General features: G+C 53.4%; 45 protein-coding genes and 3 pseudogenes (2 of these 48 running past the window's edge). 23 read left to right on the forward strand and 25 right to left on the reverse strand.

All coding sequences use genetic code 11. The annotated features are described in order from the left end of the window. On the forward strand, positions 1–340 hold the 3' end of the coding sequence (gene tyrR, locus J5224_RS06310) for a transcriptional regulator TyrR (protein WP_264624542.1). It extends 1,232 nt beyond the left edge of the window; the window shows 340 of its 1,572 coding nt (coding positions 1,233–1,572); the start codon falls outside the window, past its left edge; its stop codon occupies positions 338–340. 52 nt (positions 341–392) lie between these two features. On the opposite strand, the gene tpx is transcribed toward tyrR, so the two are convergent. Together tpx and mpaA are read right to left on the reverse strand one after the other, a co-directional pair. Next, positions 393–896: a thiol peroxidase gene (gene tpx / locus J5224_RS06315; protein WP_264624543.1), complete on the reverse strand. Its 504-nt coding sequence runs from the start codon at positions 894–896 to the stop codon at positions 393–395. Between the two features lie 53 nt (positions 897–949). Then, entirely contained in the window at positions 950–1,681 is a 732-nt protein-coding gene (gene mpaA / locus J5224_RS06320) for a murein tripeptide amidase MpaA (protein WP_264624544.1), read from the reverse strand. A 279-nt stretch (positions 1,682–1,960) separates the two neighbouring features. Between mpaA and J5224_RS06325 the strand changes: the two genes are divergently transcribed. Next, positions 1,961–3,517: a peptide ABC transporter substrate-binding protein gene (locus J5224_RS06325; protein WP_264624603.1), complete on the forward strand. Its 1,557-nt coding sequence runs from the start codon at positions 1,961–1,963 to the stop codon at positions 3,515–3,517. A 49-nt stretch (positions 3,518–3,566) separates the two neighbouring features. On the opposite strand, the gene uspF is transcribed toward J5224_RS06325, so the two are convergent. Next, entirely contained in the window at positions 3,567–4,001 is a 435-nt protein-coding gene (uspF, locus tag J5224_RS06330) for a universal stress protein UspF (protein ID WP_264624545.1), read from the reverse strand. Between the two features lie 241 nt (positions 4,002–4,242). Here uspF and zntB point away from each other — a divergent pair, with 241 nt between their 5' ends. Then, complete coding sequence (gene zntB / locus J5224_RS06335) at positions 4,243–5,226, forward strand: zinc transporter ZntB (RefSeq protein WP_264624546.1); 984 nt, start codon at positions 4,243–4,245, stop codon at positions 5,224–5,226. A 274-nt stretch (positions 5,227–5,500) separates the two neighbouring features. Here the strand turns inward: zntB and ttcA are convergent, their stop codons facing one another. Both ttcA and J5224_RS06345 read right to left on the reverse strand, forming a co-directional pair. Further along, positions 5,501–6,433, reverse strand: coding sequence for a tRNA 2-thiocytidine(32) synthetase TtcA (ttcA, locus tag J5224_RS06340; protein ID WP_264624547.1), 933 nt, complete (start codon positions 6,431–6,433; stop codon positions 5,501–5,503). 48 nt (positions 6,434–6,481) lie between these two features. Continuing rightward, positions 6,482–7,042: pseudogene (locus J5224_RS06345) on the reverse strand (site-specific integrase); the annotation flags it as partial. Between J5224_RS06345 and J5224_RS06350 the strand changes: the two are divergent. Then, positions 7,009–7,209 carry a replication protein P gene (locus J5224_RS06350; protein WP_264624548.1) on the forward strand — a complete coding sequence of 67 codons (201 nt, stop codon included), beginning with the start codon at positions 7,009–7,011 and terminating at the stop codon, positions 7,207–7,209. The pseudogene J5224_RS06345 and the gene J5224_RS06350 sit on opposite strands and share 34 nt — an antisense overlap. A gap of 198 nt (positions 7,210–7,407) precedes the next feature. Here the strand turns inward: J5224_RS06350 and J5224_RS06355 are convergent. Continuing rightward, positions 7,408–7,491: pseudogene (locus J5224_RS06355) on the reverse strand (IS1 family transposase); the annotation flags it as partial. Between the two features lie 282 nt (positions 7,492–7,773). Here J5224_RS06355 and J5224_RS06360 point away from each other — a divergent pair. The 5 genes from J5224_RS06360 (at position 7,774) to J5224_RS06375 (ending at position 11,480) form a co-directional block, all read left to right on the forward strand. Then, positions 7,774–9,432, forward strand: a complete 1,659-nt coding sequence (locus J5224_RS06360; RefSeq protein ID WP_264624549.1) for a methyl-accepting chemotaxis protein — start codon at positions 7,774–7,776, stop codon at positions 9,430–9,432. Positions 9,433–9,517: 85 nt separating this feature from the next. Beyond that, the gene (locus tag J5224_RS06365; protein WP_264624550.1) at positions 9,518–9,739 is read left to right on the forward strand and encodes a hypothetical protein; all 222 of its coding nucleotides are present in this window, start codon (positions 9,518–9,520) and stop codon (positions 9,737–9,739) included. A gap of 128 nt (positions 9,740–9,867) precedes the next feature. Next, complete coding sequence (locus tag J5224_RS06370) at positions 9,868–9,996, forward strand: DNA repair protein (protein WP_264624551.1); 129 nt, start codon at positions 9,868–9,870, stop codon at positions 9,994–9,996. Positions 9,997–10,117: 121 nt separating this feature from the next. After that, entirely contained in the window at positions 10,118–10,219 is a 102-nt protein-coding gene (locus tag J5224_RS35535; RefSeq protein WP_319802420.1) for a YHYH domain-containing protein, read from the forward strand. Positions 10,220–11,192: 973 nt separating this feature from the next. Next, on the forward strand, positions 11,193–11,480 hold the full coding sequence (locus tag J5224_RS06375; RefSeq protein WP_264624552.1) for a DUF333 domain-containing protein: 288 nt from the start codon (positions 11,193–11,195) through the stop codon (positions 11,478–11,480). A gap of 24 nt (positions 11,481–11,504) precedes the next feature. Here J5224_RS06375 and J5224_RS06380 read toward each other — a convergent pair whose 3' ends face one another. The 3 genes from J5224_RS06380 to J5224_RS06390 form a co-directional block, all read right to left on the reverse strand. After that, complete coding sequence (locus tag J5224_RS06380) at positions 11,505–12,497, reverse strand: 2-hydroxyacid dehydrogenase (RefSeq protein WP_264624553.1); 993 nt, start codon at positions 12,495–12,497, stop codon at positions 11,505–11,507. Between the two features lie 119 nt (positions 12,498–12,616). Next, positions 12,617–14,173: a methyl-accepting chemotaxis protein gene (locus tag J5224_RS06385; protein ID WP_264624554.1), complete on the reverse strand. Its 1,557-nt coding sequence runs from the start codon at positions 14,171–14,173 to the stop codon at positions 12,617–12,619. A 270-nt stretch (positions 14,174–14,443) separates the two neighbouring features. Further along, positions 14,444–15,997 (reverse strand): methyl-accepting chemotaxis protein, encoded by a 1,554-nt coding sequence (locus J5224_RS06390; protein WP_264624555.1) that lies wholly within the window; start codon positions 15,995–15,997, stop codon positions 14,444–14,446. Positions 15,998–16,337: 340 nt separating this feature from the next. On the opposite strand from J5224_RS06390, the gene J5224_RS06395 reads away from it, so the two are divergent. Together J5224_RS06395 and J5224_RS06400 are read left to right on the forward strand one after the other, a co-directional pair. Then, entirely contained in the window at positions 16,338–18,881 is a 2,544-nt protein-coding gene (locus tag J5224_RS06395) for a YdbH family protein (protein WP_264624556.1), read from the forward strand. Continuing rightward, positions 18,868–19,092 (forward strand): annotated as a pseudogene (locus J5224_RS06400) (YnbE family lipoprotein); the annotation flags it as partial. The gene J5224_RS06395 and the pseudogene J5224_RS06400, both read left to right, overlap by 14 nt. Before the next feature lie 243 nt (positions 19,093–19,335). On the opposite strand, the gene J5224_RS06405 reads toward J5224_RS06400, so the two are convergent. Continuing rightward, positions 19,336–19,941 carry an FMN-dependent NADH-azoreductase gene (locus J5224_RS06405; protein WP_264624558.1) on the reverse strand — a complete coding sequence of 202 codons (606 nt, stop codon included), beginning with the start codon at positions 19,939–19,941 and terminating at the stop codon, positions 19,336–19,338. A 254-nt stretch (positions 19,942–20,195) separates the two neighbouring features. Here J5224_RS06405 and hrpA point away from each other — a divergent pair, with 254 nt between their 5' ends. After that, entirely contained in the window at positions 20,196–24,083 is a 3,888-nt protein-coding gene (hrpA, locus tag J5224_RS06410; protein WP_264624559.1) for an ATP-dependent RNA helicase HrpA, read from the forward strand. A 185-nt stretch (positions 24,084–24,268) separates the two neighbouring features. Here hrpA and J5224_RS06415 read toward each other — a convergent pair whose 3' ends face one another. The 5 genes from J5224_RS06415 to rstA all read right to left on the reverse strand — a co-directional run bounded on the left by J5224_RS06415 (position 24,269) and on the right by rstA (position 30,197). After that, positions 24,269–26,050, reverse strand: a complete 1,782-nt coding sequence (locus J5224_RS06415) for a sensor domain-containing phosphodiesterase (RefSeq protein WP_264624560.1) — start codon at positions 26,048–26,050, stop codon at positions 24,269–24,271. A 239-nt stretch (positions 26,051–26,289) separates the two neighbouring features. Beyond that, entirely contained in the window at positions 26,290–27,126 is an 837-nt protein-coding gene (locus tag J5224_RS06420; protein WP_264624561.1) for a trypsin-like serine peptidase, read from the reverse strand. A gap of 402 nt (positions 27,127–27,528) precedes the next feature. Then, positions 27,529–28,023 carry an acid resistance repetitive basic protein Asr gene (gene asr, locus J5224_RS06425; RefSeq protein ID WP_264624604.1) on the reverse strand — a complete coding sequence of 165 codons (495 nt, stop codon included), beginning with the start codon at positions 28,021–28,023 and terminating at the stop codon, positions 27,529–27,531. 123 nt (positions 28,024–28,146) lie between these two features. Continuing rightward, positions 28,147–29,454, reverse strand: a complete 1,308-nt coding sequence (rstB, locus tag J5224_RS06430) for a two-component system sensor histidine kinase RstB (RefSeq protein WP_264624562.1) — start codon at positions 29,452–29,454, stop codon at positions 28,147–28,149. After that, the gene (rstA, locus tag J5224_RS06435) at positions 29,451–30,197 is read right to left on the reverse strand and encodes a two-component system response regulator RstA (protein ID WP_222160528.1); all 747 of its coding nucleotides are present in this window, start codon (positions 30,195–30,197) and stop codon (positions 29,451–29,453) included. The genes rstB and rstA overlap by 4 nt, the downstream gene beginning before the upstream one ends. A 316-nt stretch (positions 30,198–30,513) precedes the next feature. Here rstA and J5224_RS06440 point away from each other — a divergent pair, with 316 nt between their 5' ends. After that, positions 30,514–30,918, forward strand: coding sequence for a hypothetical protein (locus J5224_RS06440; RefSeq protein WP_264624563.1), 405 nt, complete (start codon positions 30,514–30,516; stop codon positions 30,916–30,918). A gap of 30 nt (positions 30,919–30,948) precedes the next feature. On the opposite strand, the gene dauA is transcribed toward J5224_RS06440, so the two are convergent. From dauA to J5224_RS06455, 3 genes are all read right to left on the reverse strand, one after another. After that, complete coding sequence (gene dauA, locus J5224_RS06445; RefSeq protein WP_264624564.1) at positions 30,949–32,649, reverse strand: C4-dicarboxylic acid transporter DauA; 1,701 nt, start codon at positions 32,647–32,649, stop codon at positions 30,949–30,951. A 152-nt stretch (positions 32,650–32,801) separates the two neighbouring features. Further along, positions 32,802–33,902, reverse strand: coding sequence for a sodium-potassium/proton antiporter ChaA (gene chaA, locus J5224_RS06450; protein ID WP_264624565.1), 1,101 nt, complete (start codon positions 33,900–33,902; stop codon positions 32,802–32,804). 299 nt (positions 33,903–34,201) lie between these two features. Beyond that, positions 34,202–35,032 (reverse strand): siderophore-interacting protein, encoded by an 831-nt coding sequence (locus J5224_RS06455; RefSeq protein WP_264624566.1) that lies wholly within the window; start codon positions 35,030–35,032, stop codon positions 34,202–34,204. Between the two features lie 308 nt (positions 35,033–35,340). On the opposite strand from J5224_RS06455, the gene J5224_RS06460 reads away from it, so the two are divergent. Then, positions 35,341–36,039: a gamma-glutamylcyclotransferase gene (locus J5224_RS06460; protein WP_264624567.1), complete on the forward strand. Its 699-nt coding sequence runs from the start codon at positions 35,341–35,343 to the stop codon at positions 36,037–36,039. A 98-nt stretch (positions 36,040–36,137) separates the two neighbouring features. Here J5224_RS06460 and J5224_RS06465 read toward each other — a convergent pair whose 3' ends face one another. Together J5224_RS06465 and J5224_RS06470 are read right to left on the reverse strand one after the other, a co-directional pair. Continuing rightward, entirely contained in the window at positions 36,138–37,184 is a 1,047-nt protein-coding gene (locus tag J5224_RS06465; RefSeq protein ID WP_264624568.1) for a DUF481 domain-containing protein, read from the reverse strand. A 266-nt stretch (positions 37,185–37,450) separates the two neighbouring features. Then, positions 37,451–38,743 carry an acyltransferase family protein gene (locus J5224_RS06470; protein ID WP_264624569.1) on the reverse strand — a complete coding sequence of 431 codons (1,293 nt, stop codon included), beginning with the start codon at positions 38,741–38,743 and terminating at the stop codon, positions 37,451–37,453. Positions 38,744–39,103: 360 nt separating this feature from the next. Between J5224_RS06470 and J5224_RS06475 the strand changes: the two genes are divergently transcribed. Continuing rightward, the gene (locus tag J5224_RS06475) at positions 39,104–39,892 is read left to right on the forward strand and encodes a PhzF family phenazine biosynthesis protein (RefSeq protein WP_264624570.1); all 789 of its coding nucleotides are present in this window, start codon (positions 39,104–39,106) and stop codon (positions 39,890–39,892) included. 48 nt (positions 39,893–39,940) lie between these two features. Here J5224_RS06475 and narL read toward each other — a convergent pair whose 3' ends face one another. Both narL and narX read right to left on the reverse strand, forming a co-directional pair. After that, entirely contained in the window at positions 39,941–40,603 is a 663-nt protein-coding gene (gene narL, locus J5224_RS06480; protein ID WP_264624571.1) for a two-component system response regulator NarL, read from the reverse strand. Beyond that, complete coding sequence (gene narX, locus J5224_RS06485) at positions 40,593–42,404, reverse strand: nitrate/nitrite two-component system sensor histidine kinase NarX (RefSeq protein WP_264624572.1); 1,812 nt, start codon at positions 42,402–42,404, stop codon at positions 40,593–40,595. Before narX ends, narL begins: the two co-directional genes overlap by 11 nt. A 416-nt stretch (positions 42,405–42,820) precedes the next feature. Between narX and J5224_RS06490 the strand changes: the two genes are divergently transcribed. From J5224_RS06490 to J5224_RS06515, 6 genes are all read left to right on the forward strand, one after another. Continuing rightward, positions 42,821–44,221 carry a NarK family nitrate/nitrite MFS transporter gene (locus tag J5224_RS06490; protein ID WP_264624573.1) on the forward strand — a complete coding sequence of 467 codons (1,401 nt, stop codon included), beginning with the start codon at positions 42,821–42,823 and terminating at the stop codon, positions 44,219–44,221. A gap of 391 nt (positions 44,222–44,612) precedes the next feature. Beyond that, the gene (locus J5224_RS06495; protein ID WP_264624574.1) at positions 44,613–48,386 is read left to right on the forward strand and encodes a nitrate reductase subunit alpha; all 3,774 of its coding nucleotides are present in this window, start codon (positions 44,613–44,615) and stop codon (positions 48,384–48,386) included. Continuing rightward, on the forward strand, positions 48,386–49,942 hold the full coding sequence (narH, locus tag J5224_RS06500) for a nitrate reductase subunit beta (RefSeq protein WP_264624575.1): 1,557 nt from the start codon (positions 48,386–48,388) through the stop codon (positions 49,940–49,942). The genes J5224_RS06495 and narH overlap by 1 nt, the downstream gene beginning before the upstream one ends. 2 nt (positions 49,943–49,944) lie before the next feature. Next, entirely contained in the window at positions 49,945–50,676 is a 732-nt protein-coding gene (narJ, locus tag J5224_RS06505) for a nitrate reductase molybdenum cofactor assembly chaperone (protein WP_264624605.1), read from the forward strand. Next, positions 50,663–51,340: a respiratory nitrate reductase subunit gamma gene (gene narI, locus J5224_RS06510; RefSeq protein WP_264624576.1), complete on the forward strand. Its 678-nt coding sequence runs from the start codon at positions 50,663–50,665 to the stop codon at positions 51,338–51,340. Before narJ ends, narI begins: the two co-directional genes overlap by 14 nt. 132 nt (positions 51,341–51,472) lie before the next feature. Continuing rightward, complete coding sequence (locus tag J5224_RS06515) at positions 51,473–51,721, forward strand: GlsB/YeaQ/YmgE family stress response membrane protein (protein WP_264624577.1); 249 nt, start codon at positions 51,473–51,475, stop codon at positions 51,719–51,721. Positions 51,722–51,753: 32 nt separating this feature from the next. On the opposite strand, the gene J5224_RS06520 is transcribed toward J5224_RS06515, so the two are convergent. The 3 genes from J5224_RS06520 to J5224_RS06530 form a co-directional block, all read right to left on the reverse strand. Beyond that, on the reverse strand, positions 51,754–52,371 hold the full coding sequence (locus tag J5224_RS06520; RefSeq protein ID WP_264624578.1) for a LysE family translocator: 618 nt from the start codon (positions 52,369–52,371) through the stop codon (positions 51,754–51,756). A 259-nt stretch (positions 52,372–52,630) separates the two neighbouring features. Beyond that, entirely contained in the window at positions 52,631–53,725 is a 1,095-nt protein-coding gene (locus tag J5224_RS06525; protein ID WP_264624606.1) for an ABC transporter ATP-binding protein, read from the reverse strand. Between the two features lie 204 nt (positions 53,726–53,929). Beyond that, a complete protein-coding gene (locus J5224_RS06530; RefSeq protein ID WP_264624579.1) occupies positions 53,930–55,417 on the reverse strand; it encodes a PLP-dependent aminotransferase family protein in 1,488 nt (495 codons plus the stop codon). A gap of 156 nt (positions 55,418–55,573) precedes the next feature. Between J5224_RS06530 and J5224_RS06535 the strand changes: the two genes are divergently transcribed. Together J5224_RS06535 and J5224_RS06540 are read left to right on the forward strand one after the other, a co-directional pair. Then, a complete protein-coding gene (locus tag J5224_RS06535) occupies positions 55,574–56,839 on the forward strand; it encodes a 4-aminobutyrate--2-oxoglutarate transaminase (RefSeq protein WP_264624580.1) in 1,266 nt (421 codons plus the stop codon). Between the two features lie 13 nt (positions 56,840–56,852). After that, positions 56,853–57,671, forward strand: partial view of an NAD-dependent succinate-semialdehyde dehydrogenase gene (locus J5224_RS06540; RefSeq protein WP_264624581.1) — the 5' portion only. It continues 633 nt past the right edge of the window; 819 of the gene's 1,452 nt are visible here — the first part of the coding sequence; its start codon is at positions 56,853–56,855; the stop codon falls past the right edge of the window.

A 57,671-nucleotide genomic window follows, 5' to 3' on the forward strand; every position in this document is an offset into this window, starting at 1 on the left:
TCATCTGCTGCCACAGTACGGATGGCCGGGTAATGTACGTCAGTTGAAAAACACCGTTTATCGTGCGTTGACCCAGTTGGAAGGGCGCGAACTGCGCGTGCAGGATATCGATCTGCCCTCATTCACCCTTGATACCGTACAGAACGATGACTTGCTTGAAGGTTCACTGGACGATATCAGCAAGCGCTTTGAACGTTCGGTACTGACCCGCCTTTATCAGGCTTATCCCAGCACGCGTAAACTGGCAAAACGTCTGGGCGTTTCTCATACGGCTATCGCCAACAAACTGCGTGAATACGGATTAAGCCAGCGTAAAGCTGCTGATGAGGCGGAGGAGTAACCCAACAAAAACGGCTGCCGAGCGAGGCAGCCGTTTTTTTATCTATTGAGACTTATTTCAGTGCAGCCAGCGCGGCATCATAATCAGGTTCGGTGGTGATCTCGTTCACCAACTCGCTGTACAGCACATTGTCTTGCTCATCCAGTACCACCACAGCGCGCGCAGTCAGTCCGTGCAGCGGGCCAGCGGCGATAGCAACACCGTAGTTATCCTTGAATTCTGCACCGCGCAGCAAAGAGAGAACCACCACGTTGTTCAAACCTTCTGCACCGCAGAAACGCGATTGTGCAAACGGCAGATCGGCGGAGATACAGAGCACCACGGTGTTATCCAGTTCAGAAGCCAGTTGGTTAAATTTACGCACGGAAGCGGCGCAGACACCCGTATCAATACTTGGGAAAATATTCAGGATTTTACGCTTACCGGCGAACTGGGTCAGCGCGACATCGGAAAGGTCCTTGGCAACCAGTGTGAAAGCGGGAGCCTTAGCGCCTTTCTCTGGAAAGTTTCCGGCTACAGCGACAGGATTGCCTTGAAAATGTACAGTTTTTGACATTTCTTTGTCCTTCAATTACAGGTGGTTAACACGGACATCAGTGTAGGGCAACATTAGCAACATTGATATAAAAACTTTTGTTGCAACAAGGTGACACACGGGGACAGATAGCGTTCGCTGGCGTCATCAGCGGAAACTGCCGGCAGCTCTAACGTGATGCACGGCAACTGACGCTCTGCGCACCAACTGCCAAAAGAACCCGGCGTGGGGTAACCAATATGCTCGACCTGTGGCAATGAGAAAGCCTGTGAAAGCCATCCTGCCAGTGAAGAACGGTCCGGATCGTCGACGCAGGCGAGCGGTTCGTGAAAGGTGACAACCCAGGCTGGATCGAGATGTTCAATCAGCGAGCACAATGCCTGGGTTTCAGGTTCTGAGCCGGGATATTCACCGGTGGAAAGCTGCACGTCGCGTTCAGGCGTGGCACTGTTCCAGCGGTAGACCGTATTGGCGTCCTGCCAGTTGTCGGTGGGAAAATTACGATTCAGATCAACGCCATTGGCATTGGCGCGCAGACCAAGCTGGCAGCCATCAGGATTGACGCATAACACCAAATGCTGATGGCGTTGTCCGGGTAACAGCGTTCGCAGGGCGCAGGAGAGAACGGCAATTGACGCGGCTTCATCGCCGTGCGTGCCTGCCAGAATCAGACCCGTGTCGCTGCTGGTGTGCTCCGCGGGGAAGTAGAGCAACGGCGCGCCCAATGCGGATGAACCATAGCGTTCACCGGATACCTTAAGAGGGCCACGCTGGTGGCGTGGTGTCAGCAAACACGTGCCCGTCATGATGATGCCAGAGCCTCATGGTGGTCATTCATCCGACTACTTCACCATAAAAGGTGAGATGAAAAAAGCCTTATTCGTGCCCCGTTTCGCATTGATACACACAGAGCGCCAACGCAATAAGGCGATATAGCCCATTTCCCGCTATCATGGTTGCAATACACTGTGACTGATACCGTAACCTGATGATGGATGAGGTGAATGGCTATGCAATACCATAATAATACAGGGCTGAAACGGAGCCTGCTGGCGGTCATTTTGGGCACGATAACAAGCAGTGCCATGGCGGCTAACGTACCTGCCGATGCCGTATTGGCGGATAAACAGGAAATTGTCCGCCATATTAAGGATGAGCCTGCTTCGCTGGACCCGATTAAAGCGGTTGGTTTGCCAGAGGCACAGGTGTCACGCGATCTGTTTGAGGGGCTGTTGAATCAGGACGCACAAGGGCGGGCTATCCCCGGCGTTGCGTTGCGCTGGCAAACCAATGACAACCGAACCTTTCTGTTTACGCTGCGCGATGATGCGCGCTGGTCGAATGGCGATCCGGTGACCGCACAGGATTTTGTCTACAGTTGGCGGCGTCTGGTTGATCCCGCCAACTCCTCGCCGTTTGCTTGGTTTGCTCGTCTAGCGGGGATCGTGAATGCTGAGCAGATCATTGCCGGGACGCAGACACCAGACCAACTGGGTGTGACGGCGGTGGATGCGCATACGCTACGCGTGCAATTGAATAAGCCGGTGCCTTATTTTATCAACCTTGTTGGCCATTTCAGCCTGTTCCCGGTGCACCAGAAAACCGTTGAACAATTTGGCAATGACTGGACTAAACCGGGGAATCTGGTGGGTAACGGCGCTTTCGCGTTAAAAGAGCGCGTGGTCAATGAGAAATTGGTGTTAGCACCTAATCCCTACTACTGGGATCGTGCCAATACTCGTTTGACCAAAGTGACCTTTGTGCCCATCAACCAGGAATCTAACGCCGCTAAGCGCTATCTGGCGGGGGATATTGATATCACCGAATCGTTCCCGAAACCGATGTACCAGAAATTGCTCAAGGATTTACCGGGACAGGTATATACGCCGGAGCAGTTGGGCACTTACTACTATGCCTTCAATACCCAGCGTTTGCCGATGAGTGATGCGCGCATCCGCAGGGCACTTTCTTATGCGATAGATCGCAAGATCATTGCCGAGAAAGTGCTCGGCACGGGAGAGAAACCTGCATACCGCTTCACGCCGGATGTCACCGCCGGGTTTACGCCGGAGCCTAACCAGTTACAGCAGTACTCGCAGGAAGAGTTGGATATGCAAGCCAAAGCGCTGATGGCGGCGGCAGGCTATGGGCCAGGTCGCCCATTGACGCTGTCGTTGCTGTATAACACGGCGGAAAATCATCAGAAAATTGCTATCGCCATCGCCTCGATGTGGAAGCAAAAGCTGGGCGTCAACGTCAAGTTGACCAATCAGGAGTGGCAAACCTATATCAATAGCCGCAACAGCGGTGATTTTGATGTGATTCGCGCCTCATGGGTGGGGGACTACAATGAAGCCTCGACGTTTCTGTCCTTGCTGACCTCCACGCACAGTGGAAATATTGCGCGTTTTCACAGTGCGGATTACGATCGCGTGGTCAATGATGCCAGCCTAAAAACCGATGCTGCGGCGCGTAACGCGCTGTATAACCAGGCCGAAAATTTGCTGCTGGATGCCGCGCCTATCGCCCCTATCTATCAATATACCAACGGACGGTTGATCAAACCCTGGGTCAAAGGTTATCCCATCACCAACCCCGAAGATGTGGCTTACAGCCACACCCTCTACATCTTGAAGCATTGATCCTGACAGTCAGCGATTAGGCAGCCCGTTTTGCGCGGGCTGCCTACGGCTAGCGAACGACAAGCACCGAACAGGTGGCGTGTCGCACCACGGCGGCCGCGTTGGAGCCCAGTAAAAAGGTTGTGGCGCTGGGGCGGTGGGAGCCTATGATGATGAGGTCAGCACCGAGTGAATCAGCAAGCTTCAGGATTTGCTCCTTGGGCGTACCGGTCATGATGTGCGGCATAATCCTGTCTTCCGGCAGGTTAAAACGCTTGATGACCTCGGTAAATGCCGTGCTAGTGTTGCGTTTCATCTCCTCAATATCGGGCAGCCCGGCAGGATAGGTAACACCAAGGGTGGTGTAATAGGGGAACGAAGGGATCACGGTAAGAAAGTGCACGTAGGTGTCATGTAACTTCGCCAACGCTTCTACGTGCGCAACAACGCGTTGCGTTAATTCATTTTCAGATATGTCGATGGGAACGAGCACGGTCTTATACATATCACCTCCTGTTCATCATCTGATGTGGAAACAAGAGCTCATTTACACTGTAGCGGATTTTGGCAAACCGGCAGTGACATGTGTCAAAAATGTGCTATTCAACGATGATGCTAACGTGCAACGATCGGGCGCGATTTTGTTACTGATTGAATTTGCGAAAAATCTAATTATCGCTAGGCTTTAGCTGTTGTAAAACCGTTACGGTATGACTGTCAGCGTAATGGCCGCGGGAGAGAAAAACATGAAGCCGTTTGAAGGAAAAGTATTGCAGGATTCAGAGGCGGTTCATGCCTACCAGTTGGATGGGAAGGGCGGAATCAAACCGATTTCAGCCGAGGGAGTAGTGGATAGCACCGCGCCTTGCTGGCTGCACTTGGATTACAGCCTGCCCGGCAGTGCGCGCTGGTTGAATGAAACCCCATTGCTGCCTGACGGTATTCGGAATTTACTGGCCGGAGAGAGTGCTCGCCCTCGGGTTACGCGCCTGGGGGAGGGGACGCTCATCACCCTGCGCAGCATTAATCTCAATGCTGATTCGCGTCCTGACCAGTTGGTGGCCGTGCGAGTGTTTATTACGGATACGCTGATTATCTCAACGCGCCGTCGTAAAATTGCTGCCATCAATGATGTGCTGACGGATTTGCAAGAGGGCAATGGCCCAACTGACAGCGGAAGCTGGCTGGTTTGCGTGGCGGAAGCGCTGACAGACCAAACCAGTGAATTTATCGACGATCTGCACGAAAAAATCATCGATCTTGAAGACGATTTGCTGGAGCAGAAAATTCCGGCGCGCGGTACGTTGGCATTGATTCGCAAGCAGTTGATTGTGCTACGGCGCTACATGACACCTCAACGCGATGTTTTTTCCCGTCTTTCGGGCGAACGCCTTGCCTGGATGGGGGATGACGATCGCCGCAGGATGCAGGAAATCGCTGAACGCCTTGGGCGCGGGTTGGACGATCTGGACGCCAGCGTCGCCCGTACCACCGTACTGGCTGATGAAATTACTTCACAGATGACAGAGGCGCTGAATCGACGTACTTACAGCATGTCAGTGTTGGCCATGATATTTTTGCCAACCACCTTCTTAACCGGGCTGTTTGGCGTCAATCTGGGCGGGATTCCGGGCGGTGGTTCATCCATGGGATTTATCACTTTCTGCGTGATGTTGATCGTCTTGGTGGGGGGCGTTGCCCTGTGGTTAAAGCGCAGTAAATGGCTATGAAATTTTCCAACGAGTTACTGCGTCTGCTATCACAATATGTTGAGTGTCTTCAAAAAAAATTGAATATATTGAGAAATATCAACATTTCCTGCATTCAGGTACGGCACTATCACTCTCGCAGGTGAATGCAACGTCAAGCGATGGGCGTTGCGCTCCATATTGTCTTACTTCCTTTTTTGAATTACTGCATAGCACAATTGATTCACACCATGCCGACGTTTATGTCGGCATTTTTTTTGCCTGAAAGTCAGACGGGCACCGTAGTGCCCTGACATTATTTGACTTCGATAACATTAAGGCGCTCAGGCTCGGCAACGGCATCGTCCTCGGGTTGCCAACCGACTGGCTGGAGCGGAAGCGTTTCACGATCAAATGCTAAATCGCCACCGTCAACCACTTCACCGCCGTGCTGGATCCCCTTGAAATCGAAAAGATGATGATCGGCCAAATGGGAAGGCACGACGTTTTGCATGGCGGTGAACATGGTCTCAATACGGCCGGGATGACGTTTATCCCAATCGCGCAGCATGTCTTTGATCACCTGACGTTGCAAGTTGGGCTGCGATCCGCACAAGTTGCAGGGGATAATTGGGAACGCGCGCGCGTCAGCAAAACGTTCGATATCTTTCTCGCGACAGTAGGCCAGCGGACGGATCACCACGTGTTTGCCGTCGTCACTCATCAGTTTCGGCGGCATGCCTTTTAGCTTGCCACCGTAGAACATGTTGAGAAACAGCGTTTGCAGCATATCGTCACGGTGGTGACCCAGCGCAATTTTGGTGGCGCCCAACTCGGTAGCCGTGCGGTAGAGAATACCGCGGCGCAGCCGTGAACACAGTGAGCAGGTGGTTTTCCCCTCAGGGATTTTTTCCTTCACAATGCCGTAGGTGTTCTCTTCGACAATCTTGTATTCAACGCCGAGGCTGTCCAGATACTGCGGCAAAATATGCTCAGGAAAACCCGGCTGTTTCTGATCGAGGTTGACGGCGACCAGTGAAAAATTCACAGGAGCGCTCTGTTGCAGATTACGCAGTATTTCCAGCAGCGTGTAGCTGTCTTTACCACCGGAGAGACACACCATAATGCGGTCGCCCTCTTCAATCATATTGAAGTCAGCGATCGCTTCGCCCACGTTGCGGCGTAAACGCTTTTGCAGCTTGTTGAGATTGTATTGTTGCTTTTGATTAACTTGTTGATTTTCTTGCATTTTATCTTGTTCCTACACCCGTAAGGGGCACCAAAGGGGCAAAACGATTCACAGCGCGAGTTTCCGATTCAGCATGCCAACCTGATCTTCATTCATGTCTTCAATCCATTTTCCGTAGATCTCATACACCCTTTGCGCGTTTTCATGTCCCATTTGGCTTGCAATAAACGAAGGGTTTGCACCTGCCGAGAGTAACCAGCAAGCATAAGTATGGCGCGTATGGTACGGATTACGGCGACGAATGCCAGATCGTTTTACAGCAGTGTTCCACAATGATCCCATGGTGCCGCATGAGTAACTGATTTTTTGCTCGCCATTACGTACTCGTGGTAGAAAAACGAAGCGTAAACGTTGGATTTCAGTTAGACCATATTCTCTGTGGTGATAGACAATATCGTTGGTACGCTTGTTCCCCATGATTTTCATTTGAGACAGAAGTGCTTCTCAAGCTGGTTTGAGTAAGGTGACTGTACGGATGCCTGCTTGAGTTTTAGGTGGGCCAAAGTGCCCGAGGATGGTTAAATTACGTGAGATATGGATAACACCTGCATCCAGGTCGATATCTTCCCAGGCCAATGCGGCTAACTCACCATGGCGTAGCCCTGTATAACCGTTATAGCGCCCAACGCGAATTCTACGCGACACCAGAATGCTTTCCCTGGTCGGCACCGATCATGTTCTGGTTGGTGACGGATATGCACTGCGCCATGCTTCAGTACAACCACTCCGCCGGCGAACTGCGCAAAGTGGCTGAGTGCCTGTTGAAGCAATGGTAAAAGAAAATCCTGGCGGGGCAGCCTAGCTGAAAACACATTGAAACGCATTGCGCGCGGCATTCAACGGTTCGTGCTGGATAATCCGACGCCGTTTATCGTGAAGTGCAACCATACCAGTACAAAGACGAAATACGATTGTTTCCGTGGTCAGTCATTGACTGAGCCGTTGCAGACCATTACCAAGACCCATGGGTAACCGCGGCCACGGCCTTTAGGATTCTGCCCATGGCGGTAAGCCAGAGCAGACTGACAACGTGGGCAATGAACGGTAATGTTGACCATGAGAAATCATCAAAAGCGGGGGGTTATACATCAACTTCAACTAATTGAAGGCATTGCCGAAATAAGAACCATTAGCGTTTTATTTATTTACCCTTCATAAAAAGAATAAATAACAGAACAACCCAGTGGTGTAAGAAAATATTTCTGATACAAGGCAAATCATCAATCCATTGTTTTATAAGATGTTATGAAAAAACAACAAAAGATCTTGTATTAAATCTTTCGCTTTTATTGCCGATACTCTTTTATCACGCCAGGGGATTTACATTAAAAAGAGGTTATATGTTTAAACAAATAAAAGTTGTCACCATCCTTGTTGCTGTATTGCTGCTGTTAGGCTTCTTACAGTTAGTCACCGGGGCTGTTTCTGTTCGTGCATTAACCAATGACAAAGATAATTTTCTTGTTGCACAAAGTTCGAACCTTAATGTTTCTACCTTCACCGATGCATTAATGCAGTTAAACCAATCTCGAGCGACCATTACCAATTTGATTCACAATACGCAATCTGCTGCGGATAAGAACACGAATGCTGATGTTGAAATCAGCAAAAGTTTAATCATCAGCGCTGATAATTTATTCAAAAAGTACAAAAGCATCCCCAATACACCAGGGCTTGATAATAGACTGTCGCAAAAAATTGAAGATGACTTTACTGCATACTATACACAGTTAAAAAGTTTACTGGATGCATTAAACGCAAACAATGCAGGTCAGATAAGTGCTCTAAATCAAGGAGTCTTTGAAAAAAATACCGCCGTTATGAAAACATATCGCGAATGGCGTGATGTGCAAACCGAAATTTCCCAGCGTGGCGCAACAGAAAGTCAAAAGGCATTCGATACTGTGCTGACTCTACTTGGCGTTATTATGGTCATCGTTATCTTGGTGATTATTTTAAGCTGGGTAAGCATACAACGCACCCTTTTACATCCGCTGCATAATATTATGGATCATATAAAATCAATCGCCAGCGGCGACCTTACACTGTCCATCGATAATGCGGGTCGAAATGAAATGGGCCAGTTGGGCACGAACCTAAAGAATATGCAGCAAGAGTTAATTAAAACGGTCAGTGCGGTCAGAGACAGTTCGGACTCCATTTATACGGGGGCTGGCGAGATTGCATCGGGCAGTAACGACCTCTCTTCGCGCACAGAACAACAGGCCGCATCATTGGAAGAAACGGCAGCCAGCATGGAACAACTGACCGCTACCGTAAAACAAAACTCTGACAATGCCCGCCAGGCATCCAAACTGGCACAAGAAGCGTTAGGTATAGCAGGAAAAGGCGGGGAAGTCGTCAACAGTGTCGTTAATACAATGAGCGATATCTCCACCAGTTCAAAACAGATCGCCCATATTACGGCTGTTATTGACGGTATTGCTTTCCAGACAAATATTCTGGCATTGAATGCCGCGGTAGAAGCCGCTCGTGCAGGTGAGCAAGGGCGAGGTTTTGCCGTTGTTGCAGGTGAAGTTCGCACGTTGGCACAGCGCAGCGCCCAAGCGGCAAAAGAAATTAAATCGCTCATTGACGATTCCGTGAATCGCGTTGCCACAGGCTCAAACCAGGTCCAGGAAGCTGGCAACACAATGAGTGAAATTGTTAACTCCGTTACGCGCGTCGCGGATATCATGGGCGAAATTGCCTCTGCTTCTGATGAACAAAGCAGAGGTATAGATCAAGTCGGTGAGGCAGTAGCGCAGATGGACAGTGTAACTCAGCAAAATGCGGCGCTTGTTGAAGAATCAGCCACCGCAGCCGCCGCATTGGAAGAGCAAGCTCAACACCTCAAAGACGCGGTGTCCGCATTTAAACTCACGAACAGTCGTACGTCGAGCAGTCAGAAAAATGTCTCACCGTCACCATTACTTATCCACCAATCAACGATAAAATCTGCCGATAAAACGGCAAACGCAAACTGGGAACAGTTCTAATGCACAGCACCTGCACGCCGTTGGCTTCGTCTGCTTATGGTGAAGTGTCGCTACGATAGGGCAGGCAATGGGGCTATCACCCAAGATGCTCAATCATATCGTGCAGGGTTATACCGGCACTCAGGGCGCTTACGTGCTGGGTGCCGGTAACATTGTGGCGCGGCAATTCACCGATGTCGGGGAAACACCCGCGTTGCGGTTGGATGAACTGCCGGTGATTAAATCCTTTCTGCGCGGCGCTGATCCGGCTAACTACCCAGTTTGCCGACGATTTCTATCACATGATGAGCCAGGCCAACCAGATTAACCGCACGATTAATGCTTACCGAGAGCAGGGGCGTAGCGATGATGCGCGTGCGCTACAAGAAGACAATCGCGGGTTACTGTCCAAACGCTAGGCGCTGACACGAACCCAGAAGGCGATCCGCCAGTTGAATGACCGTGCGCATTGACCGCACGCTGAACGCGGAGGAGAAGCGCGAGCGTATCGATCGCATGATGGGGCAGCGCAATAAGCTGTATCAACAGGCGGTGGAGCGAGTGCATCCGTATTTTGATGAGTAACTCATCCGAGTGCCATTTTCATCACTATAATCAGTGGTGGCTAAACAAAGACCACTTATTTGATAGGGACTCTGGTATGAAAAAAATAATAATTGCCGTTCTAACTACTTGGTGTTTATTGATGACGACGGGCAGTGTTTGGGCTCACTCTGGCGGCACCGATGCAAATGGCTGTCACACCAACCATAAAACAGGAGACTACCACTGCCACAATAGAAAATAGCCGTTAGCTCATCCGGTTCCTGACGCACATCACCAGCGTCAGGAATGCAATAAAGCCAATAATTCCTAAAATAATGCTTCCCTCACTGTTCAAATCCATACGACATTTCCCGGTGATCACCAACGCTGAAATCCCAAACGGCACGGCAAAAACGGATGCACGGTCATCATAACCGCAGCGAGAATCAAGCAAATAATGAAAGCAGTGGATGACATGAATTGTCCTTATTCTCAGGGGTAAAAAAGGGGCAAAACACCGTAATAAGGGCAAAAAAAGGGTAAGAATTGAGCAATAAAAGGTAGCTTAGTGGTACTAAGATGGGCTCTCTAATACGCTGATATATAGACAATAAATTGAAAATTTAAGTGTTTATATATCAGCATTCAGCTTGTTGAGGTTGTATTGTTGCTTTTGGTTCAGCGCCTGCTGTTGGTTAGGCGATAGCGCTTGATTACTTTGCTGTTCTTGATGCATGTCAATAGTGCTCGTGTGTCGCCTACGCAGGCGTGATGGTGCGAACGTTGCAGGGGGCAAAGTGTAGCATTAATGCGAAGGCGTTGTTGACCGGAAGGCGGCAGTCAGGCACAAAAAAAGCTGCCGTAGCAGCTTTTTCATATAATCAGGTGCTTAGAAAAAGCCGCCTTTCGGAGCATTTTCGAATAATTTGATATAAGAATCGAGGATGTCTTTAAAGAAAGCGCGAATTTTCATTTTTGACTCCGTATGCGTTAATCAGTTGGCGATATCTATTCTTGCCTTGTTGCTGTCTATAATATGACTCTCGTCACATAATGCAAGTTTTTTGTGATGTATATCGCAAATTTACCACATCGCCATTCCGCCCGTCGGGCAGAAAAATGATAGTGCGGATGGCGTGAGCTACCGTGAAACACAAACGGTATCAGCGTGAAAACCACAGCGTAGTGAGAACAAAAAACGTAATGAAAATAAAAATAAGTAATGGAGCCAATGAATGAAAGGGTATCAGTGGCTATTGGTCGGTATCGGCGCCGTGCTGGTAACCGCATGCAGCAGTGACAATCATCAGGCCGCGCAGAGCGAGGCCAATGCGCTAAGCCGGAATGAGACAGCATTACTGCTGAAAAGCAGCTCTCCGGCAGAGGTTAATTGTACATTGGCAGGCGGCACGATGGCGCAGTCTCGGCAATTAAACGGCAGTAATATCGGCACTTGCCAGTTAGCCAACGGTAAACGTTGTGATGAATCATCGTTACTGAACGGGATGTGTCCGGCGGGTTAAGTGTCTATTGCCCGCCGGTCAGGGTTATACGTCCAACAGATTAGGGCAGGACTCGCCTTGGGCGAGTTGCTTGATGTTGCTCAGGGTGGTTTGAGAAATACTGAGCAAGGCCTCTTCGGTCAAAAAGGCCTGATGACCAGTGAACAACACGTTGTGACAGGAGGATAAACGACGGAACACGTCGTCCTGAATCACATCGTTGGATTTATCAATAAAGAACAGGTCGCGTTCGTTTTCATACACATCCATCCCGAGCGCGCCAATCTTTTGCTGCTTCAAGGCGTCAATGGCTGCCTGTGAGTCAATCAACCCACCGCGGCTGGTATTGACGATCATCACACCCTCTTTCATTTGCGAAAAGGCATCGGCATTTAACAGATGGTGATTCTCCGGCGTCAGCGGGCAGTGCAGAGAAATGACATCAGACTGCGCATACAGCGTGTGCAAATCAACGTACTGCGCGCCCAACTCCAACGCCTGAGGATTCGGATAGGGATCGAAGGCCAACAGCTTCATGCCGAATCCTTTCAGGATACGCATGGTCGCGATGCCTATTTTCCCTGTGCCGACGATCCCTGCTGTGCGCTGATGCATATTGAATCCAATCAGGCCTTCGAGAGAGAAATTAGCATCGCGGGTACGCTGGTAGGCGCGATGAATGCGGCGGTTAAGGCTGAGCATCAGTCCAACGGCGTGCTCGGCAACGGCCTCGGGTGAATAGGCGGGCACACGCACCACGTTAATGCCTAACGCTTTTGCGGCATCCAGATCCACGTTATTAAACCCAGCGCAGCGCAGAGCGAGGGTTTTTACGCCTAACTGTGCCAGTTCGGTCAGCACCTCGCGGCCGCCGTCATCGTTGACAAAAATGCATACCGCCTGACTGCCCACCGCCGTTTTGGCCGTTTGCGCGCTTAACATAAAATCAAAAAACTCGAGCTGGTAACCAAACTGCTGGTTCGCTTTTTCCAAAAATTTACGGTCGTACTGCTTGGTGCTGTAAATAGCGATTTTCATCACGCGTCTCTCCGCAAGAATACTTCCGCTACGTTAGCAAGAAAACCAGGGCGAGACAAACCACCGACGGCCCTGTCGCGGTGGTTTGCTGAAAAATAAAGCACAGAAAAATCAGGTCATTATCTGCGCACCGTGCTGAATACAGAAACAGCATCTGCCATGGTGGAAATCTGCTTTTCCAGACAGCCGATCGCGGAGCTGGAGTGGGTGGCCAGCAGCGTGTTTTGGCGCGTTAACTCGTCAATGTTATTTACCGCATCAGTAATTTGATTAAGTCCGATGGATTGTTCCTGGGTTGCCAGACTGATCTGGCTCACCAACTGTGTGACCTGCTGCACCTGAGTGAGAATATTCCCCATCGAATCACTGGTGTGGTGTACCAGTTTGTCGCTACGGCTGATGTTATCGATGGTGGTATCAATAATGCTCGCAATGTCCTTGGCGGCGGTCGCACTGCGCTGCGCCAGCGTGCGCACTTCGGCGGCCACCACGGCAAAACTTCTGCCCTGATCGCCAGCATGCGCGGCTTCCACGGCGGCGTTGAGCGCCAGGATATTGGTTTGAAAGGAAAGATTGTCCAGCACGTTAATAATATCGTTAATCGCCTGACTGGACTGCGTCATGGTATCCATCGTGCTGGCAACTTGCTGCACCGCTTTTCCACCCACGTCAACGGCGCTGTTGGCATCCATTGCACACTGCGAAGCCATGTGGGAGGCGGTCGCGTTATGCTTGACGGTAGCGGTCAACTGTTCCATCGATGCTGCCGTATTTTGCAGGCTTTGCGCCGTATCCTCGCAACGCTGGCTTAACGTCAGGTTGTCATGAGCGATAGCACCGCAGGCGCTACGGACTTCCCTGAGTTGCCCGTTCACGTCATCCACAAAGGTGCGAAAATTCATGCCTGATTGATTGACGGCCCGCAGCAGCATGCCAACTTCATCGACACGATTTAATTGAAAATGGTTATCTGCCTGTCCCGAGGCGGAGTTAATAGCCTGAGACAAAATCTTTTCTAGCGGAGCGGCAATGTGTCGTACCAGAAACTCACTGGCAAGTAGGGTAGCAAAAAAGAAAGACAACAAAAAAACGGTGAGCGATGGGGTAACGGGGGTAGTCATGAATAAAGCGGCTAGCGTAAAAAGAAACAGCATTGAAAGGTAACTGCGAATACGCCAGCGCAACGGAATCACTTTGCCGATGCTGAGGAATTTGAGCGGCCCGGTAAAAATCAATATTCCCTGGTAAAGGGTTCTGTTGGTGAGTTTACCTTCATTCATGTCCCGATACAGCGCGCTGGTCTGTTGAATGTCCTCTTGTTCGACAGGGGTGCGCACGGACATGAATCCCGCCAATTCACCTTCTTTCATGAGCGGCGTAGAGCTGGCTTTAACCCAGTAATAATCACCATTTTTCCGCCGGTTCTTTACCACCGCAGTCCAGAGTTTTCCGGCTTGCAGGGTGCGCCACATATCGGCAAATGCCATGGGGGGCATATCGGGATGTCGCACAATATTGTGCGGCTGCTGAAGAATTTCATCGGCGCTGTAACCGCTGGCGGTAATAAAGTCGTCATTCGCGTAGGTAATATGTCCGGTCGGTGTGGTAACCGACATTAATTTGGCTTTTTTATCTAATGGATACTGAATGTCGCTTACAGGAAAGTTCTTTCGCATTTGCCAATCCTTTTCGTTAATGCCAATACGACAGCGATAAAGATTCGAATGATGACGACAATACACATAACCCCGCTCAGACTGACCAGAAAATGCCGGAAACCGTGAGGAGGCTAATGACTTTTTTGTGATAAGGGTGATACCAGATAAATAACAAAAAATGACCCTATTTATTATAGGCGACGTCCAGAATTTTGAAGGGCGCTACCACGTTTTTCGTGTGAGAAAAAAAGGCCGGATAGTGACCCTATCCGGCTGCAAAACGCAGGTTTAACGCGAGGCGTTGAAAACGGAAATGGCGCGGGTCATATCGGCAATCTGCCGCTCCAATTGATCGGTCGCGCTGTGAGACTGGCTGGCTAATACAGTATTTTGATGGGTCAACTCATCAATCTTGGTGACTGCGCTATTGATCTGGTTCAATCCGTGTGACTGCTCCTGCGTAGCCAGGCTGATCTCTTGCATCAAATTGGTGACACGTTGCACCTGTTGCAGGATGTTCCCCATGGACGTGTGGGTATGAGAAACCTGATGTTCACCGGCGCGGATGGTGTTGAGCGTCTCATCAATGATGGCGGCGATGTCACGCGCCGAGGCGGCGCTCTTTTGCGCCAACGAGCGTACTTCACCGGCTACCACGGCAAAACTTCGCCCCTGTTCTCCAGCATGTGCGGCTTCCACGGCAGCGTTCAACGCCAAAATATTGGTCTGGAAGGCAAGGTCATCAAGTACGCTAATAATATCGGTAATGCGTGCGCTGGACTGGGTGATTGCCGCCATGGTCGCAGACACCTGACCCACTGCCTCCTCACTGCTGTTGACCGCGCGATTGACATCCTGTGTGAAATGAGACGCTTGCAATGTGGCATCCGCATTGCTTTTAATGGTGGCGGTGAGTTGTTCTACGGATGCCGCCGTCTGTTGCAAATTGTCTTCGGTGTCTTCGCAGCACTGAGACAGCGTATGATTACCCTGTGCGATATCTCGACAGGCCGCATTCAGCGCTTGCAGGTTGCTGTTGACGTCGTCAACGAAGGTACGAAAGTTCAGGCCAGATTGGTTGACTGCTCGCATCAGCATACCTATCTCATCGACACGGTCCAGTTGTTCCATAGAATCTGCCTGACCGGCGGCGGCGCGCATCGCCTGCTGTAAAATGTGTGCAAGCGGCGCGGCTACTTGACGAACTAATAATTCGCACCCCGCGATGGAACTGGCAGCAAGCAGCCCCAGCCATAAGGGCGCAGAAGGGGTTGCGTGTAGGGCTGCGCCCGCCAGCGACAGGGGTAACAAACTGCACAGCAGAAAGCAGATACGTATACGCCAGCGCAGGGGTAAGGTTTTTGTCAGGTTTAACCATCCCCACAGGCCACGATAAACTAACAGACCCTGAAAAAAGGTTTGGCGCGTCAGTTTACCGCGGTTGACCCGGTCATACAGGGCTTCAGCCTGGGCGATTTCTTCTTGGGTGGCAGCAATCCGCACTGACATGTACCCCGTAAGCCGATCGCCTTTTTTTAACGGCGTAGTGCTCGATTTTACCCAGTAGAATTCGCCATTTTTGCGGCGATTTTTGACGATACCTGTCCAAATATTGCCCTTCTTTAGGGTGTCCCACATATCCGCGAACGCAGATGGCGGCATATCCGGGTGTCGGATAATATTATGGGGCTCCCCCATCAGTTCATCGGCGTGGTAGCCGCTTACCTGGATAAAATCTTTATTGGCGTAAGTAATAAAGCTACCGGGTGTAGTCACAGACATAAGCCGTGTCTCAGCGTCCAATGGATAGCGCTGCGAGAGGATGGGAAGATTTTTGCGCATGACATAGTCCTTTAAGTACAAATTCCGAGTACAGCGTGGCTCACACAAGAAACGCATTACCTAACCTGAATGCTGTAACCCGTGGCCGTGGCACTTTTATGCTTATCACCGTGCCTTAAGCCTGCGATGATTTTGGTGCTAAAGCATTGCAGCTTTTACACATAAGTAAATATTTTATCACTAATCTGTAAGTAATATGTGCGCTGAATGGTGCAAGGCGTGACTGAATGGGTTAATGAATGTTAATAATTAAGAACTGTGAACATGTCTGGACAGGTGAAGAAAACTGCTCCCGATCGGATTCCCAATGAGAAAGTGTCTGTTTGCCGCAGGGAGCGCCATGCTGCTTGTACTGGTTATCTGGTACACCTCACCCCAGTGGCTGGCTGCTGCGGCGAGGAGCGTATTGCCTGAAGGCGCTTCCTTTACGTTGAAATCGCGTCCTGTCTGGCACCAGGGTGTGAACACTGCGGGCGTGCGCATTGCGGTGGGCGACTGCGTGCTACTTGATGTCGATAACGTTCAGTTCGCGCGCGCGCAGCAGCGCTGGCGCGTGGACATTGATCGCTTCACGCTGGACACCACCTGCCTGCCAGCATCCTCCGCTGACGCCGAACCCGCGTTACTGGCACCGTGGCAGGCGCGGCTGTTCGCGGCTGACATTAACATCGGGCGTCTGGCGATTTTGCCGTGGGACAGCTATGCCGGGCAGGTGCATCTGGTGATTGACCGCCAACAGCAATCTTTGCGCTACCACAGTGAACTGTTATCGCTGACGGCAAAAGTGGAAGGTGCGCATTTTACGCTGGAGAGCGCGGAGTTCTCTGCACCGAATGTCGCTTCTCGTCTGGTGCTGCGCGGTGAGGCCGAACTGGCGGAGAGCGTGTCGCAGCCGCCGTTGCGTGGCGCGTTGCAAGGGCGGATGGAAAGCGGCAGTATCCCCGAGCCGCTCACATTGGCACTGAACTGGCAGGGAACGCAAGGGGTGCTGCATTTGGAGACGCAACATGACGACTCGCCACTGGTGTCGCTGCCGTGGAAAATGAGCCCGGATCGTATCGATATCGAAAACGGTGTCTGGCGCTGGCCTTACGCCGCACAACCTTTGTCCGGTAATGTCTCGATGACCCTGCACGACTGGCGCGATGGTTGGCAGCAGACGCGCATTGATGCTCGCTTGAATATGCTGACGCAAGGGCATAACGGCAGGGCCAACGCCGTGCTAGTGCTGGGGCCGGGGCGATTGGGGTTAATCGACAGCGCCTTACGTTTTCAGCTTACCGGACAGGCCAATCTGGCCGACATCTCGTTGAGTGCTACCATTCCCGGCGAGATTCGCGGTTCTGTTCTCAACCCAACGCTGGCGCTGCTGCCGGGATCGCTACTGCGTGCCTGGGGGCGACCGTCGGCGCAGACAGTGCTGGACGAGGCGCGCTGGCCACTGGCCGGTGTGCGCGTGAATGCCAACGGCGTGAATGGCCGGTTACAGGCGATCGTCCGCGCGCAGGATCGCTACTGGGGACGCATTGCACTGCACCTGGATGGGCAAGCCCAAGATTTCTGGCCGGACAAGGGGCGCTGGCAGTGGCGCTATTGGGGCGAAGGACGGCTGCCGCCGCTCGGGAGTCAGTGGGATGTCGCCGGGCATGGCCGCTGGGAAGATTCGCTTATCACGGTTGAGCAACTCTCCAGTGGGTTGGACCAGTTGCGCTATGGTCGCGTGCTGGCACACCAACCGCGTTTAACCCTGACTGCACCCTTGCAGTGGCAACGTAAAGCCGGGGAGGAACATTTCACCGGTGCATTGCACTTGACCTCGCAGCGGGTTGATCTGGGGGAAGGCGGATACCTTCCTCCCTCGCAGTTGCTGTTTAGCGTCGAGGGGCGTAGCCCATCGAGTTTCCAATGGCAGGGCGATCTCAATGCAGAAGCGATTGGCCCGGTAGCACTGCGTGGCCGCTGGGATGGTGAACGTCTGCGTGGTATGGGATGGTGGGCGGCACAGCCGCTCACCGTGTTTCAGCCACTGCTGTCGCCAAAACTGAACATCAACGTCCGCTCGGGGGAATTTTATGCGCAGGTGGCCTTTTCAGCTGCGCGTCAACAGGGCTTCAGTGCTGGCGGGCACTGGGTGGTGAAAAATGGCAGCGCCTGGCTACCGGATGGGGAAGTGCGCGGCGTCAATTTTGTCTTGCCGTATCGTTTTGCGCAGCACCAGTGGGAATTCGGTGTCAGGCACCCCGTTACGCTGCATATCGACAAACTGGTCAGCGTCTTCACCATGCAGGATATTCATCTGGCATTGCAGGGCGCGTATCCTTTCAGTGAGCGCAATCCTCTGATTTTGTCACAGGCGGAGATGGGCGTGCTCGGAGGGCGAGTCAGTCTTTCTGCGCTGCGATGGCCGCTGCGCGATCCGGTACTGTTCACCGTCGAGGGGGTTGACCTGAGTGAACTGGTGACCGCACTGAAGATAAAGCAGTTTGCGCTTTCAGGAAAAATGAGCGGCGTACTGCCGCTGGATTTCACCGACCCGAACAAGATGATTACACGCGGACAGCTGCGTAACGACAAGTCACTCACGCTGCGTCTTGACCAACAGTTGGCCGATGAGCTGGCGCAACGTAACATGGCGCAAGGTGCCGTGGTGAACTGGCTGCGTTATCTGGAAATCAGCCGTGCTTATGCGTCTGTGGATATGACGCCGCAAGGTGAAATGGCGCTGATGGCGCATATTGAAGGCAAGAACTCGACGCGTAGCAGCCAAAAACCGGTCATACTTAACTACCGCCACTGGCAGGATCTGAACCAGCTTTGGCAAAGCCTGCGCTTTGGCGGCACCGTGCAGGACACATTAGAGCAACGAGCCAATGAACGAGAATAAATTCAGGAAGTTAGGCAGTGCGCGCACGCGACGTCATTCCGTCTGCGCGCCTTACGCAGTTGCAAGCCTGCTGACGTTGTTGCTGGCAGGCTGTGTACCGCGCATTGAGGTGGCTGCACCGACCACACCGATCACCATCAACATGAACGTTCGGGTGGAGCATGACATCACTATTCGTGCTGATAAGGACGCCACGCGATTGCTGGAAACCGGTAACAACGCGGCGGCGGAGGCGGTGAGTGAAAGCGCCAGCCGGGTTGAAACCACAACCCGAGAACAAACGCGTGCACAAACGGTGGTCACGCCTGCGGCAGCGCAGGGGCGCTGAAAGCAAAAAAAAAGCGCGTCGAAAGACGCGCAGTAGCTAGCCAAACACACAATATTGAGACAGGGTAGTAATGATGAATCTGGGGGCCTGATGGCGTATTCGCCATCAGGGAGCGGCATGAAAAGGTTACGCTGCCGCCAGTGAAGAAAGCTGTGCTTTTGCCGTTTTGGTCGCTTTCTGAGCAACGTCTGGGCCGTAGCCGTAACCTTCTGCAAACACAAATTCCACGTTGGTAATGCCGATAAAGCCCAGGAACAGACGCAGGTACGGTTCCAGCAGGTCAGACGGGGTGCCTTTGTGAATGCCGCCACGGCTGGTCAGCACGATAGCGCGTTTGCCTTTCACCAGACCTTCCGGGCCTTGTTCGGTGTAGCGGAACGTCACACCGGCACGGGCAACCAGGTCAAAATAGTTTTTCAACTGGGTCGGGATATTGAAGTTGTACATCGGTGCAGCCAGTACCACCACGTCATGCGCCTGCAATTCTGCAATCAGGGTATCAGACAGTGCCAGTGCTTCTTGTTGACGCGGTGTCAACGGCGCATCGGAAGGACGCAGTGCGCCCACCAGTTCACCATCCAGCACCGGAATCGGATTGGCTGCAAGGTCACGCACGGTCAGGGTATCGTTCGGATGCGCGGCTTGCCATTCGGCAACGAAGTGATCCGCCAGTTGGTTTGACTGGGAATACCCTGCCAGAATGCTGGATTTCAGAACTAGTACTTTGCTCATTGTGTCATTCCTTTTCTCGTTTGGATGGGGTACGTCTTGTCATTGCCCCCGGATGACTAGCATCTTATGCAGTGTACCAACAGGTTGAAAGTGCAATATTTCGAGGGCATTGTTCGATTTTATTGAACAAGAGAAAAAAGGCAGGGTGATAACAGCCGCGCTGGCATGTGATAACATGCCCGCCGAATGATAAAACGCAGGTGCAGAGGCAGCCTGCGTAGCGCGTGCGCGATATACGTTTGAGGAACAGGATTGTGACATCACCCCTTACAGCATTGTCATCTCAGTTGGATGAGCTCATGTTGCGCGACAGGTTGCGCCTGCAACGCCGTTTACAGGGGGCGGCGAAAGTGCGTAACTCACAGGCGCAAGCCGCTATTGCGCAGGAACTGGGGGTAGAGATCGCTACGGCGCAAACGCGCGTTGCGCTGCGTCGGGCCAGTTGTCCTGCCATCAGCTACCCACCCGAATTACCGGTAAGTCAGAAGCGTGACGAGATTTTACGTGCGGTACGCGATCACCAGGTGGTGATCGTTGCCGGTGAAACCGGCTCGGGCAAAACCACCCAGTTGCCGAAAATCTGCCTGGAACTGGGGCGTGGCGTCAGAGGTATGATTGGTCATACCCAGCCGCGCCGTCTGGCCGCGCGCGCCGTGGCGGATCGCATTGCCGCCGAGTTGGACACGCCACTGGGTGGCTGTGTCGGCTATAAAGTGCGCTTTAACGATCAGGTGGGGGAAACGTCACTGGTGAAGTTGATGACCGACGGTATCTTGCTGGCTGAAATTCAGCAAGATCGGTTATTGATGCAGTATGACACCATCATCATCGATGAGGCGCATGAACGTAGCCTGAACATCGATTTCATTCTGGGTTATCTGCGGCAACTGTTGCCAAAACGCCCGGATCTCAAGGTCATTATCACGTCGGCGACCATTGATCCTGAGCGTTTTTCGCGCCATTTCGGCAATGCGCCGATCGTGGAAGTGTCAGGGCGTACCTATCCGGTGGAAGTGCGCTATCGTCCGGTGGTCGAAGAGGCCGATGACACCGAACGCGATCAGCTACAGGCAATTTTTGATGCCGTTGATGAACTGAGTCGCGAAGGGCCGGGGGATATTCTGGTATTTATGAGCGGTGAGCGGGAGATTCGTGACACCGCTGATGCGCTCAACAAGCTGGAGTTGCCGCACACTGAAGTGGTGCCGCTCTATGCGCGCTTATCCAATCAGGAACAGAACCGCGTTTTCCAATCCCACGCCGGGCGGCGCATTGTGCTAGCCACCAACGTGGCGGAAACGTCGCTCACGGTGCCGGGTATTCGTTATGTGATTGACCCTGGCACGGCGCGCATCAGTCGCTACAGTTACCGCACCAAGGTTCAGCGCTTGCCGATTGAAGCCATTTCGCAGGCATCGGCCAACCAGCGTAAAGGTCGCTGTGGTCGCGTGGCTGCTGGGGTTTGTATTCGGCTCTATTCGGAACCCGATTTTTTGTCGCGTCCTGAATTTACCGACCCGGAAATCTTGCGCACCAATCTGGCATCGGTCATTTTGCAGATGACATCACTCGGGCTGGGCGATATTGCCGCGTTTCCGTTTGTTGAAGCACCGGACAACCGTAATATTCAGGACGGTGTGCGTCTGCTGGAAGAGCTGGGAGCGATCGCTACCGCAGAGAACGGCCACTATCGGCTGACGCCCTCAGGGCAGCAGTTGGCGCAGTTGCCTATCGATCCGCGTCTGGCGCGCATGGTGCTGGAAGCCAGCAAAACCCGCTGCGTGCGGGAAGTGATGGTGATTACTGCGGCGCTGTCGATTCAGGATCCGCGTGAGCGGCCACTGGACAAAAAGCAGGCATCCGATGAAAAACACCGGCGCTTTGTTGATAAATCCTCCGATTTCCTCACGCTGGTCAACCTATGGAACTACCTGCGTGAGCAGCAGCAGGCGCTCTCTTCCAGCCAGTTCCGTAAACAGTGTCGCAGTGATTACTTAAGCTACCTGCGTGTGCGTGAGTGGCAGGATATTTACACCCAACTGCGCCAGGTGGTGAAAACCCTGGGTATCCCGGTTAACAGCGAACCTGCGGACTATCTCAGCGTACATTGTGCCTTGTTGACCGGTATGCTTTCCCATATCGGTCAGAAGGATGTCGAAAAGCAGGAGTTTACCGGCGCGCGCAATGCACGTTTCGCGTTGTTCCCCGGGTCAGCGCTGTTTAAAAAGCCGCCTAAATGGGTAATGGTCGCAGAACTGGTGGAAACCAGTCGTTTGTGGGGGCGCATGGCGGCCCGTCTGGAGCCGGAGTGGATTGAACCGGTTGCACAGCACCTGATTAAACGCAGTTACAGCGAACCGCACTGGGAAAAAGCGCAGGGCGTAGTGATGGCGCAGGAGAAAGTCACGCTGTACGGCTTGCCAATTGTGGCAGCGCGTAAGGTTAACTACAGCCAGATTGATCCGGTGCTGGCGCGTGAACTGTTTATCCGCCATGCGCTGGTGGACGGAGATTGGCAAACGCGGCACGCTTTCTTTCGCTCGAACCTCAAACTGTTGGCGGAAGTGGAAGATCTCGAACACAAATCGCGGCGTCGCGACATTCTGGTCGATGATGACACGCTGTTTGCGTTTTACGATCAGCGCATCCCGCACGAGGTTATCTCTGCCCGTCACTTTGATAACTGGTGGAAAGCCGCCAGCCGCGTAGACGCAGACCTGCTCAACTTCGAAAAAAGCATGTTGATCAACGAGGGGGCGGAGAAGGTCAGTGCACTGGATTATCCCAATTTCTGGCATCAGGGTGCGATTAAACTGCGTTTATCCTACCAATTTGAACCCGGTGCTGATGCGGATGGGGTCACGGTGCATATTCCGCTACCTATTCTTAATCAGGTGCGTGAAGACGGGTTTGAATGGCAAATTCCCGGTCTGCGTGAAGATCTGATCATTGCCTTGATCAAGTCCTTGCCCAAGCCGCTGCGCCGCAATTTTGTGCCGGCCCCTAACTATGCACAAGCCTTTCTCGGGCGTGCCACGCCGCTAGAGCGTGGGCTGCTTGAATCGCTGGAGCGTGAATTGCGCTTGATGACCGGCGTGACCGTACCACGCGAAGAATGGCAATGGGAACAGGTGCCCGATCATCTGAAAATGACATTTCGCGTGATCGATGAAAAAAATCATACGTTACGCGAAGGCAAAGATCTGGCGACGCTGAAATCCCAGCTCAAAGAGAAAGTGCAGCAGACTTTATCCGCCGTTGCCGATGATGGGTTGGAACAGCAGGGGCTGCATATTTGGAGTTTTGGCTCCCTGCCGGAACGCTATGAGCAGAAGCGCGGCGGTTACTCGGTGAAGGCTTATCCGGCATTGGTGGATGAAAAAGAGAGCGTCGCAATCCGGGTATTTGATACACCGGAGCAGCAGATGAATGCGATGCGCCACGGCCTGCGTCGCCTGCTCTTGCTCAACATCCCGTCCCCCATCAAATATTTGCATGAAAAGCTGCCGAATAAAGCCAAGCTGGGGCTCTATTTCAACCCCTATGGCAAAGTGCTTGATCTGATCGATGATTGCATCGCCTGCGGCGTTGATAAACTGGTGGCGCAAGCGGGAGGTGTAGTATGGGAGGAGGCTGCGTTCCAGCAGTTGCATGAAAAGGTGCGCGCGGATCTGAACGAAACCGTAGTGGATATTGCGAGGCAGGTGGAGCAGATCCTCACTACCGTTTTCGCTATCACTAAACGTCTGAAGGGACGGGTCGATATGGCGCTGGCGTTGGCGTTAAGCGATATCAAAGCGCAACTGAGTGGCTTGGTTTATCGCGGCTTTGTCACTGATGTTGGCTGGCAGCGACTGCCTGATGTCTTGCGCTATTTGCAGGCGATTGAGCGTCGGCTGGAAAAATTGGCACAGGATGTTCACCGCGACAGGGCGCAAATGTTGAAGGTGGAGCAGGTGCAGCAAGCGTGGCAGCAGTGGTGGCACAAGGTGCCTGAAGCACAGCGCGATGATGACAATGTGAAAAATATTCGTTGGATGATTGAAGAACTACGCGTCAGCTACTTTGCCCAGCAACTGGGCACACCCTATCCCATTTCGGATAAACGGGTGTTGCAAGCCATGGAGCAGATTGTGTTGTAAGCGTCAGCGGCGTATGGCTAAGTGAAAACAGCGGGCGGAACGGAAAACGGTGCGCCCGCTTTTTTATTTGTGCAGACGGTATCAGGTAAAGGGATCGTTGAGTGACAGCGGAGTGAATGCGGCGCGTTGTCAAACACGCTGGGGTGCAAGGTGAAAGCAGTGGTAGGTGATAAAACGGCGGAGAATTACAATTTTATGCTGGCATCATGTAACGCTAACCACTGTGCAAAATTGTCGGCCACCAACGGGCGTGAGAAATAATAACCCTGACCTTGATCGCAATTGTACTGCCCTAAATAGTCGAGCGTTTCCTCATCTTCAATCCCTTCTGCCAGCACCAGATAATTCAATTTATGCAGCATCTCGATGGTGTGCTGCACAATAATGCGGCTGCTCTTATCCGTTTTCATATCCTTGATCAGGGATTTATCGAGCTTGATCACGTGGGCTGGGGTGTTTTTCAGGTAGTTAAGGTTGCTGTAACCGGTTCCAAAATCATCCAGGGAGATCATGAAGCCCTGGTCTTTCAGTTTTTTAATGGTGGAGAGCGCGGCGGAGTTTTCGACTATTTTTTGCGTTTCGAGGCATTCAAATTCAATATCGTGGATGCTGAGTTCATTGGTTCGTAGGATGCGTTGTAGACGTTCAATCAAATCTTCTTCGGCGAAGTTGGTAACAGTAACGTTGACCGAGACGGAAATATTAATGCCGGCTTGTCGCCATTTTCTGACTTGCCGTGCCGCCTGCTGAATAACCCATTCCGTTAAAGGCCGCATCAGGGTGGTATCTTCGGCCAGTGGAATAAATTGGTCGGGATAGATTTCACCGAATTCGGGGTGTCGCCAGCGAATCAACGCTTCGGCACCAATCACGCGCCGCGTTTTGATATGTAATTTCGGTTGGTACACCAGATACAGCCCCGGATGGCCGTGCTGCAAGGTATCCGATAAATCGTTAAGCAGCGTGAAAGCGCGCTTTTGGTACTCATCACTCTCCTTGTGATAGGCCATCAGGCGCGTATTTTTCTTAAGCGCATCGTGTAGTGCACTCAACGCCTCCCGCAGAATACGTTGCGGGTCATCGATCGGGATCTGAAATTCGGTATAGCCGATAAAAATTTCCAGTTTCAACGGGATATGGCTGGTGATGCTCTGCTGAATTCGGTCCGCGCACGACATCAGCGTACTCAGTACCTGCTCTTGTTGCTCTTTTTTGACCAGCAGTGCAAAACGGCCGGCAGAAATACTGTAGATGCTGGCTTGTCGGCTGATATTTAGCCGCAGGAACAGACCGATATCTTTGAGTACGCTTTCTACGGTTGGCATCCCGAGAGAGCGCGCCATTTCATAGATATAGGTAAGATCGATGCTGTCGAGCAGGATGAGAACGAAATCTTCGAAAATATCCGTGGACTGGCTGATATCTTCGATAAGGCGCTGGCGATTGGGCAACAGGGTCACGGCATCGATCAAGCCAATGGCGTTGCGGTATTCGATCAGCGCCATAGTAATAGATGCCAGCGTTTTTAAATCACGGCGCTGCATTTTTGAAAACGAACGCGCTACATAGTCGACAACGCTCAGCGTGCCGATAGCATAACCGGCTTTGGTAATCAGCGGGATACCCGCATAAAACCGAATATGAGGCTCGCCGCTGACATAGGGGCTATGCTTAAAACGCTCATCCTGCGATGCATCATTACAGACCAACAGTTCGTTGGTTTGCATGGTGTACTGATCGAGTGCGCCGACTTTGCGCATCTCGCTGAGCACAAAATTATGTTTGGCTTTGATATGCAATGAATGGGTATCACTGACGGTGATCAACGCGCTGGGCATGTTCAATATCTTGCTGGTCAACGACGTGATTTGGCTAAGCACATTATCTTGAGAGGTATCCAGGTGAAACAATAACCTATCGAGCGCATGCATCCGCTGCTCCTCATCATGATTCAACTGTCTTAGCATTGATGACTCCATTTATGCGCTATAAGAACACCTCATCTTAGCCTATTCAATAGGGGACAAACCTGTCATTAGGCACCGCTATTCATGATATTTCACAGGATAAAAAACCGGAGAAGTACCGCGTTTGCATTATCTGATGAAAACGAGAAGGGCGTAGTAAGGCGATTTTACATGAAAGCGATCGCCTGGCTAGCGCTTGTATGCGCGGCGTTTAACTTTACGCCGCGTTTGGCGATAAATTATTCTGAAACAGCAGCGTTTTTCATCGCGAGACGTGCCAGTGCCTTCAGTTGCCGCTGAATGGCGGTGATGGCAACCGCATGGTTGTCAGCGCGATCGCGTTCGCTGGCATCTGGCGCAGAACTTTGAATACCAATCAGTTGCCAGCCTTGCCGTGTTTTCAGCATCAGCGGAGAACCGCTGTCGCCGGGTAAGGTGTCGCATTGGTGAGATAAAATCGCGGACGCGGCCCAACCGGTGATCACGCAATTCTGATGGCGATAGAGCGCTTCCTGATGGTCTTCGGGATAACCGGCCTGTGTGACTTTTGCTTGCTGCTGCGCCAGTGCAGCATTCAGTTCTGATTGCGTACCATTCCAGGTAGTTAACGGGGTGATACCCGCAGGGGTATCGCGCAACCAAATCAAGGCATAGTCCAGCGGTGCGGCGGCAGGAGAGACAACCCACCCTTCGCCGTCGGGCTGCAATTTTTTGCGTAGCGCGCTATTGGTCACTGCTTCGATGGCGTGTGTTTCGTATTTCCATTCGCCATTGACAGCAATAAAACGTAGCGCAACCGGTTTATCGGGTTTTCCTGACGGCGGCGTCAAGACGCAGTGACCTGCGGTTAATGCCAGATGCGGTGCAATCAGTGTTGCGGTACACAGGTTGCCGCTGGCGGTTTCCAGTTGGCCAATGGCCTGCCAGGGCCAAGCGTTGGGGGTCGGCACCGGATCGCGATCGTCATGATTGAAGAAAAGGGTTTTCTGACGTTCCGCTTCAGAGGGGGATTGTTTAGCCCAGCCATGGGCTACGGGTAACGTTATCAAACAGAACAACCAAGCCAGTTTACGCATCAATAGGATTACCTTGCGGAAAAAGCGAAATCTATTTACGTTGCCCACTAACTGTAGTCAGGTTTTCCAGGCCGGTGGGTTTTGGGGTATCTGGAATCGATGTTGTGTTCGTCATAAAAAGAACAGCAGTGTGATAAACCCGCACACCAGCACCAACGTAAACGCAATTTCAAATGAGTAGCGATGGAACATCATCAGGCACCCCATTAAACATACCGTGTGCGTCCGGGCATACGGCGGCTACCGGAAGGTGAGCGGCTGGAATGCCTGTTATAAAAAAACACCCGATTCACCGGGTGTCATACTCGCTAACTCTGCGTGAAACACGCTGGTGTTGGCGGCGTTTGGTTGCTAACAAGTCCCTGCCGGAGCAGGGATCTTGAGGCAAGAAACGGTGATGCGTTATGCTGCGGTCGGAGCCGGTTTCTTAGCGGCTTTCTTCACATGCTTTTTAGCAGCCTGTGCTTTCTGCGCAGCAGGTTTAGCGGCTTTCTTCACATGCTTTTTAGCAGCCTGTGCTTTCTGCGCAGCAGGTTTAGCGGCTTTCTTCACGTGTTTTTTAGCAGCCTGCGCTTTCTGTGCAGCAGGTTTAGCGGCTTTCTTCACGTGTTTCTTAGCAGCCTGCGCTTTTTGCGCAGCAGCCGGTTTGGCTTTTTTCACATGTTTCTTAGCGGCTTGCGCTTTTTGCGCAGCAGCCGGTTTGGCTTTTTTCACATGTTTTTTAGTCGCTTGAGCTTTTTGCTCAGCCGGTTTAGCGGCTTTTTTAACGGTCTTTTTCGCATGTTCTTGAGCATGTGCAGCAGGTGTGGTTGCTGGCGCAGCCGTGGTGTTCGCTGCAAACGCGACAGAGGAGAGACCCAGAGCGGCACCTGCGATCAACACTAATACTTTTTTCATCATCAATTCCTCATTATTCCGTTCACATGTAGGCCCTGAAGCAGCCCGGTGAAAGAAGCATAAGAAAAAGCCCGTTAAGGGTCTGTGAGTCATTGGTATCGGTGTGTAACGCAATGTACACCCTCAGGAGGGGAGTGCAGGGCGAACGGGGATCTCGGTTTTAACCGGCCAGCAGAAGCGGAAACGCGCGCCGCCCCATTCATTACTCTCTACCTCGATGGTGCCGTCATACGCCTGCACGATGGCATATACAATCGCGAGGCCCAGCCCACAGCCGCCGCTGCTGTTTTCCAATCCCGCCTCCAACCGGATAAACGGCTCAAATACCGTTTCCCGGTCTTCCTGAGCAATGCCGGGGCCATCGTCATCCACCTGAAGACTGGCCATGGGCCCGTCGCGGGATACGCTCACGGTGATGCGTGAGTGGCAGAAACGCAGTGCGTTATTGACCAGATTATCCAGCACCCGCTCCATCAGGCGCATATCGAGATAGCCAATATCCGTACCGGACGGCATCGACAGCGCGAATGCCTTATCCGCGTGCAGCATGCGCCACTCATCGATTTTATTTTGCAGCCAGGCAGTGACATCAATGTGCGTTAAGTGGAGTGAGACCTGCGGGCGATCGAGGCGTGCATAGGTCAGCAACTCATCAATCAGCGCTTCCAATTGTCCAATATCGCGGTTGAGCGCCGTTTGCTCATCCTCACTCAGATTGTCGCTCATGGCGAGGCGATAGCGCAGGCGTACCAACGGGGTGCGTAATTCATGGGCAATGTTGTCAATCAGCCGTTTTTTACTGACAATCAACTGATTAAGATTATCGGCCATTTGGTTAAACGCAATACCCAGTCGCACCATGCTTGAGGTGTTGTCATAGTGCAATCGCTCTTCAAGATGGCCTTCACCCAATCGCTGCGCGGCATTTTCCAGCTTCAACATGGCCTGCCAATGCGGTCGCATCCACAAAAACACCGGCAGTGCCAGAGAAAGACCAATCAGCATCACAAACAGCAAATCCCACAGCCGCATCTCATGCAGAAAAAACAGATACGGGATTGGCCCAACCGACAGCACATAGTGAGAGCGCGGGATACGCTGGATAAAAGTGTATTGATCTTCAATCGCGATAATTTCGCCCTGATTCAACCGTTGTTGCGCTTTCGGCGACAAGCGGTATTTACTCAGTGGCTCAATGTTCAGCGTGAATGACAGGTTCAGATCCATCTCATTGATGGTTTTATGCCATTCGCGCGGTGGAATGGTGCGCAGCTCATTGCGGATTAGATAGAGCGAGCTTTTCATCAGATCGTCCATCGACTGACGGCCTGCGCGCTCTGCGGTCATTTTGTAGACCAAGCCGACCAGCAGCGTCATCACCACGAAGCTGGCAAACAGTAACAGAAAAAACTGCACAAACAGTTTTCTCATGGTATCGCGCTCTCCCAGGCGTTTGGCGCGAAAAGGTAGCCTTTGTTACGCACGGTCTTGATACGGAAGGGCTCCAGTGCATTGTCGTGCAATTTCTTGCGCAGACGGGAAATGGCCACATCGATACTGCGATCCATGCCGTCATAACTGACACCGCGCAGATTTTTGAGCAACAAATCCCGGTCCATGGTGTGTCCTGCATGGGTCGCCAACTGCCACAACAAATCGAAATCGGCGGTGGATAGCACGATATTCTCTTCCGCCAGCGTCACTTCGCGGTTAACCGGATCGATACACAGCAACCCGAAGTGCAGCGTTTTGTGCACCTGAACCTGCGCCTGTACTGCGGGTGTTTCCGGCGCAACCTGTGTGGCAGGCTGCGTCGAGTATTGACGCAGATGGAGTCGCAGGCGGGCTAGCAGCACGGCAGGCGGTGTCGTTTTCAAAATATAATCATCTGCACCCATTTCCAGCGCCAATATGTGGTTCATGTCGCTGTCGAGTGAGGTCAGCAGCACAATCGGGCCGCTGTACAAAGGGCGCAACTCGCGGCAGATGGTCATGCCATCTTTGCCCGGTAGCATCACGTCCAACAGCACCAGGTCAGGGTTTTGCTGCGCGATGAAGTCGAGCGCTTTGTCGCCGCGCGGCTCCAGATGAACATCTATGTCATGTTTTCCCAGATAAGCCGCAATCAGTTTGCCCACTTCAGGGTCATCTTCCACAAAGGCAATCTTATGCATAGTCACCGTAGCTATTGTTCTTTATCGTCAGCCTGCCGCGAGGCAAGCCGTTTTCGTCTTGCGTTAGCATAGCGCCCACACAGTAGCGGCGCCAGCAATGAAGCGTAAAAGGGTATATCGTGCAGATACCGGATTTCATTGCAATATCGTGAACTTGATAACGTGCTCGCGCTGTCAAATCAGTCACGCTCGTGACAATATAGAGGGGTAACCCGTGAGCCTGGTAAAACAGGGCAGATGTATTATCGACGCTTGATGAAAGGTGATTGACGTACAAGTGACGCGATGAACCCACTGGCGAACAGGAGAGAAGGACATGGGAGATAACCCAGAGTCTGTGTGTTCCAATGAGACGTTAAGTATTGATTACGCTGAGTATTTGGCAGCGCTGTGTAATAAACGCTGGCGTTTTATTGATGCCATGTATGGCGTGTTGCCGATTATCGGCATGGTGACAAAATCGGCGTCGGCCCGTCAGGTCGCCCCGCAAGAACAAATGAAAATGCTGGCCATGCAGGTGCTTTCCACGCAGGTCAATGATGAAACCAACCTGACGCGACTGATTGCGCTGGCGCAGCAGCAGAAGCTGACAGCTCTGAATATTGTGCTGCCGTATCCGCTGACGTCGCAACAGTTGGTGACGATCCGCGAAGCCTGCGCGGCATCAACAACGGTATCGCAGCGCAATGAATGTCTGAACGTCCAGATTACACGGGTCTAGGCCGCTTGCGCGGCCCGATGGGGGATCAGATTAATCGGTAGACTGCGTTGCTTCCAACGCTTGCGCCAGCGTGGGATAAAACGTGCGGCGTCCCGCAATGGGATGCACATTGGCGCGTGCCAACGTTTTCAGCGGTTGGAATGGAATATCGGTGATTAACAGCTGTTTGTCAGCGGGTAATGCATCGCTGAAACGCAAGAATGCATTCAGTCCTCCGGCGTCCAGAATCGGCACCGCATCCCATTGCAGAATGATGGTCTGATAATCCTCACTGCGTTGCAGAATGTCGTTAAAAATGCGCTCCGCGGCGGCGAAAAACAGTGGGCCGTTCACCCGCAGGACCAGCCGCGTCGGCGCCGAGGTTTCCGGGCGTTCGCTAAGCCGGGTCATTTGGGCGATGCGGCGCATAAACAGCAGCGACGCCAACACTATCCCCACCGTAATCGCAATTACCATATCAAACAGCACGGTCAGTGACATGCAAAGCAGCATGACAATGATGTCATCCTTGGGGCCGTGACGCAGCAAATCAACCACTTTATGGGCTTCGCTCATGTTCCAGGCGACGATCAGCAGCAGGGCCGCCATGGCAGCCAATGGCAAATAAGAGAGCCAGGGGGCCAGCACTAAAAGCGCCAGCAGCACCAACAGCGCGTGCACCACCGCTGAAACGGGGGACGTAGCCCCGGCGCGCACGTTGGCGGCGGAGCGCGCGATAGCCGCGGTGGCGGTAATGCCGCCAAAGAACGGCGCGACCAGATTACCGAAGCCTTGCCCCATCAATTCGGCATTGGAGTTGTGTTTTTTGCCGGTCATGCCGTCCAGCACCACCGCGCACAGCAGTGATTCGATGGCGCCGAGCATCGCCATGGAAAATGCCGCAGGGAGCAGGGCAGAAATGCTCTCCCAATTGAGCGTCATCGCCGGTTCACCGGCGGCGGACACGTTCCACGGTAGCACCCACTGCGGCAGAATAGGCGGAATGCCCTGACCCTGTGAGCCATCAGCCAGCATATAACTAAAGCGGGAGCCGATGGTGGCGACATCATGCCCCATTAACGACATGATCCCCATGACAGCAACACCCGCCAGCAGCGCAGGCAAGTGGCCCGGCAAGCGGATGCCCAGTTTGGGCCAAAAAACCAACACTGCCAGCGTAGTCAGACCGATCAGTGTGTCAGCCTGCGTCAGCGTGGGGAGCGCCTGTGCCAGCGCCACCACCTTTTCGATATAGTGCTCCGGCACGGTGGTCAGGTGCAGACCAAACAGATCCTTAATCTGCATGGTGGCAATGGTGATGCCGATGCCCGAGGTAAACCCCAACGTTACTGACAGCGGGATATATTCAATCAGGCGTCCAAAGCGGCAGACGCCCATCAACACCAAAAACACCCCGGAAAGCAGTGTGGCTACCAGCAAACCAGAGAGGCCAAACTGCTGGGAAACGGGATAAAGAATCACCACGAAGGCTGCCGTCGGGCCGGAAACGCTGTAGCGTGACCCTCCGGTTACCGCAATGACAATCCCGGCAATTGCCGAGGTGTATAGCCCGTACTGCGGTGGAACACCGCTGGCAATCGCCAGCGCCATTGCCAGTGGAATGGCAATAATCCCTACGGTGATGCCCGCGATAATGTCGTGAACCAAACGTTGTGCGGTATATTTTTCGCGCCAACAGGCGGCGATCAGCGCGCTAAAAGGCGTAACCCCGCTTACTCCATGCGTTTTCATCTTATGTCAGACCAAAAAAGAACAAAAAAATGGCGGGCCGTTGGCCCGTCGTCGATAAGTGAAGTGTAGGATACGCCTGTTAAGCGAAGAGTGTTAAGACTTACATCAAAATGCAGGCTGCCCTGACGTAAAATCAGGGCTTTCCCGTAGGATCACAGCATTATTGTCATCAAATATGCTGCAAATAGCGCTAAATGTGCACTACCGTTCAACACGTTGGTCCTGCCTGTTGAGAACGAAATATGACACAACATCAACACTGAGACCATGACGACGATGCTTGGCATCTCCAGACCGAAATTAAGCGTATTACCCGTTAGGCTGGCAATGACGGTAACGGCTGGCACGGTCAGTGAAATGGTGGCGAGCACCGACCCGAAAAACAGGTTCATGGCACGCTGCACCTGATTGCGCAGTACCGCTTTGATGGCGCCAAGTCCCTCTGGAGAGAGAATAAGCAGTGCCACCAGAAAGCCCGTGAACTGTTCTGGGGCATTCATGCGTGTCAGCAGCGCATTAAGCGGCGCGGAGTCCATTTTGGTGATACTGATCACCGCCACCAAATGAACCAGCAGCCAGGCGGTGTGCCACAACGAACTGTGAGCAGAGGGTTTGCCATGGTGCGGGTCGCCGTCGTCGCTTTCATCTTCATGTTCGTAGATAAACAGGCTCTGGTGCGTGCGCGTTTGGATCAGGAGAAACACGCCGTACATGGCGGCGGAAATGAGGGCGATAATCAGCGCTTGTCCGGTGGTGAAGTTGCCGCCCGGCAGTGAGGTAGGGAAAACTAGCACGATAATTGCCAGCGGAAAAATGGCCATCAGGTACTGTTTGATACCAATCAAATTGACGTGCTGCGTGGCAAATTTCCGACCGCCTAACAGTAAGGCAAACCCGACCAGGCCGCCGCTGACGATCATAATGATGGAGTAAAGCGTATCACGCATCAGGTCTGGGCCGGCATCGCCCGTGGCCATCAGCGCAGAGATCAGGCTCACTTCCAGAATGACAACCGAGAGACTGAGGATCAGTGAGCCGTAGGGTTCGCCCAGCCGGTGGGCTAACACGTCAGCATGACGCACGACGCTAAAGGCGCTGGCGAGAATGCCCACCAGCGCAATAAAGTTGATGCCAAGGATAGCCATCAGGTTTTGTGCATCGCTCCATTGCAACAACACAAACAGCGCGATAATGGGGAAGATCAGGGAATATTCGTGGTGACGCGTTTTGATCACCTCGGTGTGCGACTTCATGGCAGGTGGCTCCTTATCAAAAGTATTGAATCTCACTAGCAGTGCCGCACGCCTTATTGTTCTCTTCACTGGTGCCAGGTGGGTAGCGATGGCAATCCATGTGCAAGGGTGTGACGTTGCGGAAAAAGTGGCTTATAAATATTTATAGCCTAAAAAACAGAAGCAGATTAGCAGAATGCGCGCAGCAGACGGGAGATTTTAAGTAATTTTACATTCTTGGTGGAAAAAAGAGGGAAAGTGAAGAGAATTATGCAGTTTTCTCTCCACTGTATTGATGTGGCTAGTGAAATTTATCCCGATCAGTCATCCGGATTATCCATAACATCATGACGTTTCGGGTGATAATCCTCTTCGTTTAACCCTTCACGCCAATATGGCACAGCGTAAAGCTGATTTCTCTCAGCTTTGAGTTCTCTGCGCACGTAACGGCGCAGTTGCACCACGATACGGTCTTCACCCGCCAGCCAGAAAAATGCGCGGCTGGCATCAATATCGCGCGTCACAGCGTGGAACTGTTGCAACAACGTATCCGTGCTAGCGGTCGAGCCGACCACCCAATGCACGCTGAGGCCACTGGGGGCGGTCATTGGCAGACGATCGGCCTCGCTGTCGATGCGGATAACGGCATGGCCAGTGGCATCGGGGGGCAGCGCACCGAGCAACGCCGCAATAGCGGGCAGCGAAGAGGGGTCGCCTGCCAGATAATAGGCGCTGGACGCAGGCAGCATCGGGTGCGGACCACCCGGTTGAGTTATGCCTATGCTGTCTCCGGGCTGCGCGTTGCGGGCAAACGTGACGGCGGGTCCGCCGTGGTCGTGCAGGGCAAAGGCAACATCGACTTCGCCCAATTCGGGTCGGAAGGCATAAATAGTATACGTGCGCACGACAGGGCGCGCTTCGCCTTCAGGCCATTGCGGACCTCGCTCACCCACTGTGGGTAACGTAGGCGCTTTCTGGCCGGGACGCGCTAAAAACAGTTTGATATGCGCAGCATGTCGTCCGTCAGCCGGGTAGTCGTGCAGTGTGTCGCTGTGAAAGGTGATGCAGCGCAGGTGCGGTGAGAGATCGGTGATGCGTTTAACCTGGATTAATCGGGGTTGGGCTGGGCGAAAACCTGTCGGATGAGCCATTAAATTTCTCCATCATTCAGCCGATATCATTATTGATTTGATGGACAACATCATAGCATGTTGATGATAGTGATTATCATTTTAGTAACAGGTAAAAAGCACGCTTGGCTAAAAAAACGCGGTCCATCCTTTTTTGTTACGATTCCAGCGTTACATTAACCCTTTGTGATTAAGATCAAGCTTGATTGCCACACAAAAAATGGCATATTCTGGCACGAGTTGCAGAAAATTTAAGCAGTTACGCTGTTTTTGTTAGAAAGAACGCGGCGGTTATCGTTAGGTTATTGGCTGTTGGGGGTTTTAAGGTATTGTTAACACGCGATTTTTTACAAAAGGCTGATTGTGGTACGTCTTTTGGTTGTATCGAAGAAAACTTGTTGCTCACGCCTTCGCAGCGAGCGGACTCCCTGAACCAGACGCTATCGCGTCGCCCTGATAGCCCGGTGTGGGTTTTTGGTTATGGCTCGCTGATGTGGAATCCGGTATTTACCCCGGAGGAAGCCCGTTTGGCCACACTTTCAGGCTGGCAGCGTGCATTTTGCCTGCGCCTTACGGCAGGGCGCGGTACGGCAGCGCAACCGGGCCGCATGCTGGCATTAACGCCCGGTGGGAAAACGACGGGGATGGCATTTCGTTTGCCGGAGGCCTCACTGCGTGAAGATCTGGAACTGCTGTGGAAGCGCGAGATGATCACCGGTTGCTACCGCCCGGAATGGTGCGATCTGCACTGCCAAAACGGCGAGACACTCACGGCGCTGGTGTTTGTTTCGCAAGAGCAGCATCCGCTGATTGAAGCGGATACCTGCATACACCGTGTTGCTCCCTTGATTGCCAAAGCCAGCGGTCCGCTGGGAACCAACGCACAGTATCTGTTTGCACTGGAAGAGGCGCTCAATAAACACGGTATGACCGATGAATGCTTAACGGCGCTGGCACAGCGGGTGCGAGAGCTACAGGAGCAGGCGAAGCAGGCACATCCACAGCAGGGGGACTGGTGGGGCGTTTAGCTGCGTTAATCCGCTTAGCGTTAGTTAATACAGCATCGAACAACATCGTACCGCGTCGCCATTGACCGTAATACATCAGCCAATGGCGACGAATCGGATTACCAGCCTACGCCAAGGCCCAGCGTATACATGGTATCGTCCACATTCCCTTGATTACTTTCGATGCGGGTGCGCACCACGCGCATACTCAATGAAGACCAGTCGGTCAACTTGAAGCGCAAGCCGCCTTCCGCTTTCAAATAGATGGGTGCAGTACCATCGAATGAACGCCCAACTTCACCGTTGGTGAAGGCTTCAATAGTTTTACTGTACAGATAGCGGTTATAGGCCCATTTCAGACCGGCAGAGTAGAAGTTGTCTTCTTTGCCTTCCGCTTCATTCTGATAGGTAAAGGTTTGGCTGTTGACCAGAGACGTCAGAGAGAACGCGCCTAAATCATTGTCCCAGAACTGGTAACCGGGACCAAGACCGAACGAGCGGTTGACCTTGATGTTCTCGATCCAGTCGCGTTTGTAGTAGTAACGGGACTGGACGAACCATTGCTCATCAAGAAATTTATCCAGTGCGTATTCACCGGAGGCATTCTTGGTGCTGCGCACATCATTCTCGGTGGCTTCGTGGTAAGTCGCATCCACGTTGTGACGCCAGGTGCCGTGGCGCATCCGCGTATCGAGGTTTACGTCGTAGTTTTCTGTTTCGGTAGAGCTTTTCTTGTGTGACATCCCTGCGTCGATGTTACCTTTCCAAGAGAAGTCAGTGACCAACGGTTTCGCGGCAACGATGGATTTGATATTGGTCAGCGCCAGCGTTTGTTCACCTTGACCTGCACCGGCTGGCGCGCCGACGACGGAACGGGTTTCACCCGCTTTCAGGTTCGGATACAGCACGCCGTTTTCATAGCGTTCGCCCTGAATCACTAACCCGTGGTCGGATTCAAAGGTTTTGACCTGATCCCAGGCAACAGAAACGGAGCCTGCATAATCCGTGGTGATAAACAGTTTTCCGCCGTCAAGCAGCGTAATTTTCCCGGTAATTTTGTCCCCGTTGTTGAGCCAGACAGTATCGGCGTAGCTTGCAGACGTGCCAGCCGTTGCCAGAGCAAAGGCCAACCCCAGGGAAGATAGTGCGCGTTTAGTATGTGTCATTTTTTTGGGAGATAATACAGTGGAAGTCGTTGATGAATAATGCTGCCAATGGCGCTGGCTAAAGCAGTTGAGCCGTTAATTTCGGCCTTGCAAACAGTAACAGGAAATGTGATCTGGCTCTACAATTAAACTGCGATTCGTTAGAATCTAAATTGTTATAAAACATATCAATGATGATTAAGCGCTATAACCCGATCAAAATCCCCTTCCACGCAGGCGTTCTCCCCCCCAGCTCCGCCCGCTGGTGCGAAGAGGGGGGAGGGATATCACGCCGTTTGTTGTGGCTTGCGCAGACCTCTCTCTGGACGCGCCTTACGCGGCAAAAAACGCGTGGTGAGAAATTGGCGTACTCGCGTCACAATGTGCTCCTGGAACAGTAAGCAGATAACCACGGTTGCCAGCAAAAATAGGCCATAGCCTGGCAGTGAAAGCTGCACGTTCCCGGCGGCCACGGCACACTGTTCCCAATCGCTAAAGCAGGCCATAGGATCGCCACGCAACAACTGCTCCAGCGTTCGGAACAGGTTAAACAGCGGAACATGTAACGCAAAAATAGAGAGTGATGCGGCACCCAATCGCGGTGACCAATGGCGCAGCCAATGGCTATTCGGATCACGTGCCAGCGCGCTCAGACACACTAATCCCACCTGGGCGGGCAGCAGCAGCCCGTTGTGCAACAAGAAATACCAGTAGGCTTCGCCATTGGTGAATAACCAGGCACCCGCAATGAAATTCAGCAGAATGAACGCGGCAACGCCGTTACGTTGGCCGCGGGTCAGCGGTATTCTGGCGCGATCGCGATAATGGCGGAAGAGCGCATAGCCTAAAATCCCTGCTAAAAATTCCGGCAAACGAAAAATAGGCCCGCGTTGCAGTAAACCGGTGTAGGGCATACCAAACTGCTGCTTCCAAATAACCCAGGCAGGTGGTATCAAATAGAGCAGACAAACAACGCCAAGCCACAGCCAGAGGTGACGACTGTTAAGTAAGCGTGGGCCCAGCGCAGGAAACAGCAAATAGAAGAAAAATAGCGTTGAGAGTGACCAGAGTGGAGCATTGAACGTCAGAAAATAGGGGTTCCATGCTTGCAGCATAAACACTTGCAGCAGGCCGTTGAACAGCAATTGGGCATTGGTCATGTAATGACGTAGGGTTTCCGGATCGACATTCGGCTCATTGGTGTCATAAATGACAAAGCGTGCGCTAGCGACCTGGCCTTCCGGTGGTACCGCCAGCCATTGCATCAGGGTGACCACGGCGATGGAGGCGAGCAGCGCCATGATATGGATGGGATAAAGGGTGAACAGACGTTTGGCCCAAAAATGGCGGGCAGGTTCGCGCAGTTGTCCACCGCGAATATAAACGTGGGCCAGCAAAAAACCGGACAGCACGAAAAAGGTGCTGGTGGCGAAAAAACCCATGCTGGTCAGTTCACTTAAAAAAGGCACACGTTTTATCTGGGGATAAACATGGGCAGTGTGATAGATCATCACATAGCAGCCGAGCAGAAAACGCAGCCATTCCAGTCCGATAAAGCGTTCTGTTCGCGGCTTGATCATGATTGTCCCTCTGTGCCGAGCAGCAATGCGCATTACGCCAGAAGGCGTCGAAAATCATTACTGTGGCAAATAGCAAAAAAATGACTCTTAATGTGAGTTTAGCGAAGTTACTGGCAGGAATAAGTAGGATTATGACGATAAGTACCACTATCGTTTAGGAATGGTTTACTATTCATGATGTTATTTAACCAACTGAAAAGAAAAGTAAAGTTTTTTAAGGAAGGCAGGCTTTCATTGGTCACCGGTATGCAGGTTTCTCCGTGAACGAAATCCGATTGAATACATGAATAATGGTAATGTTTATAGGGCTATCACATTTTACAGAACGGCGCTAAGCAGCCTGGCAATCAAGGAGTAACAATGTTAACCGTGGATTTTTATTTGGTCGATGCGTTCACACAGCACACGTTTGGTGGCAATGCGGCAGCGGTATGCCCATTGACGGCATGGTTGCCCGATGAACGTTTGTTGCAGATGGCGCGCCAACATAACCAATCGGAAACGGCCTTTTTTGTGCCCACCGAACAGGGCTTTGCGTTACGCTGGTTTACCACGCAGGGCGAAATCAACCTGTGTGGGCACGCCACGCTGGCGGCCGCGCATGTGATTTTCACGGCTATCGGGTACGCGGAAGATTCCATCCGCTTCTCAACCCGTTTCGTCGGGGAACTGACGGTCACGCGCAGTGACGCCGGTTTGACGCTCGATTTCCCTGCCTGGCAGGCAGAACCAGTCACGCCGCCCGCGCTGCTGTGGCGCTGTTTAGGGATCGACGACGCGGTTGAGGTGCGTGCGGCGCGCGATTATCTGGTGGTGCTGGAAAACCAACAACAGGTCGAAGCGTTAACGCCAGATATTCACGCAATGAAGCCCCTAGGCAAAATGGTGTGCGTGACAGCACCGGGGGATGACTATGATTTTGTCAGCCGCTTTTTCTGCCCGGGAGAAGCTGTTGCCGAAGATCCGGTCACTGGTTCGGCGCACAGCATGTTGATTCCCTACTGGCACGATCGTTTGGGAAAAACCACGATGCGTGCACGTCAGGTTTCTGCCCGTGGCGGCGATTTGCATTGCCAATGGCAAGGCGATCGGGTGCTGATTAGCGGTCAGGCGGTCACCTATCTGGAAGGCAAGATCACCTTGCGCTAACCGCCAACGCGACGCTGCCGGGATAGCGCTTAGGGCGACGCCCGGCAATTAAAATATTTTCTCTTGCAGTACCCATACTGCCGCTTCCACACGCGATTTCAGCTTCATTTTTTTCAGCAGATGCTTAACGTGCACTTTTACGGTACTTTCCGTGATGGAAAGCTTGCGTGCTATTACCTTATTGGCAAGCCCTTGTGCCAGCAGTTTCAGAATATCGCGCTCACGCGGCGTCAACTGCTGAATGCTGCGATCGCTCCCCTGACGATTTTCCCGCAGGCTGGCGGCGAGGATGGGCATCAGGGTTTCGCTCAATACCATCTTCCCCGATGCCGCCTGATGCAATGAGGCCAACAGATCTTCCGGTTCCATGTCTTTAAGCAAGTAGCCATCTGCTCCGTTTTTCAAGGCGCTCACCACGTCATCTTCATGATCGGAAACGCTAAACACCACAACGCGGCCAGACAGCGCTTTTTCTCGCAAACGCACCAGCGTCTCTAATCCGTTCATGCCGGGCATGTTCAAATCCAGCAAAATCAGGTCTGGGTCTAACTCTGCCGCCAGTATCACACCCTGTTCCCCGTCGCTGGCTTCACCCACGACGCGCAAACCGGGCACCATGCTGAGCAACTGCTTTACGCCATTGCGCAACATCGGGTGGTCGTCGATCAATAAAAGGGTCGCGCTATCATCGTTTGGCACTTCATTCGTCATGGTGTTCTCCTGTTAATTCTGGTCGGTAGCGGTTTTCTGCGTCAAATGTCACTTTCACCTGCGTTCCACCATCCTGATGGCGCGCAATGACGCACTCTCCGTGCAGGCTGTGTGCGCGGTCCCGCATGATAATCAAACCGTAATGATTGGTGCGCTGGCTATCCTGAACGATGCCGACCCCGTTATCACGAACGGTCAATTCGATACGTTTTTCGCGCCACACCAGCGTAATGTCCACCTCACTCGCCTGCGCATGTTTGTAGATATTACTCAGCGCCTCACGCACGATTTGCAGGACATGGATACCCTGATGGGCCGATACCGCTTGTGGTGGCAACTGATAATGCAAACGTAAGCGGAATCCCAACCGTTTTTCATATTCTTCAACGGTGGCGCGTAGTGCGGCCAACAGACCGGATTCGTTGAGTTGAAGCCGAAAGGTGGTCAACAACTCGCGCAGTTGGCGGTAGGCGGTGTTCAACTCATCACGCATTTCCGTCAACTGGCTGCGTACCTCATCCGACAGGTTCCCGCCTTGCATCTGAATGCAACTGACATGAATTTTCAGGCACGAGAGCGATTGTGCCAGTGAATCATGCAATTCGCGCGCAATTGCCGCACGCTCTTCCATGAGGATCAACTGCTGCTGGTGTTCCGATTGTCGTTCCAGCGCCAATGTACTGGTGAGCTGACCCAACAGGGTATTCAGCAACTGCTGTTGGTCGGGGTTCAGTTCGCATTCACTGGCTCGTGTGGCCAGCACCATGCCGTATTGATGGTGTTGATCGTGCAGCGTCCAAAATACCGGCTCACCGCTGGCACTGTTCGCGTTGCTGTATAAACCGCAACTCTGGCAACTGGCGTCGGGACAACGTGCCGCATCGTAAGGCGCTTCATGACTGAACTGATGAAACTGCTCCTGATTATTACTCTCATAGAGTCGCAGTTGGATATTCTTCAGCGGGGTTAGCGCGGGCAATTCGTTAAGAATGGGCATCACCCTGCTGCAAAGTGGCGCGTTGGTATGCAAGCGACGGCTGGCGCGATACAGAAAGGACAGGGTATCGTTTTTCTGACGCAAGCGGGTGGTCTGTTCCGCCACGCGTTGTTCCAACTGGTGGTAGATGGCGGAAAGTTCATCCGACATGCTGTTCAACGCTTGCGCCAGCGTGCTCATTTCATCTTTGCCGGAGAGGCTGACTCGTTCGCTAAAATCACCGTGGCCGATGGCTTGCGCCATAGCGACCAGCTTGCGCAGTGGTGTGAGCAAGCGGTGACGCAAATAGAGAATGGTTGCCAGCAGCACGATCCCCATCAGCGCGATAAACAGGCGTTGGATTTTGGTGACCAGTGCAATGCGTTCTTCGGTGCTGTGATCGATGGCGGATACCAGTGCATCCAACTGTGCGACGAAGGCAGCAACATCGCTGGCGGCGTCGTCTGGACGAGACGCCTGCTGCAACTGGGGACGCAGCTGGGTTTGCCAGAACGAGCGCAGTTGCGAAAACGGTTCGCTTAACCCTTCGCGCCGTACCGCCTGCTGTAAATCGCTGTTGGCTTCATCACGTTCGAGATCGTCCAGGTAAATGTGGCTGCTGTTGGATAACGGCACCATGGAGAGCAGGCGATAGCTCTGCATGCGCAAGGAACCCGCTTTATTGATGGCGTGGGCATTCCCTTGAATGTTCTGCGACATCCAACTGGATATGGCCATACCCGCAATACCGAGTAGTCCGAGTAACAGCATCAGCATCGCGACCTGATGTGTCAGGGACAGTGGCAGCAAAAGGCGTCTAACCATGAGAACTCCACGTCGCCATCCTTCGCTCACATTGTTGTTCAACGAATGTCCTGTTTTTGCACGTGTGCTTTGTGGCGAAATAGAGCGACAAAGCGAACGGTATCTGATAGGTCTGCATTCTTCACCATCCTCTGCTATAACCCTATACCCCTTAATAAGTACCCACAAATATCCATCGCGGGGCATTACTGGGAGTAGTTGCGTTTGAAGCTACGTTAACGGGCTGAATTCGTGGTTTTTATTTTTTAACTCAGGGTTACTCACAAGGTGGTGGGTGGCGTTAGAGGTGCGTTTTTTACCTGACAGTGCGTTGATTCATATCAATTTTATTTACACTGGCATCCCTCATGTTTCGCCCTGAATACCCTGTTATTTCCTCAGGGTTATATACCGAGTTTTTACTCACTGAGGTTTTTATGACGCAGCCTACTACAACAAAAAATGATCCTACGAGAAAGCCGCTTAACGCGACTATAGGGGAGTGGTATCCAGAAGACCCCGATTTCTGGCAACGGCAGGGGCAGCGTATCGCTACCCGCAACCTGTGGATTTCTATCCCCTGCTTATTGCTCTCTTTCTGTGTCTGGATGCTGTTTAGCACCGTGGCCGTTAATCTGAATAAAGTGGGTTTTCACTTCTCGACGGATCAGCTGTTTTTATTAACCGCGTTGCCCTCGGTGTCCGGTGCGCTGCTGCGCGTACCGTACTCCTTTGTCATCCCCCTCTTTGGTGGACGACGTTGGACTACCCTGAGTACCCTCATTTTGGTGATCCCGTGCCTGTGGCTGGGGTTTGTGGTGCAGGATACGCAAACGCCGTATCACACCTTTGTCACCATCTCCTTGCTGTGCGGCTTTGCCGGGGCAAACTTTGCCTCCAGCATGGCGAACATCAGTTTCTTTTTCCCTAAAGCCAGGCAGGGTGGTGCGTTGGGGTTGAATGGGGGATTGGGCAATCTGGGTGTCAGCGTGATGCAAATTCTGGTGCCGCTGGTCATTTTCTTGCCACTACTTGGCTCGACCGGTGGTGTAGCGCAGGCGGATGGCAGTACCGTGTGGTTATACCGCGCTGCCTGGATTTGGGTGCCGTTCCTGCTGGTGGCATCACTGGCGGCCTGGTTTGGCATGAACGATCTGAGCACCACCAAAGCCTCAATCCGTCAGCAGTTGCCAGTGCTCAAACGCATGCATTTGTGGGTTCTCAGTTTTCTTTACCTCTCCACCTTTGGTTCGTTTATTGGGTTCTCCGCAGGGTTTGCCATGCTCGCTAAAACCCAATTTCCCGATATCGTTATCCTGCACTACGCCTTTTTTGGCCCTCTGCTCGGAGCATTAGCGCGACCAGTAGGAGGCATGCTGTCCGACCGTTTTGGCGGTGTACGCGTCACCTTGATCAACTTTATCCTGATGGCGCTATTCTCGGTATTGCTCTATCTGTCGCTGGCGGCGGATGGTCATGCGGGCAGTTTTGCTGTGTTCTTCGGGCTGTTTATGCTGCTGTTCCTCACCGCAGGGTTAGGCAGTGGATCGACCTTCCAGATGATTGCCGTGATTTTCCGTCGTTTGACCGCAGAGCGCGTTAAAGCGCGCGGCGGCAGCGATGACGATGCGCTGCGTGAAGCGGCAACGGATTCCGCCGCCGCGCTTGGCTTTATCTCTGCCATTGGCGCCATCGGTGGCTTCTTTATCCCCAAAGCGTTCGGCACGTCGCTCGAGCTGACCGGTTCGCCGGCGGGGGCAATAAAAGTGTTTATCCTGTGTTATGTGGTGTGCGTGCTGGTTACCTGGCTGTTCTATGGACGCAAAGTGCAAAAATAGCAGCAGATAGCCTGCTCATCAGTTTCCCTCTCGCTTCCGATCAACACGGCGCCGAATGGCGCCGTGTTTTGCTCATTATTCGCCCCTCACCACTCTACCTACCTCCAAATAGTCACGAGCGGAAATCATCGTTATCCCTTTGGGTATAAAGGTTATTAATATCTATATTTTTCATATAGATATCAGTTTCTATTTTCATAATCCCTTGGTGGTATTTCGTTCGATAGTGCCGTTTGGTACTCCGGAGGAGCTTGATCGGCATCAATTTTGAACCCGTCTCAGGTCGTTACCCTAGCGCCAATTGGAGCAATGTGCCGTAGGCAACACACTGTATCGGCTACGCGCATTCATAACGACAGAAGCCAGCAGGCTTCGCAGCAGGAGAGTCCGGATGAGCAAATTTCTTGACCGGTTACGTTACTTTAAACAATTAGCCGAGCCCTTTGCAGATGGGCACGGTCAAACGCTCAATACCAACCGGGATTGGGAAGACGGTTACCGTAGCCGTTGGCAGCACGATAAAGTGGTACGCTCAACGCACGGCGTCAACTGCACCGGATCGTGCAGTTGGAAAATCTATGTGAAAAATGGTCTGGTCACCTGGGAAACGCAGCAGACCGACTATCCTCGTACCCGCCCGGACCTGCCGAACCATGAACCGCGCGGCTGCCCACGCGGTGCCAGCTACTCCTGGTATCTCTACAGCGCGAACCGCCTGAAGTACCCGATGATGCGCAAGCGCCTGCTCAAGCTGTGGCGCGAAGCCAAACTGGCACATCCCGATCCGGTCGATGCTTGGGCGTCGATCGTGACTGACCCGGAAAAAACCGCCTACTACAAGAAAATCCGCGGTCGCGGTGGTTTTGTGCGTTCAGACTGGAACGAGGTCAACGAACTGATCGCCGCCTCCAACGTGTACACCGCCAAAACCTTTGGACCCGACCGCATTATCGGCTTCTCGCCAATCCCGGCGATGTCGATGGTGTCTTATGCGGCGGGGGCGCGCTACCTCTCGTTGCTTGGCGGTGTCTGCCTGAGCTTCTACGACTGGTATTGCGATTTACCGCCGGCGTCGCCGCAAACCTGGGGCGAACAGACCGACGTGCCGGAATCCGCCGACTGGTACAACTCGTCGTACATCATCGCCTGGGGTTCCAACGTGCCGCAAACGCGTACCCCGGATGCGCACTTCTTTGCTGAAGTGCGTTACAAGGGCACCAAAACCGTGGCTGTCACGCCGGATTATGCCGAAATTGCCAAACTGTGTGACCAATGGCTGAATCCGAAACAGGGCACCGACAGCGCCATGGCGCTGGCGATGGGGCATGTGATCCTCAAAGAGTTTCATCTGGACAACCCAAGCCGCTATTTCACTGACTATGTGCGCCGCTATACCGACATGCCGATGCTGGTGCTGCTGGAGCCGCGTGAAGCGGGTTACTACGCGGCAGGTCGCATGCTGCGCGCGTCCGATTTGCTGGACAATCTCGGTCAGGAGAATCACCCGCAGTGGAAAACGGTGGCGATTGATGAGCAGAGTGGAAATCTCACTGCGCCGCAAGGCTCCATTGGCTACCGTTGGGGCGATCAGGGCAAATGGAACCTGGAGCAGCGCGACGGCGTCAGTGGCGAAGAAGTACAACTGCGCTTAAGCCTGCTGGGCGTACACGATGAGGTGGCGGACGTTGGCTTCCCGTACTTCGGCGGGTTGCCAAGCGAGCACTTCAGCAGTGTCGCACTCGACGACGTGTTGCGCCATAAACTGCCGGTAAAACGTCTGACGCTGGCTGATGGCAGCGAAGCGCTGGTTGCCAGCGTTTACGATCTGACGCTGGCGAATTATGGCTTGGATCGCGGACTGAACGATGAAAACTGCGCCCGTGACTACGATGAGGTGAAAGCCTATAGCCCGGCGTGGGCCGAACAGATCACCGGTGTTTCGCGCCATAACATCGTGCGTATTGCCCGCGAATTTGCGGATAACGCCGACAAGACGCACGGGCGCTCAATGATTATCGTGGGTGCCGGTATCAACCACTGGTACCACATGGACATGAATTACCGCGGTTTGATCAACATGCTGGTGTTCTGCGGTTGCGTCGGCCAAAGCGGTGGCGGTTGGGCGCACTATGTCGGTCAGGAAAAACTGCGTCCGCAAACCGGTTGGACACCGTTAGCATTCGGCCTGGACTGGCAGCGCCCGCCGCGCCACATGAACAGCACCTCCTTTTTCTACAACCACTCCAGCCAGTGGCGCTACGAAACGGTAGCACCACAGGAATTCCTGTCGCCGCTGGCGGATAAATCCCGTTTTACCGGCAGCATGATCGATTTTAACGTGCGTGCCGAACGCATGGGCTGGCTGCCTTCTGCGCCGCAGTTGAACGTGAACCCGCTCAGTATTGCCGCCAGCGCGCAACAAGCGGGCATGACGCCGCAAGAGTATGCCGCGCAGGCGCTGAAAGCGGGCACTATCGCGTTTGCCGCTGAACAGCCGGACAACCCGCAAAACTTCCCGCGCAACCTGTTTATCTGGCGCTCCAACCTGCTGGGCTCATCCGGTAAAGGGCACGAATACATGCTCAAATACCTGCTCGGCACCGAACACGGCCTGCAAGGTCAGGATCTCGGTAAACAGGGCGGCGTGATGCCGGAAGAGGTGGAGTGGCAGGCGCAGGGCGGTGAAGGCAAGCTGGATCTGGTGGTGACGCTGGATTTCCGCATGTCCAGCACCTGTCTCTATTCCGATATTGTGTTGCCGACGGCCACCTGGTACGAAAAAGACGACATGAATACCTCGGATATGCATCCGTTTATTCATCCGCTGTCAGCCGCTGTCGATCCTGCCTGGGACGCCAAGAGCGATTGGGAAATCTACAAAGGCATCGCCAAAACGTTCTCCAGCCTTTGTCACGGGCACCTCGGCGTAGAAAACGATCTGGTGACGCTGCCGATCCAACACGATTCCGCCGCTGAGTTGGCGCAACCGTTCGGTGTGGATGACTGGAAAAAAGGCGAGTGCGATCTCATCCCCGGCAAAACTGCGCCGCACCTGATGGTGGTAGAACGCGATTATCCGAACCTTTACGAACGCTTCACCTCGGTGGGCCCGTTGCTGGACAAGCTGGGTAACGGTGGTAAAGGCATTGGTTGGAATACGCAAACTGAAGTCGATTTCCTGAAAAAACTCAACTACACCAAGGCTGAAGGTGCAGCGGCAGGACGTCCGAAAATTGACACTGCTATTGACGCGGCAGAAATGATCCTGACGCTGGCACCGGAAACCAACGGTCAGGTGGCGGTAAAAGCCTGGGAGGCGTTGAGCAAATTTACCGGTCGTGACCACGCGCATTTGGCGCTGAACAAGGAAGATGAAAAAATCCGCTTCCGTGATATTCAGGCTCAACCGCGCAAAATCATCTCCAGCCCGACTTGGTCAGGTTTGGAAGATGAGCATGTCTCCTACAACGCCTGCTACACCAACGTGCACGAGCTGATTCCTTGGCGCACGCTGTCAGGCCGCCAGCAACTGTATCAGGATCATGAATGGATGCGCGCCTTTGGCGAAAGCCTGCTGGTGTACCGTCCGCCAGTGGATACCCGCGCGGTGGCACCAGTGATGAACCAGAAACCGAACGGCAACCCTGAGAAACCGCTCAACTTCCTGACGCCGCACCAGAAGTGGGGTATTCACTCCACCTACAGCGACAACCTGCTGATGCTGACGTTGGGGCGCGGTGGGCCGGTTATCTGGCTGAGCGAGGATGATGCACGGGATCTGGGCATTGTGGACAACGACTGGGTGGAAGCCTTCAACACCAACGGCGCATTGACGGCGCGGGCGGTGGTGAGCCAGCGCGTACCGGCCGGCATGACCATGATGTACCACGCCCAGGAGCGTATCGTGAACTTGCCCGGCTCGGAGATCACGGCACAGCGCGGCGGTATTCACAACTCGGTGACGCGTATTACACCGAAACCCACGCACATGATCGGTGGCTATGCGCAGTTAGCCTATGGCTTTAACTACTACGGCACGGTTGGGTGTAACCGCGATGAGTTCGTGGTGGTTCGCAAAATGAAGCGTATCGATTGGCTGGATGATGAAGGCCAGGATTACGAACAGCCCGTAGCCCGTACACTGACTGCGCAGGAGAAAGTCTGATGAAAATTCGTTCACAAGTGGGCATGGTGCTGAATCTGGACAAATGCATCGGCTGCCATACCTGCTCTGTCACCTGTAAAAACGTCTGGACCAGCCGTGAAGGGATGGAATACGCCTGGTTCAACAACGTCGAAACCAAACCGGGTGTGGGCTATCCCCACGCTTGGGAAGATCAGGAAAAATGGAAAGGCGGCTGGATCCGTAAAATCAGCGGCAAACTGGAACCGCGCATGGGCAACCGCGTTAGCGTGCTGTCCAAGATTTTCGCCAACCCGGATGTGCCGCAAATCGATGACTATTATGAGCCGTTTGACTACGACTATGAAAACCTGCGCAAAGCGCCGGAAGGGAAGCACCAGCCGATAGCGCGCCCGCGTTCGCTGATTACCGGTCAGCGCATGAAGAAAATCGAAATGGGGCCAAACTGGGAAGACGATCTGGGCGGTGAGTTTAGCCGGCGTGCCAAAGATAAAAACTTTGAGCATATGCAAAAGGAGATGTACGGCCAGTTCGAAAACACCTTCATGATGTATTTGCCTAGGCTGTGTGAACACTGCCTGAACCCTGCCTGTGTCGCGACTTGCCCGAGTGGTGCGATTTACAAACGGGGCGAAGATGGCATTGTGCTGATCGATCAGGATAAATGTCGCGGCTGGCGCATGTGCCTGACCGGTTGCCCGTACAAAAAAATCTACTTCAACTGGAAAAGCGGCAAATCAGAGAAATGCATTTTCTGCTACCCGCGTATCGAAAGTGGACAGCCGACCATCTGTTCAGAAACCTGTGTCGGGCGCATTCGTTATCTCGGCGTGCTGCTGTATGACGCCGATCGCATCGCTGAAGCGGCGGCCACGGAAAATGAGCAGGATCTCTACCAGCGTCAGCTTGAGGTGTTCCTCGACCCGAACGATCCTGCCGTGATCGCTCAGGCGCTGAAAGACGGCGTGCCGCGTGGGGTTATCGAAGCCGCTCAGCAATCGCCGGTCTATAAAATGGCAATGGAGTGGAAGCTGGCGCTGCCGCTGCACCCGGAATATCGCACGTTACCCATGGTGTGGTACGTACCGCCATTGTCGCCGATTCAGTCTGCCGCCGATGCGGGCGCGCTGGCACACAGCGGTGTCCTGCCGGACGTGGAAAGTCTGCGTATTCCGGTGCAGTATCTGGCCAATCTGCTAACGGCCGGTGACACTGCGCCGGTGCTGCTGGCGCTGAAACGTATGCTGGCGATGCGCCACTTTAAGCGTGCAGAAACCGTAGAAGGGGTGACCGATACCCGCGCGCTGGAGCAGGTGGGATTGACCGAAGCCCAGGCCCAGGAAATGTACCGCTATCTGGCGATTGCCAACTATGAAGATCGCTTTGTGGTGCCGTCCAGCCACCGTGAACTGGCGCGTGATGCCTTTCCGGAAAGCAAAGGATGCGGTTTCAGCTTCGGTGATGGTTGTCACGGCAGCGACAGCAAATTCAACCTGTTTAACAGCAAACGCATTGATGCCATTGATGTCACCAGCAAAACGCGTGACATGAACAGCAAAGTGATGCAGGGGGATTGATGATGATGACGTTACGCATTATCGCCCGCTTGCTCGATTATCCCGATGGAGAACTGTGGGCGCATCATCAGGAGTTGATTGAAGCGCTGGCACAGGACGACACGCTGTCCTTGCCGCTGCGCGAGCAATTGGCACAGTTTATCCGACAACAGTGTGCGCAGGATCTGCTGGATAAACAGGCCGAATACTGCGCGCTGTTCGACCGGGGCCGGGCGACATCGCTGCTGTTGTTCGAACATGTGCACGGTGAATCGCGCGATCGTGGTCAGGCGATGGTGGACCTGATGCAGCATTATCAGGCTGCCGGCCTTGAACTTGATTGCCGCGAACTGCCGGATTTTCTGCCGCTCTACCTGGAATACCTCTCGCGGTTGGGGCCAGCAGAAAGTCGCGCAGGGTTACTGGATGTCGCGCCCATCCTGGCGTTGCTCGGTGCGCGTTTACAGCAGCGTGACAGTGATTATGCCCTGTTGTTTGACGTGTTGCTGGCGCTTTCTGGTAGCGCATTAAAAAGTGACGATGTCACATATAAAGTGGCAGATGAGGCCCGTGACGACACGCCGCAGGCGTTGGATGCGGTATGGGAAGAAGAGCAGGTGAAGTTCTTTGCAGATAAAGGGTGCGACAGTGCGCAGCAGACCGCGCACCAGCGCCGCTTTGCGGGCGCGGTAGCACCCCAGTATCTGGATCTTGATGCACAACCTGCCGGAGGAAAAAACCATGCACTACGTTAATATGCTGTTGTTTGATATTTACCCTTATCTGGCCGGTACGGTGTTCCTGGTGGGAAGCTGGCTGCGTTATGACTACGGGCAGTATTCATGGCGTGCCGGTTCCAGCCAGATGCTCGACAAAAAAGGCATGCGGTTGGCCTCGAACCTGTTTCATCTCGGGATTTTGGGGATTTTTGCCGGTCACTTTTTGGGAATGCTGACGCCGCATTGGATGTACGAAGCCTTTTTGCCCATTGAAGTGAAACAAAAAATGGCGATGCTTGGTGGCGGATCGGCCGGTGTACTGACGTTTGTGGGCGGCATTTTGCTGCTCAAACGCCGCCTCACCAATCCGCGCATCCGCGCGACGTCGAGCGTTGGCGATATTCTTATCCTGTCGCTGTTGGTGATTCAGGCCGGATTGGGGTTATTGACCATTCCGTTTTCCGCGCAGCACATGGACGGCAGCGAAATGATGAAGCTGGTCGGCTGGGCGCAGTCGATCGTGACCTTCCACGGTGGCGCATCAGCGCACCTGGAGGGCGTTGCCTGGGTGTTTAAACTGCACATTGTGCTGGGGTTAACTCTGTTTGTGCTGTTCCCATTCTGTCGCTTGGTACACATCTGGAGCGCGCCGGTAGAATATCTCACGCGTCGTTATCAGTTGGTGCGTAACCGCCGTTAATCTGATCCTCCTGACATCTCATCCCGCTGCCTTGCAGCGGGTTTTTTTTGCCTATACTTAGTTCACCAGCATCATCGTACAGGCATGCAGGTTATTGATTAAGTGTATTCATCGGTAAAATATGAGGTGGTTATGGGTATCTTGTCCTGGATTATCTTTGGGCTGATCGCGGGTATTTTGGCAAAGTGGATCATGCCGGGAAAAGACGGTGGCGGATTTATCATTACGGTGTTGCTCGGCATCGTTGGCGCGGTGGTGGGCGGTTATATCAGCACCTTCTTTGGGTTTGGCCGCGTGGACGGTTTCAATGTCGGCAGTTTCTGCGTTGCCGTGATTGGTGCGCTGGTGGTGCTGCTGGTGTACCGTAAAATTCGCACGTAATTGCAGGTGGCGGGATCAATGCTGTCCCGCCGTTACCCCCGCCAATAAGGCCACAGGGTGAGCCACAGCAACATCAGTCCACCGCCGAGGTTGATGGTGGTTTCCATCCTCTGCATATTGACTGCGCGGGCCGAACGCAGCAGTACCTGCGTTGTTAGCAGTAGCCATCCTCCCATGATGGCAACGTGTACCGTTGCCAACGCCATAAAACTCATCACGCTCTGCGCCAGTGGCTGGCTATCGCGCGCAGTGCTGGCAAACAGAGGCACTACCGTCACATACAGTAAAATGGCTTTGATATTGAGCACATTGGCAACGTAGGCGGCACGAATCCCTAATGAACGGCCGGAAGCAGGGGCACGTGCAGAACCTTGCCAGCCGCGCTGTATCAGTCGCAATGCCAGATAGACCAAATAACCGGTGCCGAGCAGTGTGAGAACGCGCATCAATGCGGGATAGCGTAGCAACAGCGCAGAGATCCCAATGCTTGCCAGTAGCGCGTGGGTATAAATGCCCAATGCGGTGCCAATAATAATACGCAGTACGCCACGTGCACCCTGTGTCACCACGTTATTGAGCGCCAGCGTAAAGCTGGCACCGGGCGAGAGGGCAATGGGCACCATGGTAGCGACAAATCCAATAACATCCATGCGGTTAGCCGAAAATAGGTCTGTCTGCTGATGGTAGCAAATCGTGACCTAGAAGGCTGTGACAAGAAGAGGAGATTTGGCGTTGACGATTAAACCTATGCTGAGCCTATGTCAGGCTGACAACAACGTTCGTGGTTAGGTGAAGTGCGGCGATGGGGTCGTAGCGGCATAAGCCGCCGAAGCGCCCCTCGTCGTGATTCGCCGGGAAACACGGACATACCGAAAAGGGGCTGTCGATAACCTCGACCAGGCGAGATAGTCAGTGGGTAACAATCACATCCAGCGCACGCAGGTGCTCCGGTTGCCAGGAGAGCATCAGTTCCGTGCCGGGCTTCCAGTGTGGTTGGATTTCGCTGGCGGGCAGTTTCACCATAAAAGGCGATTGGCCTGCCACTTCCGTCATCATGCGCACATGATCGCCCAGATAGATAAATTGCTGAATACGCGCGCGAACCTGTTCTGCACCGGCGGTCAGCGGATTGGCGTTGACGCGGATGCGTTCCGGGCGGATACACAGACTGATTTTTTTACCGGGCGAACTCGGGCGAACCTTAAGGGCGCGTAATACGGTGCCGTCATCCAAGGTTGCCAGATAGTAATCGCCATCCGTGCCGCTTTGCGTGGCAATCAGCGTATTATTTTCACCGATAAACTGCGCAACAAAGGTGTTCTGCGGGCGTTCATAAATATCGCTCGGGCTGTCCATCTGCTGGATGATACCATCATTGAACACGGCAACACGGTTCGACATGGTCATGGCTTCGCTTTGATCGTGCGTCACATACACCACGGTCAGATCCAGCGATTCATGCAGGGCTTTAATCTCCAGCTGCATGTGCTCGCGTAACTGTTTATCCAATGCGCCAAGCGGTTCATCCATTAGCACCAACTTCGGTTCAAACACTAAGGCACGCGCCAGTGCAACGCGCTGCTGCTGCCCCCCAGACATCTGTGCCGGGTAGCGATCCGCCAGTGCGGTCAGTTTGACGCGATCCAGAACGCGATCCACCTTCTCCTTGATATCGCTCTTGTTCATGCGGCGAATGGAGAGGGGAAACGCCAGATTCTCGGCAACCGTCATATGCGGGAACAGCGCATAGTTTTGGAACACCATACCAATGCCGCGCTGGTGTGGCGGCAGGCTGTGCAGCGGAGCGTCTTTCAGCAGGATTTCACCTTGAGTGGGGGTTTCAAACCCGGCCAACATCATCAAACTGGTGGTTTTGCCGGAGCCGGAAGGGCCCAACAGGGTTAAAAATTCCCCTTCCTGGATGTCCAGATTCAGGTTTTTGACCACCAGACGATCGCCGTCGTAGGTTTTCTGAATATTCTTGAAGCTGACGTAGGTTCTCATGCGTCCAATCTCTCGCGTAACGGTATTATCACAGCCGTTATGCATAAAGCATGCCCACTCAATGAAATCGTTGTGTCACTAAGTGGTTAAAAATAAAAATAGGGCGTGAGTGACTATTGTTATGCGCCACGGTGGGGCGTTATTGCGATGGTTTGCTTGCGTGTGGTGCAGTGCGCCATCGGGACGGCGCACGATAACGGGGCGCTAGCGCGCAAGGCTGTGCAGGGCGCGCAGGCAGGCAACCACTACATCAAAAGCGCGCACAATTTCACCCTCTTCAACGCTGGCGTATCCCAGCAACAGGCCGCGTTCGGCAGTGGGGCGCAGGTAGTAGCTGGAGAGCGGTTTCACCATGACGCCGTGGCGGAGAATCTGCGTGCTAAGCAATACATCATCCACCTGTGCAGGCAGTTTTAATAACATATGCAGTCCGGCATTGCTGCGATCGCCGACGTACTCGCTGCCAAGATGGGTTTCAATCAGTTGCGTCAACAGCGCGCGCCGGCGGGCATAAAGCAGCCGCATGCGGCGAATGTGCGCCGCATAGTGTCCTTCACGAATAAACTCACTCAGCGTTGATTGCGTTAGCCAGTGCCCGCCACGGTACAACTCGGCGTGGGCGATCTTCAGTTCTTGCGCTAACTGTGGCGGCAGCACCATATAGCTCACGCGCAAACCGGGATAGAGCGTCTTGCTGAATGTACCGATGTAGATCACCGGTGCATTTCTATTCAGCCCTTGCAATGCGGGCACCGGGTTGCCGGAGAAGCGAAATTCGCTGTCGTAGTCATCTTCCACGATCCAGCTATTGTGCTCCTGCGCCAGTGCCAACAGCCGTTGGCGACGCGCCAGACTCATCACCGCGCCCAGCGGATACTGGTGCGATGGGGTTACGCAAATCAGACGCGGCGCGCGTCCGGGGGGCGGTGTTTCCGGCGGAGCCATCCCCTGATCGTCCACGGTAATGGGCGTCACGCGTAATCCATTAATCGTCAGCACGTTGCGCATTCCCCAGTAGCAAGGGTCTTCGATCCATGCGCTATCGCCGGGGTTACACAGCATTTTGGCCAGCAGATCCATGCCCTGATGGGTGCCCTCGGTGATCAGCACTTGCTCCGGCGTGCACTCCACCGAGCGGGCCACGCGCAGATACTCCGTCAGCGCCAACTGCAACTCCGGGCTGCCACCCATTGGTGAATAGGAGAGCTGTTCCGGCTTCATGTGCCGCATCAGTCGCGTTTGCGTGCGCCGCCACAGATCGTGCGGAAAGCTGGCAATATCGGGAATGCCCGGCATAAACGCGCCCCATTGGCGCGCTGACGCACCAGCGTAACCCAACAGGTTCATCCCACGCCGAGACAGCGCCGGTGCGGCGGCGTGCGAAGAACCTTCCTGCTCATCGGGTACCCGCTCCATATTGCCATCGGGCAGTTGTTCCGTGACAAAAGTACCGCTGCCGGGACGGGTTTCGATGTATCCCTCTGCCAGCAGTTGTTCATAGGTGGCCAGCACGGTATTGCGTGACAGACTGAGCTGTTGCGCCAAATCGCGGGATGAGGGGAGACGACTGCCCGGCGTGATTGCGCGCGCCAGTATCGCCTGACGCAGCGTATCGTATAGCCGCTTGTTCAGTGTGCCTGACGTCTGTTTGGCTAACCGTTGCATCAATAAGTCAGTAAGCAGCGAGCGCAAAGTGGATCCCTTAAATTGTATAAACTGGCTCTGGATTATAGAACCAGAGCGCGCATAAATAGAATCAAATTTGATAACGGGTCTGTCGTCCTCGTATTCACCGGCCCGTCAATACTACCTTGTGCTTTGGGTGCGAACGTAATCGGGAGCTGAAAAATGAGTAATAGCGAATTGAATCAACGCCGTTTAGCCGCTACACCGCGTGGTGTGGCTGTCATGTGTGATTTTTATGCGGCGCGTGCCGAAAACGCCACGCTGTGGGATGTGGAAGGCAACGAGTACATCGATTTCGCTGCCGGTATCGCCGTATTGAACACCGGTCACCGTCACCCGAAAATTGTGGACGCCGTGCGCAAGCAACTGGATTGCTTCACCCATACCGCTTATCAAGTTATTCCTTATGGCAGCTACGTGGAGCTGGCTGAGCGTATCAATGAACGTGCCCCCATCGAAGGAACCGCTAAAACCGCCTTTTTCACCACGGGTGCCGAAGCGGTAGAAAATGCGGTGAAGATTGCACGCGCCTACACCAAACGTCCCGGCGTCATCGCCTTTAACGCCGCGTTTCATGGCCGCACGCTGCTGACGTTGACGTTAACCGGCAAAGTGGCACCGTATTCTACCGGCGTCGGCCCGTTCCCCGGTTCGATCTTCCATGCGTTGTACCCAAATGAAGCGCGTGGCATCTCGGTTGAACGTGCGCTGGAGAGTCTGGATATTTTGCTGCATACCGATATCGGTGCCGATCAGGTGGCTGCCATTATTCTTGAACCGGTACAAGGGGAAGGCGGTTTTGTCCCGGCACCGCCGGCATTCATCACCGCTATTCGTAAGCTGTGCGATGAACACGGCATTCTGCTGATTGCCGACGAAGTACAAACCGGCTTTGCCCGCACCGGCAAACTGTTTGCCATGGAATACTACGCGGAGAAAGCGGATCTGATCACCATGGCGAAAAGCCTGGGGGGCGGTTTCCCGATTTCTGGCGTAGTCGGTCGCGCTGACGTGATGGATGCTCCTGGCCCTGGCGGGTTGGGCGGCACCTATGCAGGCAACCCGCTGGCCGTTGCATCTGCGCTGACCGTGCTCGATATTATCGATGAAGAACAGCTGTGCCAACGGGCGCAACGCCTCGGGGCGCAGTTGGTGGAAACGTTGCAAGGTGCCAAAGCATCTTGTCCGGGGATTGTGGCGATTCGCGCCCAAGGGTCAATGGTGGCCGTCGAGTTTAACGATCCTGCGACCGGCAAACCTTCCGCTGAACTGACGCGCCGTTACCAACAGGCGGCGTTGGAGCAAGGCCTGCTACTGTTAACCTGTGGGGTACACGGCAACGTGATTCGTTTCCTGTATCCGCTGACCATCCCCGAGGCGCAGTTCAGTCAGGCGCTGAAGATTTTGACCAGCGTGTTGGCGAAGTAACCAGAGGATTATTATGCAATTGAAAAACAACGTACTTTTCCGTCAGCAATGTTTGATCGACGGTGAATGGCAGAACAGCGAACGGGGTGACACCCTTGAGGTGACTAACCCAGCGACCGGGGCTGTGCTCGGTTCTGTACCATTAGTGACAGCGTCACAAACGTCGATAGCCATTGCGGCAGCGGAAAAGGCGCTGGTGAGCTGGCGGGCGTTGACGGGGAAAGCCCGTGCCAGCCTGCTGCAAGCCTGGGCACGCCTGATTGTTGAACATCAGGATGCGCTGGCCGCGATCCTGACGGCTGAGCAGGGCAAACCGCTGGCGGAAGCGAAAGGTGAAATCACCTATGCCGCCTCGTTTATCGAGTGGTTTGCTGAAGAGGCAAAACGCATCGAAGGCAGCGTGTTGCAGACACCGCAAGGGCACCAACGCCTGTTGGTGATCAAACAGCCAATTGGTGTGTGTGCGGCTATCACCCCGTGGAATTTCCCAGCGGCGATGATCACGCGCAAAGTGGGGCCGGCACTGGCGGCAGGCTGCACCATGATCGTCAAACCGGCCGAGCAGACGCCTTTTACTGCGTTAGCGTTGGCGGAGTTGGCGAATCAGGCGGGCATTCCGCGCGGTGTGTTGCAGGTGATCACCGGTGAAGCGGCTGACGTGGGTAAAGTGCTGTGCGATAGCCCGGTGATCCGCAAACTGAGTTTTACTGGGTCGACGGAAGTAGGCCGCATCCTGATGGCGCAGAGTGCGCCAACGGTGAAAAAACTGTCGCTGGAACTCGGCGGCAACGCCCCGTTCATCGTGTTTGATGATGCTGATGTGGAATCCGCC

The organism is Candidatus Symbiopectobacterium sp. NZEC135 (assembly GCF_025962695.1).

Coding starts and splice junctions, on each gene's coding strand:
- tpx (WP_264624543.1), bottom strand. CDS start 896: ATGTCAAAAACTGTACATTTTCAAGGCAATCCTGTCGCTGTAGCCGGA.
- mpaA (WP_264624544.1), bottom strand. CDS start 1,681: ATGACGGGCACGTGTTTGCTGACACCACGCCACCAGCGTGGCCCTCTT.
- J5224_RS06325 (WP_264624603.1), top strand. CDS start 1,961: ATGGCGGCTAACGTACCTGCCGATGCCGTATTGGCGGATAAACAGGAA.
- uspF (WP_264624545.1), bottom strand. CDS start 4,001: ATGTATAAGACCGTGCTCGTTCCCATCGACATATCTGAAAATGAATTA.
- zntB (WP_264624546.1), top strand. CDS start 4,243: ATGAAGCCGTTTGAAGGAAAAGTATTGCAGGATTCAGAGGCGGTTCAT.
- ttcA (WP_264624547.1), bottom strand. CDS start 6,433: ATGCAAGAAAATCAACAAGTTAATCAAAAGCAACAATACAATCTCAAC.
- J5224_RS06350 (WP_264624548.1), top strand. CDS start 7,009: ATGCGGCTAACTCACCATGGCGTAGCCCTGTATAACCGTTATAGCGCC.
- J5224_RS06360 (WP_264624549.1), top strand. CDS start 7,774: ATGTTTAAACAAATAAAAGTTGTCACCATCCTTGTTGCTGTATTGCTG.
- J5224_RS06365 (WP_264624550.1), top strand. CDS start 9,518: ATGCTCAATCATATCGTGCAGGGTTATACCGGCACTCAGGGCGCTTAC.
- J5224_RS06370 (WP_264624551.1), top strand. CDS start 9,868: ATGACCGTGCGCATTGACCGCACGCTGAACGCGGAGGAGAAGCGCGAG.
- J5224_RS35535 (WP_319802420.1), top strand. CDS start 10,118: ATGACGACGGGCAGTGTTTGGGCTCACTCTGGCGGCACCGATGCAAAT.
- J5224_RS06375 (WP_264624552.1), top strand. CDS start 11,193: ATGAAAGGGTATCAGTGGCTATTGGTCGGTATCGGCGCCGTGCTGGTA.
- J5224_RS06380 (WP_264624553.1), bottom strand. CDS start 12,497: ATGAAAATCGCTATTTACAGCACCAAGCAGTACGACCGTAAATTTTTG.
- J5224_RS06385 (WP_264624554.1), bottom strand. CDS start 14,173: ATGCGAAAGAACTTTCCTGTAAGCGACATTCAGTATCCATTAGATAAA.
- J5224_RS06390 (WP_264624555.1), bottom strand. CDS start 15,997: ATGCGCAAAAATCTTCCCATCCTCTCGCAGCGCTATCCATTGGACGCT.
- J5224_RS06395 (WP_264624556.1), top strand. CDS start 16,338: ATGCTGCTTGTACTGGTTATCTGGTACACCTCACCCCAGTGGCTGGCT.
- J5224_RS06405 (WP_264624558.1), bottom strand. CDS start 19,941: ATGAGCAAAGTACTAGTTCTGAAATCCAGCATTCTGGCAGGGTATTCC.
- J5224_RS06415 (WP_264624560.1), bottom strand. CDS start 26,050: ATGCTAAGACAGTTGAATCATGATGAGGAGCAGCGGATGCATGCGCTC.
- J5224_RS06420 (WP_264624561.1), bottom strand. CDS start 27,126: ATGCGTAAACTGGCTTGGTTGTTCTGTTTGATAACGTTACCCGTAGCC.
- asr (WP_264624604.1), bottom strand. CDS start 28,023: ATGAAAAAAGTATTAGTGTTGATCGCAGGTGCCGCTCTGGGTCTCTCC.
- rstB (WP_264624562.1), bottom strand. CDS start 29,454: ATGAGAAAACTGTTTGTGCAGTTTTTTCTGTTACTGTTTGCCAGCTTC.
- rstA (WP_222160528.1), bottom strand. CDS start 30,197: ATGCATAAGATTGCCTTTGTGGAAGATGACCCTGAAGTGGGCAAACTG.
- J5224_RS06440 (WP_264624563.1), top strand. CDS start 30,514: ATGGGAGATAACCCAGAGTCTGTGTGTTCCAATGAGACGTTAAGTATT.
- dauA (WP_264624564.1), bottom strand. CDS start 32,649: ATGAAAACGCATGGAGTAAGCGGGGTTACGCCTTTTAGCGCGCTGATC.
- chaA (WP_264624565.1), bottom strand. CDS start 33,902: ATGAAGTCGCACACCGAGGTGATCAAAACGCGTCACCACGAATATTCC.
- J5224_RS06455 (WP_264624566.1), bottom strand. CDS start 35,032: ATGGCTCATCCGACAGGTTTTCGCCCAGCCCAACCCCGATTAATCCAG.
- J5224_RS06465 (WP_264624568.1), bottom strand. CDS start 37,184: ATGACACATACTAAACGCGCACTATCTTCCCTGGGGTTGGCCTTTGCT.
- J5224_RS06470 (WP_264624569.1), bottom strand. CDS start 38,743: ATGATCAAGCCGCGAACAGAACGCTTTATCGGACTGGAATGGCTGCGT.
- J5224_RS06475 (WP_264624570.1), top strand. CDS start 39,104: ATGTTAACCGTGGATTTTTATTTGGTCGATGCGTTCACACAGCACACG.
- narL (WP_264624571.1), bottom strand. CDS start 40,603: ATGACGAATGAAGTGCCAAACGATGATAGCGCGACCCTTTTATTGATC.
- narX (WP_264624572.1), bottom strand. CDS start 42,404: ATGGTTAGACGCCTTTTGCTGCCACTGTCCCTGACACATCAGGTCGCG.
- J5224_RS06490 (WP_264624573.1), top strand. CDS start 42,821: ATGACGCAGCCTACTACAACAAAAAATGATCCTACGAGAAAGCCGCTT.
- J5224_RS06495 (WP_264624574.1), top strand. CDS start 44,613: ATGAGCAAATTTCTTGACCGGTTACGTTACTTTAAACAATTAGCCGAG.
- narH (WP_264624575.1), top strand. CDS start 48,386: ATGAAAATTCGTTCACAAGTGGGCATGGTGCTGAATCTGGACAAATGC.
- narJ (WP_264624605.1), top strand. CDS start 49,945: ATGATGACGTTACGCATTATCGCCCGCTTGCTCGATTATCCCGATGGA.
- narI (WP_264624576.1), top strand. CDS start 50,663: ATGCACTACGTTAATATGCTGTTGTTTGATATTTACCCTTATCTGGCC.
- J5224_RS06515 (WP_264624577.1), top strand. CDS start 51,473: ATGGGTATCTTGTCCTGGATTATCTTTGGGCTGATCGCGGGTATTTTG.
- J5224_RS06520 (WP_264624578.1), bottom strand. CDS start 52,371: ATGGATGTTATTGGATTTGTCGCTACCATGGTGCCCATTGCCCTCTCG.
- J5224_RS06525 (WP_264624606.1), bottom strand. CDS start 53,725: ATGAGAACCTACGTCAGCTTCAAGAATATTCAGAAAACCTACGACGGC.
- J5224_RS06535 (WP_264624580.1), top strand. CDS start 55,574: ATGAGTAATAGCGAATTGAATCAACGCCGTTTAGCCGCTACACCGCGT.